Here is a 52,222-nt window from a genome sequence, read left to right as displayed (position 1 = left end):
GCTTCTTCATGGCGCCGCCGCGGCCTTCCGTGGCTTCCATGAGTTCGTTGGCCAGGCGCATGGCCATGGACTTCTCGCCGCGCTTCTTGGCGGCTTCCTTGAGCCAGCGCATCGACAGCGCCAGGCGGCGCACCGGGCGCACTTCGACCGGCACCTGGTAGTTGGCGCCGCCGACGCGGCGGGACTTCACCTCGACCATCGGCTTGACGTTGTTGATGGCGATGGTGAACGCCTCGACCGGATCGCGGCCGGGGTTCTTCTTCTCGATCTGCTCGAGCGCACCGTAGACGATGCGCTCGGCGACCGCCTTCTTGCCGCCTTGCATGATGACGTTCATGAACTTGGCGAGCTCGACATTGCCGTACTTGGGATCCGGCAGGATTTCACGCTTAGGGACTTCGCGACGACGTGGCATTTCTTCACCTCTTCCATTGCTTCAGCTGGCTTGTCCCTGTCGGGGGCCCAGAAGGTCATGGGACCTTCGCTTACTCGACCCACACGGGACATCCGTGCTTCGGGTCACTCCGCTGACTCAGCCTGCCAGGGCTGGACAGCACCGACAAACTCACGACCGGCCGATCAGGCCTTCTTCGGGCGCTTGGCGCCGTACTTGGAACGCGACTGCTTGCGATCCTTCACGCCCTGCAGGTCCAGCGAACCGCGCACGATGTGATAACGAACGCCGGGCAGATCCTTGACGCGACCGCCGCGCACGAGCACGACCGAGTGCTCCTGCAGGTTGTGGCCTTCGCCGCCGATGTACGAGATGACCTCGAACCCGTTGGTCAGGCGCACCTTGGCGACCTTGCGCAGGGCCGAGTTCGGCTTCTTCGGCGTCGTGGTGTACACGCGCGTGCACACGCCCCGGCGCTGGGGGCTGTTCTGCATCGCGGGGGACTTGGACTTGGTCTTTTCGACCTCCCGCCCCTGACGCACTAGTTGATTGATGGTTGGCATTGAGAAAACGTCCCTAAACGTCTGTAAACGGCGCCAGCCGCGGCTGCGGCTGGCAACACCCCTCCCGCCCCAAATGCGGGAAAGCCCGCCAGTATATCCCGGGACGGGTTTTCCCTCAAGGGCCGGGGAACGGCGCCCCGCCAGCAGGGCGCCGGCCGGCAGCGGGCGGCACGCGCCCGCGCCCGCTCACTTGATCCAGAGGCGCAGCGCGTCCCAGGCGCGGCCGAGGATGCCGGCCTGCTCCACCGGCTCCAGCACCAGCAGCGGCACGTCGGCCACCGCCCGGTCGCCGGCCGTCACCTTGAGGGCGCCGACCTGCTGGCCCTTGGTGAACGGGGCCACCAGCGGGTCGGGCCGGGCCACCGCCGTCTTGAGCTGGCCCGCGGTGCCGGCCGGCACCGCCACCACCAGCGGCTGCGGACGCCCGAGCTTGACCGTCGGCGCGGTGCCCTTCCAGACCTGCGGTGTCACCACCGCCTGGTTGGCATCGAACAGCTTGATGCCCTCGTAGGCGGTGAACCCCCAGTTCAACAGCTTCTGCGACTCGTTGGCGCGACCGGCCTCGCTGCCGGCGCCCAGCACGATGGACAGCAGGCGCCGGCCGGGCAGGTTGGGGAAGTCGCGCCGGGCGGTGGTGATCAGGCAGTAGCCGGCCGTGTCGGTGTGGCCGGCATGGAGGCCGTCGACCGTGGGATCGCGGAACAGCAGCATGTTCCGGTTGGTGTCGTTGGCGGTCGGCGTGCCCTGGTAGCGGTACTTCCTGATCGCGTAATAGCCCACGAACTCGGGATAGTCCTGCATCAGCCGCGTGGCCAGGATGCCCAGGTCGCGCGCCGTGGTCATGTGCCCCGGCTCCGACAGGCCCACCGGGTTGCGGAAGTCCGTGCTCTTCATGCCCAGCGCCTTGGCCTGGTCGTTCATCAGCTGCACGAAGCGCTCGGCGGTCCCGCCCACGGCTTCGGCCAGGGCCATCGTCGCGTCGTTGCCGGACTGCACGACCATTCCCTTGATCAGGTCCTCCGCCGGCACCTGCATGCCGGCGTCGATGAACATGCGCGAACCGGGCATCTTCGAGGCCCGCACGCTGACCGGGAGCGGCTGCTGCAGCGAGATCTTCCCGGAGCGCAGCGCATCGAACACCAGGTAGGCCGACATCAGCTTGGTGAGCGAGGCCGGCTCCACCGGCGAGTCGGCCTCGCGCCCGGCCAGCACCTGGTTGGCGCTGACGTCCAGCAGGAGGTAGCTGCGCGCCGCGATGTCGGGCGGCTGTGGCGTCTGGGCGGCGGCCGCGAGGCAAAGCAACGCCAGCAAAGGCGCGGCCAGCGCCTGGGCGAGTCGAATCATGGGCGGGGGATCAGGAACGCAGGTGGCGCGCCACCAGGGATTTCAGCAGCGGCAATTGTCCGTGGAAGAAATGCCCGCCTCCTGGCACAACCGTAACAGGGAGCGACTGCGGGCGCGCCCAGTCCATCACCGACTGCAGCGACACGGTGTCGTCCTGCTCGCCGTGGACCACCAGCGTGCGATCGTGCGCCTCCGGCGGCAGCACCGACACCTCGAAGCGCTGGGCTGCGGTGCCGACCAGGACCACCTTGCGCACCTCGCGCGTGCTCCACGCGGCCGCGAGCACCCGGCTGGCCACGAAGGCGCCGAACGAGAAGCCGGCCAGTGCCACCGGGCCGTCCGGGGCCAGCGCCTGCAGCACCGCGCCCATGTCCTCGGCCTCGCCGCGGCCCTCGTCGTGCACGCCGGCCGAGCCGCCGACGCCGCGGAAGTTGAAGCGCACTGCCGTCCAGCCCGCCTGCACGAAGGCGCGCGCCAGGGTCTGCACCACCTTGTTGTCCATGGTGCCGCCGAACAGCGGATGCGGGTGGGCGATGACGGCAGTGCCGACCGGCGTGCCGGCGGGGGCGTCGCGCTGCACCTCGATGGCGCCGGCCGCGCCCTGCAGGTGCAGCCGTTCGGTCTGCGCGTTCATCGGCCCAGGTGGGGTGGGGTGAGCAGGCGCTCGACCACGCGCCCGTTCTTCAGGTGCGACTCGACGATCTCGTCGATGTCCTGGGCGTCGACGTAGGTGTACCAGACCGCCTCGGGGTAGACCACGGCGACCGGGCCGGCGGCGCAGCGATCGAGGCATCCGGCCTTGTTCACCCGCACCTTGCCCGGACCGGCGAGCCCCTGCGACTTCACCTGCGCCTTGCAGCGGTCGAACGCCTCCTGGGCGTTGTGGTCGGCACAGCAGTTCTCGCCGTTGCTTCGCTTGTTCAGGCAGAAGAAGATGTGGCGCTCGTAGTACGAGGGCCGGGAGGATGCGTCGCTCATCGCGGCAATTCTAGGCCGCGGGGTGCGGCCGCGAGACCCGCGCCAGCACGTACGCCAGCGTCGCATAGGGCCACAGCCAGCCGAGCCACTGGGCCAGCCCATGGAAGCGGATGAAGCGGCCCTGCTCCCAGGCCTGCAAGGTGTGCGTGAAGTACGCACTGGCCGGCGCCTGGTTCAGCAGCACCAGGTGCAGCAGCAGGGCCACCAGCCCCAGCGCGGCGCACCAGCGCCGCGGCAGCAGCAGCAGCGCCGCGCACAGCACCAGGCCGACCGCGAGTCCGAGCCGCACCGGCAGGCTCAGCCAGGCCCAGGCATGCACCGGCCCCCAGCTCAGGGCCGCCGACAGGGCCGTCGCGCCCACGCCGAGGGCCACCAGCAAGGCGGCGATCAGGGCCCGGCGGCCGACCGTTTGCATGATCGAGTAGGCCAGCAGGCAGGGCACCAGCACCCCCAGGGCCACGCACAGCAGCTCCACGCCCGGCACCAGCGGCTGCAGTTCGACGTCGCGCACCGGCATCCACTCCAGGAACGGCGTGTCGGCCAGCCAGTCGCCCAGGGCGGCCTCGACGCGTTCCAGCACCTGGCCCAGCCCCAGTGGCACGGCGGCCGGGAACAGCAGCGCGAACGGCCACAGCGCCAGCAGCACCAGGGCGCCGCGCGCGTCCTCGACGAACCAGCGCTGGCGGAACCGGCTCCAGCGGTCGACGGCGCCGGCCCATTCCAGCGCGCCGGCCAGGCCGGCGCCCAGCCCCGCACCGGCCGCGTTCAGGCCGAAGTCGACGTTGGAGGGCACGCGCGCGGGCAGGTAGGTCTGGAGCGCCTCCATCGCCAGCGACAGTGCGGCGCCGTAGGCCGTGGCCAGCAGCACCGCGCGGCCGACGCCGGTCTCGCTGGCCGGCCGGTGCCCGCGCCGCAGCACGCTCAGCGCCAGCAGGAATCCCAGCGGCGCGTAGCCCAGCACGTTGGCGGCGACGTCGAACCCGGTCCAGTAGCGTGGCCAGGGACTGGCCAGGAAGGCGAAGGAGGCAATGCCCTGGTCGCGCCAGCCGCTGAACGGATACAGGCTGGCGTAGACGATCAGCGCCGCGTAGGCCTGCGCCAGGGGCCAGGCCGACGTCTTGCGCGCGACCATCGGCCCTCGCTCAGAACGGTTTGACGACCACCAGCACCACGGCGGCCAGCAGCATCAGGACTGGCAACTCGTTGAACCAGCGGTACCAGCGATGGCCGTGCCGGTTGGAGCCGGTCGCGAAGCGGCGCAGCAGGGCGCCGCACACATGGTTGTAGCCGACTGCCAGCACCACCACCGCCAGCTTGGCGTGCAGCCAGCCGTTGCCCGGGCCGCGGCCGATGCCATAGCCCAGCCACAGCCACAGGCCCAGACCGAGCGCCGGGATCGACAGCATGGTGGTGAACCGCAGCAGCTTGCGGGCCATGAGCAGCAGCCGCTCGTGTTCGGCGATCGAGCCGGCCGGCACCAGCGCCAGGTTCACGAAGATGCGTGGCAGGTAGAACAGGCCGGCGAACCAGCTGGCCACGAACACGATGTGGAGGGCTTTGACCCAGAGCATGGCCCGAGTGTACGGAAGGGCCAAGCTGGCCCGTCGGCCATGGGTGGAAAGCGCCGGAGGCAAAAAAACCCCGGCCATCAGCCGGGGTGGGAAGCCTTTTTGCTGTCACACATCAAGGCGCCCGCTCAGGGAGGAAAAGCGGGGAGCGGCATGCCGCCCGCGCGTAATTTAACAAAGCACCCTCCCGCCAGCAAGCGCGCTGGCCGGCAGCACCGGCCTCTCAATGCAACGCGGCCGCAGCGTCAACCCCGGCGGCCCAGGGGACGATGGGGCACAATTTTCCCCATGGTCCTGCACGCCTCCTACCCCCATGGCCGCCCGCGACGCCTGCGCCGCGACACCTTCACGCGCAACCTCGTCCGCGAGCACGCCCTCAGCGCGCACGACCTCATCTACCCGGTGTTCGTCCTCGACGGTGCGGGGCGGCGCGAAGCCGTCGCCTCCATGCCGGGCGTGGAGCGGGTCAGCCTGGACCTGCTGCTGCCGGTGGCTCAGCAGTGCGTGGAGCTCGGCATTCCGGTGCTGGCGCTGTTCCCGGTCATCGACCCCGCGCTCAAGACCGAGGACGGACGCGAGGCCTGGAACCCCGAGGGCCTGGTGCCGCGGGTGGTGCGGGCGCTCAAGCAGCGCTTCCCGGAACTGGGCGTGATGACCGACGTGGCCCTGGATCCCTTCACCAGCCACGGCCAGGACGGCCTGCTCGATCCGACCGGCTACATCCTGAACGACGAGACGGTGGAGGTGCTGACGCGCCAGGCCCTGGTGCAGGCCGATGCCGGCGTGGACATCGTCGCGCCCAGCGACATGATGGACGGGCGCATCGGCGCGATCCGCAAGGCGCTGGAGGAACGCGGCGCCATCCACACCCGCATCATGGCGTACAGCGCCAAGTACGCGAGCGCCTTCTACGGCCCGTTCCGTGATGCGGTCGGCTCGGCCGGCAATCTCGGCAAGAGCAACAAGAAGGTCTACCAGATGGACCCGGGCAACAGCGACGAGGCGCTGCGCGAGGTGGCGATGGACATCGCCGAGGGCGCCGACATGGTGATGGTCAAGCCCGGCATGCCCTACCTGGACATCGTGCGGCGCGTGAAGGACGAGTTCCGCGTGCCGACCTTCGCCTACCAGGTGTCCGGCGAGTACGCGATGCTGCAGGCGGCCGCGCGCAACGGCTGGCTCGACGGCCCGGCCGTGATGATGGAGAGCCTGCTCGCCTTCAAGCGCGCCGGCGCCGACGGGGTGCTGACCTACTTCGCCCTCGAGGCCGCCCGCCAGCTGCGCGCCTAGCGCCTCCCGATGCAGCTCGTCGAATTCACGGCCGGCACGCTCCGCTTCCTCGACACGCTGCCCCGGCGGGGGCCGGCCGACGGCTTCGTCTGGATCTACCTCGACCGCGAGACGCTGCACGAGGAACTGCCGGCCCTGCAGGCGGCGGTGCAGCGCATCGGTGGCTCGGCCCTGCTCGACCTCCATGTCCAGGACCTGGACAACGCCCTGCACCCCTCGCACTACGACTACACCTCGGTGTACGACCTGGTGGTGTTCCGCCGCCTGGCGACGGCCGACGAGGTCGACCAGGAGCTGCAGGGCCAGGGGCTGCCGCGCGGCGCCGGCGCCCAGATGCTGGCCAGCTTCTTCCGCATCCGCACCCGGGCTGTCGCCTTCGTGGTGTTCGACCGCCTGCTGGTGACGGTGCACCCGCAGGGCTGCTTCACCGCGCGCTCGTTCATCAGCCGCTACCTGTCCGACGCGGTGCAGAGCGAGGGCCTGAACGGCAACCGCAGCCGCCTGCCGGGCAGTCCGGCCGACCTGATGCTGCGGATGGTGAACGTCATGGTCGACAGCTACCTGGAACTGCGCAAGCAGCTGAGCACCGAGCTCGACCGCTGGCAGCAGGAGCTGCTGCGGCCGGGCTCCGACTACCGCGGCTGGAGCGCGCTGATGGTCGCCCGGCGCGAGCTGCACATGCTGGAAGACCTGTGCGAGGAGCAGAACGACGCCATGCAGGAGTGGCTGGACACCGCCCGCGAGCAGCCGCCGCCCGGCCTCACGCAGGCCGAGCGCGATGGCCTGACCGCCCGGGCGCGCGACGTCATCGAGCACATCCAGCGGGTGGTGCACCAGGTCCGGCGCATGGAGCAGGGCGCCGAGAGCGTGGTGCAGATCCACTTCTCGGCCCAGAGCCACCGCACCAACAACATCATGCGCACCCTGACGGCGCTGACGGCCATCTTCCTGCCGCTGAACCTGATCACCGGCGTGTTCGGCATGAACTTCGCCAGCATGCCGCTGCTGCACGACCGGTTCGGTTTCTGGCTGGCCATCGGCAGCATGGCGGCGGTCGCGGCGCTGCTCGGGCTGGTGTTCTGGCGCAAGCACTACCTGGAACGCAGCGCGCGCTAGCGCTCGTGGCCGGCACGATCCGCATCGGCACCGCCGGCTGGTCGCTGGCACCCGGGGAGCAGCACCGGTTTCCTGCCGGCGCCAGCCACCTGCAGCGCTACGCGCAGGTCTTCGAGGCCTGCGAGATCAATTCGTCCTTCCACCGTCCGCACCGCGCCGCGACCTGGGCCCGCTGGGCGGCCGAGGTGCCGGACGGCTTCGCGTTCTCGGCCAAGCTGCCGCGGGAGATCACCCATGAGCGGCGCCTGGTGGACTGCGAGGCGCCGTTGCGGTCGTTCCTCGACGCCGCCGGCGCGCTCGGAGACCGCCTGCGGGCCCTGCTGGTGCAACTGCCACCCAGCCTGGCGTTCGACGCTCCGACGGCCGATGCCTTCTTCGCCGCCCTGCACGGGCTGCATCCGGCGCCGGCGGTGCTGGAGCCGCGCCACGCCAGCTGGTTCACGCCCGCCGTCGACGCCTGGCTGGCACAGCGCCGCATCGCCCGCGTCCTGGCCGACCCGGTGCGCCATGCACCGGGCCGCTGGCCGGGCGGCTGGCCGCAGTGCGTCTATCTGCGCCTGCACGGCTGGCCGCGGGTCTACACCTCACCGTATCCGGAGGCGACGCTGCTGGCACTGGCGCAGCGGCTGCGGCTGGCCGCGGACGAAGGCAGGGACGCCTGGTGCATCTTCGACAACACGGCCCGCGGCGCGGCCACCGGCGATGCGCTGCGTCTGCGCGAGCTGCTCGCTCAGACGTAGGGCGGCTGCAGCTTCTCGTTGGCAATCGCCCGCTGCACGGCCGGCCGCTCCAACACGCGTTGCAGGTAGGGCCCCAGGTGCGGCCGGTCGCGCGCGCGGTCGGCGCTGAAATTGCGCGTCCAGCGGCACAGCGTCCACAGGTAGGCGTCCACGGCCGAGTACTGCGGACCTAGGAACCAGGGCCCGCCGGCGGCGAGCTGGGCATCGAGCTGGTCGAGCATGCCGGCCACCCTGGCCTGCGCCTGGCGCCTGACCTGCGCCGCCCCCTCGGCGTTGCCGGGATCGACCCAGCGCTCGGGATAGAAGTACGCCATCAGGGTCGCCTGCAGGGTGTTGGTGGCCCACACCAGCCACTTGTAGAAGTGGCTGCGCTGGTCCGTGCCGACGGCCGGCGCCAGCCCCGCCCGCGGCTGGCGGTCGCACAGGTGCAGCACGATGGCGGCCGTCTCGTACAGCACCAGGTCACCGTCGACCAGCACGGGAATCAGGCCGTTCGGGTTCAGCTGCAGGTAGGGCGGCTGCTTGTGCTCGTTGGCCGGGCGGTCGACGTGGACCCGCCGGTACGGCGCGCCGATCTCCTCCAGCAGGATGTGCGGCACCATGGCCGCGGTGCCGGGATAGTGGTGCAGTTCGATCATGGGGGCGAGGGCAGGCCGAACAGGCCGGCGGCGTTGTCCCAGGCGATGCGGCGCGCCACGTCCGGCGGCAGCTCGGCCAGCCAGCTGCGGTAGCCGTTCATGGTGTCGTCGTAGGACGTCCAGCGCTGGTTGACCCAGGTGTCCGAGCCCAGCACGAAGCGGGTCGGGTACTTCAGCAGCAGCTGGCGCCACTCGGGACACAGCTTGCGAGCATCGCAGGTCAGGCCGGGCCGGTACGACAGCTCGCCCACCAGCAGCGGGTAGCGCGTCAGCAGCTGGTCGACGCGGGCCACCGGCGCGCCGCCGATGCCGGTGTGGGCCCAGATCAGGCGCAGCTTCTGGCCCCGGCTGGCGGTGTGCGCCATCAGCAGGTCGATCGCCGCGTCGTCGACATGCGCCAGCACCGCGAGCTGCCGCTCCTCCGCCAGCTGCATCAGCTGGCGCGCCACCGGCCCGTTGGCATTGGCGCTGTCGTACAGGTGGAACTCGCCGATGCCGCGGAACGGCCCGGCCGCCGTGCCACGCGCCAGTTCGGCCTGCACCATGGCGTAGATGCCCGGGTCGCGGAACCAGTTGTCGTAGTCGGCCCGGTTGCGGTACAGGCGCACGAACGGCACCACCGCGACGCCGGCGGCGCGCACCTGCGGCAGGGAGGCCAGCAGGTGGGTGCCGTCGTTGGGACGCGAGTTGGCGATGATGGCCTTGACGCCGTTGCGCTGCATCCGGCCCAGCACGTCGGCCGGCGGGTGCGGCCCGCTGCTGCCGTTCCAGGCCTCCTCGTTGTAGTGCAGGTGGGCGTCGAACAGCGGGCCGGCATAGCCCGCCGCCAGCGCCAGCGCCGGCGCTGCCGCCGCGGCCAGCGAAAGCAGCGCCGCGACGAGCCGGGCGCGCATCAGGCCGCCAGGTGCTTGCCGAAGAAGGCCAGCGAGCGCTCGAGGGCCAGCTTGGCCGCCGCGGCGTCGTAGGACCCGCGCTGGTCGCAGTTGAAGCCGTGGTTGGCCGGGTAGACGTGCACCTCGACCTCGGGGTGGCCCTTCTTGAAAGCCTCCACGCTGTCCAGCGGGATCCAGTGGTCCTGGTCGCCGAAGTGCGACAGCACCGGCACCTTGGGATGGCGGGCCGCCTCGTCCGGCGTGGTCATTCCGCCGCCGTAGTAGGTGACCGCGGCCGACAGCCCGTCGAGCTGGCAGGCCGAGCGCCAGGACAGCAGCCCGCCCCAGCAGTAGCCGACGATGCCGACCTTGCCGCCGCGCGCGGCATGCTGGATCGCGGCCTGGATGTCCTGCAGCACGCCGGGTGCCGGCAGGGCCTCGACCGCGGTCTTGAGCGCGAAGCCGGCCGACATGTCGTCCTGCGTGTAGCCCAGCTCCACGCCCGGCTTGACGCGGTGGAAGGTCGAGGGCGCCACGGCCAGGAAGCCCTGCGCCGCGTAGCCGTCGGCCACCGCCCGGATGTGGGAGTTGACGCCGAAGATTTCCTGCAGCACCACCACCGCGCCCTTGGCGGCGCCCTGGGGTTGCGCCACGTAGGCGGGGAAGGCGAAGCCGTCGGCGGCCTTGAGGTCCACGAATGCACCCATGTCGTACTCCTAGTCGGTCAGGATTGAAGTTTGCGTTGCACGAACTCGAGCCGGTCCTGCCCCCAGAACAGTTCGCCATCGACGACGTAGCTGGGCGAGCCGAACAGGCCGCGGTCGATGGCGGCCTGCGTGTTCTCGTCGTAGCGCTGCTGCACCGCCGGCGCCGCGGCGTCGTCCAGCCGCGCCGCGGCCAGCCCGCACTCGCGCAGCAGGCCGGCCAGCGTCGCCGCATCGGCGATGTCGCGCTCCTGCGCCCACACCGCCGTCAGCACCGCACCGGTGAGGCGCAGCGCGGCCTCGCTGCCGTCGTGCAGGTCGACCGCGATGATCAGGCGCGAGGCCGGATCGGCCGAGACCGGGAAGAACTTGGGGTGCAGGTTCAGCGGCAGGCCCAGGTGGTCGCGGAACCGCTGCAGCTCGACCAGCCGGTACGCCTGCCGTTGCGGCGCCCGCTTGGGCAGCGGCAGCCCGCCGCTGACCGGGAACACCCGGCCCAGGTCCATCGGCAGCACGCGGACGGCGGTGCCGGCAGCGCGGGCCATGGCCACGAAGCGCTCGTGGCCCAGATAGGTCCAGGGGCTCTGCGGGGCGAGGAAGTATTCGATCGCGTGGGGCACGTCGTCTCCGGAAGGCGCGGTTGGGGGCCGCTTTGTTCTAATCGGGCCGTATCGTAATCGCCCGACCGGGGCAGGAGGAGCCGATGGAACAAGTCATCCTGGTCACCGGCGGCAGCCGCGGGATCGGCGCTGCGACCGCCCGGCTGGCCGCGGCACGCGGATGGGCTGTGGCGGTCAACTACGCGGCCAACGCCGCGGCGGCCGACACCGTGGTGCGCGCCATCCAGTCGGCTGGCGGCACCGCGCTGGCGGTGCAGGCCGACGTGGCACGGGAGGAGCAGGTCCTCGCCATGTTCGAGCAGGTCGAGGCCCGGCTGGGGCGGCTCACCGGGCTGGTGAACAACGCCGGCGTGGTCGACGTGGCGGCGCGGGTCGAGGAGATGTCCACCGAGCGCCTGCAGCGCATGTTCGCCATCAACGTCATCGGCAGCATGGTGTGCGCACGTGAAGCCATCCGGCGGATGAGCACGCGCCACGGCGGCTCCGGCGGGGCCATCGTCAACCTCTCGAGCGCGGCCGCCCGGCTCGGCGCGCCGGGCCAGTACGTCGACTACGCGGCCGCCAAGGGCGCCATCGACGCCTTCACGATCGGCCTGGCCAAGGAGGTGGCGGCCGAGGGCATCCGCGTCAACGCGGTGCGCCCGGGCCTGATCGAGACCGAGATCCACGCCTCCGGCGGCATCCCCGACCGGGTGCAGCAGCTCGCCCACCTGGTGCCGATGCAACGCGGCGGCGGCGCCGACGAGGTCGCCGAGGCCATCGTCTGGCTGCTGTCGCCGCAGGCCAGCTACACCACCATGAGCCTGGTCGACGTGTCGGGAGGCCGCTAATGGCGCTGCACCCGCACTGCGGCGGCGCGGTGCGCCGGGCCACGGGCTGAGATGGACCTCAAGCCGCTGGTCACCCTGCTCGCGATCGTGAACCCGCTCGCGATCGTGCCGTTCTTCATCCACTACACCCAGGGCTTCTCGGCGCTGCAGCGGCGCAGCACGGTGCTCACGGCCTCGTTCACCGCCTTCGTGGTGATCGCCTCCAGCGCCCTGCTGGGGCTGCAGCTGCTGGCGTTCTTCGGCATCTCGCTGGCCAGTTTCCAGGTCGGCGGCGGCATGCTGCTGCTGACCAGCGCGCTGAACATGCTGAACGCCCAGCCGGCCGAAGCCAAGCGCTCGGGCGACGAGATGGCCGAAGGCGCGGAGAAGGCGGCCATGGGCGCCAGCATCGCGGTGGTCCCGCTGACCATCCCGCTGCTCACCGGCCCGGCCACCATCTCCACCGTGGTCATCTACGCCGAGCAGGCGCACACCGTCCTGCAGCTGCTCACGCTGGTGGGCTACGGGGTGGTCATCGCCCTGGCCACCGCCGTCTGCCTGTCGCTGGCCGACGTGATCGCGCGCGTGCTGGGGCGCACCGGCATCAACGTGATGACGCGCCTGATGGGCCTGATCCTGGCGGCGCTGGCCGTCGAAGTGATGGCGCTCGGCCTGCTCAAGCTGTTCCCGGCCCTGGGCCGCTGAGCCGCTTCAGCCGGCCTGCAGCATCCGCATCACCTGGTTGCTGGTGTTGCGCAGGCGCTGGGCCAGCAGCTGCGTGAGCTTGACCAGGAGCTTGGCGCCGACCGCCGGCTGCTCGGTGATCAGGCGCGCCACCGCCGCCCGCGACAGCACCGCCGCCTCCACCTCGCCCAGCGCCCAGCAGCTCGCGTAGCGTGGCTCGCCGTCCAGCATCGACATCTCGCCCAGCACCGCGCCGGCCTTGACCACCGCCAGCCGCGTCGTGTCGGCGCGCGGGGGTTGCAGCACCTCGGCCCCCACCTTGCGCTTGCCGACGTCCACGGTCCCCGACAGCAGCAGCATCATCCAGTCGCTGATGTCGTCTTCGGCGATCAGCACCTGCCCGGCCTGCGCGCGCACGCGCAGCATGGCCTCGCCCAGGATGTCGAGTTCGGCCGGCGTGAAATCGGCCAGCAGCGGCGACTCCTGCAGCAGCTCGCGCCGGTCGGACAGCTGGACGCAGCAGCCGAGCAGCTCGAGGCCGGCGGCGCGCAGCTGCTCCTCGACCGGGCGCCGCGGCGCCACGCTGGTGACCAGCGCCGCAGCGCTGGCCGTCTGCACGCCAGGGCCGCTCATCGCGGTGCCGACACCTGCCGCAGCCATTGCCCGATGTCCTGCGCCGCCGCGTCGGTGGCGGCGGTGAGCGCCCGCACGCCGCCCGGAGCGTCGGGGCTGGGCGCGACACCCTCGACGCCGATGCTGCGCTGGCCGAGCAGCGCCTCGCCGGCGGCGGTGTTGGCCAGCAGCGTGGCGCGTAGCCGCAGCACGCCGCGGCTGCGCTCGGGCGTGTCGAACACGTGGGAGAACTCCTCCAGCTCCAGGCGCAGCGTGTACAGGGGCTCGCCGGCCTGGCGCGCGATGGCGGCGCTCTCGTCGAGGGTGAGCACCGGCCGCTCGCGCCCGAGCTGCTGGCGCAGCCGCTGGCGCACCAGCTGCGGCGCCGGCGCGCTCCAGCGCGACATCGAGTAGGCGCGCAGCTGGTGGTCGTCGGAGTAGGCCAGGCGGTACAGGATGGCCGAGCCGTCCAGCGCGCCCGAGGCATCGATCTCCGGGATGACCAGCGGCGCGCGCGGCCCGGGCCGTTCGGGCGGCGGCGCCACGGACGCGATCGGCCCGAGGTCGAACAGCGTCGGACGCTGCGGCTTGTCGACGACGCTGGCGCAACCGGCCAGCGCCAGGCTCGCCGCGCTTGCCAGCCACTGGCGGCGCGCGCTGGATGCAACGTGGTTCATCGTGCCCCTCCCGGTGCTGTGAAGCCCGCCTCGCCCGGACCGGGATCGACCCGTCCGGTCCCGAAGATCAGCGATTGCGGGTTGTCGTTGATGCCGTTGACCGTGCGGCTGAGCTGGCGCACGGCGCGCGAGGTGTCCTCGGTGACGCGGTTCACGCGCGGCAAGGTGGCCAGGTTGAACGAGTCGGCCGCGTGCGACAGCGACGCGGCGCCGATCGCCAGGCGGTCGATGGGGCCGTCCTTCTCGTTCAGGCGGCCCGCGGTGCGGTTGATTTCACCGATGGTGACGCGCGCCTGCTCGGAGGTGTCGTGCAGCGAGGCCAGCGTGCTGTCGACGCGCTTGACCAGCGCGGGGATGTCCACCCGCTGCGGGCTGAACTGCGTGGTGAGCGTCCGGTCGACGTCGGCGCTGAGCGTGCCGATGTTGGCCGCGGCGCGCGCGATGTTGTCCAGCGCTTCGGTGAGGCGCTGCTGGTTGGGGCCGTCGACCAGCTGGTTCAGCCGCTCGGTGATCTGCTCCACCTGGCCCAGGATGGCCTCGCCCTTGTCGGTCAGCTTGGACAGCAGCCCGGGCCGCAGCGGGATGCGGGGCGGCGCGCCGTCGGCCGGCGCGAGCCGTATCGACGGCTTGCCCGAGTCGTCCAGCTGCACGAAGGCCAGGCCGGTGACGCCCTGGAACGACAGGGTGGCGAAGGTCTCGCCGGTGACGGGCGCCCCATGGTCGACGTCCAGGCGGATCAGGACGTTGCCCTGCACCTTGGGGTCGAAGCCGATCTCGGCCACCTTGCCGACGTCGACGCCGCGGTAGCGCACCGGCGCCTGCGCCTGCAGGCCGGTGACCGGCTCGCGGGTGGAGATCTCGTAGCGCTCGCGCGGCCCCTGGTCGCGCGTCAGCCACGCGCCCAGCACCAGCAGCAGCGCGGTGAGGGCCAGGACGAACAATCCGGCGGCGAGGGCGTGGGCCTTGTTTTCCATCGGGAGCTCCTAGACGGCAAACGGGTATTCGCGCAGCAGTTCCATCGCGCGCTGGCCCCGCTGGCCGAGGAAAAAATCATGCACGAACGGGTGCTGGAAGGCGATCACCTCGCGCGGCGGGCCGTCGACGATGACGCGGCGGTCGGCCAGCACCGCGATGCGGGTCGACAGTTCGAACAGCGTGTCGAGGTCGTGCGTCACCATCACCACCGTGAGCGCCAGCTCGCGGTGCAGCGAACGCAGCAGCGTGACGAAGCCGTCCGAGCTGTCCGGGTCGAGGCCGGCAGTGGGCTCGTCCAGCAGCAGCAGCGGCGGATCCATGATGAGGGCGCGGGCCAGCGCCACCCGCTTGATCATGCCGCCCGACAGGTCGGCCGGCATCTTGGCACCGTCCTCGGGCCGCAGCCCCACCATCTGCAGCTTCACCATCGCCGCCTCGCGCACCAGCGAGCGCGGCAGCGTGCGCAGTTCGCGCAGCGGGAAGGCGATGTTCTCGAGCACGCTGAAGGCGGAGAACAGGGCCCCGTGCTGGAACAGCATGCCGATGCGCGCCGATGCGCCGCGCTCGCCGAGTTCGGCCACCGGCTGGCCCAGCAGGCGGACGTCGCCCGCCGTCGGCCGTTCCAGCCCCAGGATCTGGCGCAACAGCACGGTCTTGCCGGTCCCCGAGCCGCCCACCAGCGACACCACCTCGCCGCGCTGCACGCTGAAGTCGAGGTTCTCGTGCACCGTCAGGCGCCGGCCCGGCAGCTCGAACACGGTGCTCAGCCCGCTGATCTCGATCATCGGCGCGCCGGCCGGCGGCATCTGGGCGAGCGCGGCCGGCTCGAGCAAGGTCAGAATCCCACTTCCTGGAACGCGATCGCGAACAGGGCATCGACCAGGATGACCACGGTGATCGAGGTCACGACCGAGGACGTGGTCCCCTCGCCCAGGCTCTGGGTATTGGGCTGCACCCCCAGGCCGTAGTGGCACCCGATCAGCGCGATCAGCAATCCAAACATGACCGACTTGGCGGTGGCCAGCAGCAGGTTGCCGATCTGCACCGCCTCGGGCAGGGCGCGCAGGAAGTACGAGGGCGTGATGCCCAGCGCGATGTCGGCCGCCAGCATGCCGCCGGCCAGCGCGCACAGCGTCGTCCACACGCTGATGAGCGGCATGGCGGCGGCGAGCGCCAGGGCGCGCGGCAGCACCAGGCGGAAGCTGTGCGAGATGCCCATCACGACCATGGCATCGAGTTCGTCGGTGACCCGCATGACGCCGATCTGCGCCGTGATCGCCGAACCGGAGCGGCCCGCGACCAGGATGGCGGCCAGCAGCGGGCCCAGTTCGCGGATCAGGGCCACGCCCAGGATGTCGACGATGTAGGCGTCGGCGCCGAACTGCCGCAGCTGCTTGGCGGTCAGGTAGGCCAGCACCACGCCGATGAGGAAGCCCACCAGGGCGGTGATGGGCAGCGCCGTGGCACCGATGCGGTACAGGTGGCCGGACAGGTCGCGCCAGGGTCCCTCGTGCGGCTTGCGGGCCAACCGCAGCATGTCCAGGGCCAGCTGCCCGGTCAGGCGCACGAACTCGCGCAGTTCGTGCAGGGCGTGCAGGACGCCGGCGCCGAAGTCGGTGACCGCACCGCGCCAGCCGCGCGGACGCCGACGCGCCGGCGGCTGGGAGCAGAACTGCTCGATCCGCGCCAGCACGGCCTGCTGCGCCGGCGTCACCTCCAGCCGCTCGGGCCGCCGGCCGCCCCAGTGGTCCCAGAGCAGCTGGGCGCCCACATGGTCCAGGCGGTCCACCCCACGCAGGTCCCAGGCCGCCCCGGCGCCGACCGCAACCAGGTGCCGCTGCAGCGAGCGCAGCAGGCGCGGGCGGGCGAACTGCGCGGCCGTCCACTGCCCGAGGATCCGTGCCGGGGCATCGCCGGCCACCGGGGGCTCGAGTCGGGGCGTCGTCGGATCGTCCTGCATGTGCGGGAGGGGCGGGCCGGAGCGGGGAAGCGGTCATCCTAGCCGTTGCCGGGCTGGCCGTGGTCCTCCAAACGGCTGCCGGCCCTCAGAAGCCGTTCCGCAACGCGGTCCGCAGGTGGTCGACCAGGCACTGCACGGCCCGCGGCACGTGGGCACTCCAGGGCCGGATGGCGAAGATGCGCTCGCCGAAGAAGCCGCGCGGACGCCACTGGGGCAGCACCCGCACCAGCTGGCGCGCCGCCAGCTCGGAACCGGCGCTGAAGTCGGGCAGCAGGCCGATGCCCAGCCCGCCCAGCACGGCCTCGCGCAGGGCCTCGCTGTTGTTGGCGCGCAGCGGCCCGTGCACCGGCACGATGACCGGCTCGCCGGGCTTGCGGCCCTCGCGCTCGAACGACCAGCTCTGGCCCGCCGGGCCGCGCAGGTACAGCAGGCACTGGTGGCGCACCAGGTCCGCCGGCTGCGCGGGCGTGCCGTGCCGGCGCAGGTAGTCGGGGCTGGCGAGCAGCAGCGAGCGGGTCTCGCACAGGGTCCACGCGACATGGGTGTCGGGCGGCTCGTGGCCGTGGCGCACCGCCAGGTCGTAGCCCTCCTGGGCCAGGTTGACGAAGCGGTCGCTCAGGTCCAGCTCGAGGCGGATCTCGGGGTACTGGCGCAGGAACGGCGCCAGCGTCGGCACCACGTGCTGGCGCCCCAGCGCCACCGGGGCCGTCATGCGCACCAGGCCGCGCGGGTGGCCGGCCAGGTCGCGCACGCCGGCGAAGCTCTGCTCGATGCGCTCGAAGGCGCCGCGGGTCTCCTCGACCAGCTGCTCGCCGGCCTCGGTGAGCGCGACCGAGCGGGTCGTGCGGCGCACCAGCGCCACGCCGGCGCTGCGCTCCAGCTCGGCGATGCGCATGCTGACCGACGCCTTCGAAACCCCCAGGCGGCGCGCGGCCTGGGTGTAGCTGCGGGTGTGGGCCAGGATGGTCAGCAGGTGCAGGTCGGCGAAGGCGGGCGCGGCGGGGCCCTTGGCGGGCGGCGGATCGTTCAACATCCTGAACAATGTAATCAGCCGGATGCGCTTTGCAAAGGGTGGACCGGCGCCTAGACTGGCGCTCCTTTCCCCCCGACCCGCACCCCGCCATGAACGCACCCGATCCCGCCCGCGCCGCCGCCCTCGCCTCCATCGACCACTGGATCGACGGCCGGGTCGTCCCCGGTCAGAGCGGCCGCACGGCCGACGTCTTCAATCCCGCCTCCGGCGCGGTCACCGGCAAGGTCGCGCTGGCCAGCGCGCAGGAAGTGGCCCGGGCGGTCGCCTCGGCGCACGCGGCCTTCCCGGCCTGGGCCGACACGCCGCCGATCCGGCGCGCGCGCATCCTGTTCAAGTACCTCGAGCTGCTCAACAAGCACCGCGACGAGCTGGCCCACGCCATCACGGCCGAGCACGGCAAGGTGTTCACCGACGCCCAGGGCGAGGTCACGCGCGGCATCGAGATCGTCGAGTTCGCCTGCGGCATCCCGCAGCTGCTCAAGGGCCAGTACACCGACCAGGTCTCCACCGGCATCGACAACTGGACGATGCGCCAGCCGCTGGGCGTGGTGGCGGGCATCACGCCGTTCAACTTCCCGGTCATGGTGCCGATGTGGATGTACCCGGTGGCCATCGCGGCCGGCAACAGCTTCATCCTCAAGCCCAGCCCGCTCGACCCCTCGGCCTCGCTGCTGCAGGCGCGGCTGCTGAAGGAGGCCGGCCTGCCCGACGGCGTGTTCAACGTCGTCCAGGGCGACAAGGACGCGGTCGACGCGCTGCTGGAGCACCCGGACGTCAGCGCCGTGTCGTTCGTCGGCTCGACCGCGATCGCGCAGAAGATCTACGAGACCGGCGCCCGCCACGGCAAGCGCGTGCAGGCCCTGGGCGGGGCGAAGAACCACATGGTGGTGATGCCCGACGCCGACATGGACCAGGCCATCGACGCCCTGATCGGCTCCGCCTTCGGTTCGGCCGGCGAGCGCTGCATGGCCATCTCGGTGGGCATCCTGGTCGGCGAGGCCGCCGACAAGATCATGGACAAGCTGGCCGAGCGCACCCGCACGCTCAAGGTGAAGAACGGCGTCGAGCTCGACGCCGAGATGGGGCCCATCGTCAGCAAGGTGGCGCACGAGCGCATCACCGGCTACATCGCCCAGGGCCAGACCGAGGGCGCCAAGCTGGTGGTCGACGGCCGCGGCTTCCAGGGCACCCGGGCCGGCAGCGGCTGCGACAACGGCTTCTGGCTGGGCGGCACCCTGTTCGACGGGGTCACGCCCGACATGAGGATCTACAAGGAGGAGATCTTCGGCCCGGTGCTCGGCTGCATGCGCGTGCCCGACCTGGCGGCGGCCGTGGCCCTGATCAACGGCCACGACTACGGCAACGGCGTCTCCTGCTTCACGCGCGACGGCAACGTGGCGCGCGAGTTCAGCCGCCGGGTGCAGGTCGGCATGGTGGGCATCAACGTGCCGATCCCGGTGCCCATGGCCTGGCACGGCTTCGGCGGCTGGAAGAAGAGCCTGTTCGGCGACATGCACGCCTATGGCGAGGAAGGCGTGCGCTTCTACACCAAGCAGAAGTCCATCATGCAGCGCTGGCCGGAAAGCATCGGCAAGGGCGCCGAGTTCGTGATGCCGACGGCCAAGTGAGCTGCCCGGTCCGGGCCGGCCGCCCGGACGGGGCCCGGTTGAGTCGTGCGATAGTTTCGGGGTGAGCGACACCACCTTCGACTACGTGATCATCGGCGCCGGCACCGCGGGCTGCCTGCTGGCCAATCGCCTGTCGGCCGACCCTGGCCGGCGGGTCCTGCTGATCGAGGCCGGGGGCAAGGACGACTACCACTGGATCCACATCCCGGTCGGCTACCTGTACTGCATCGGGAACCCGCGCACCGATTGGCTCTACCGCACCGAGGCCGACGCCGGCCTGAACGGACGCGAGTTGCGCTATCCGCGCGGCAAGACGCTGGGCGGCAGCTCGAGCATCAACGGCATGATCTACATGCGCGGCCAGTCGCGCGACTACGACCAGTGGGCCCAGCTCACCGGCGACGCCTCGTGGCGCTGGGAGCAGTGCCTGCCGTACTTCAAGAAGCACGAGGATTACTACAAGGGCGCCGACGCGGTGCACGGCGTGGGCGGCGAGTGGCGGGTGGAGCGGCAGCGCCTGCGCTGGGACATCCTCGATGCGTTCGCGCAGGCGGCCCAGGAGGCCGGCATCCCGCACAGCGAGGACTTCAACCGCGGCAGCAACGAGGGGGTCGGCTACTTCCAGGTCAACCAGAAGAACGGCTGGCGCTGGAACACCGCCAAGGCCTTCCTGCGGCCGATCTGCTACGGCCGGCCCAACTTCGAGATGTGGACGCGGGCGCACGTCAAGCGCCTGCACATCGCGCCCGGCGCCGACGGCGCGCTGCGCTGCGACGGCGCCGAGGTCTGGACCGGCGACGAACTGCTGAACGTGCGTGCCACCCGCCAGGTGCTGCTGTGCGCCGGCGCGATCGGCTCGCCGCAGCTGCTGCAGCTGTCCGGCATCGGTCCGGCCGACCTGCTGCAGCGCCATGGCATCGAGGTGCTGCACGATGCACCCGGCGTCGGCGGCAACCTGCAGGACCACCTGCAGATCCGCGCGGTGTTCAAGGTGCAGGGCGTGGAGACGCTCAACACCCTGGCCAACAGCTGGTGGGGCAAGGCGCGCATCGGGCTGGAGTACCTGCTCAAGCGCAGCGGGCCGATGAGCATGGCGCCGTCGCAGCTGGGCGCCTTCACCCGCAGCACGCCTGAGCAGCCCTGGCCGAACGTCGAGTACCACGTGCAGCCTCTCAGCCTGGACGCCTTCGGCGAGCCGCTGCACCCGTTCAACGCCTTCACCGCCAGCGTCTGCAACCTCAATCCCACCAGCCGCGGCACGGTGCGCATCCGCAGCAACCGCTTCGAGGACGCGCCGGCGATCGCGCCCAACTACCTCAGCACCGCCGAGGACCGGCAGGTGGCGGCCGACTCGCTGCGCCTGACGCGCCGCATCGTTGCCCAGCCCGCCCTGGCGCGCTTCCAGCCGACCGAGTGGCGGCCGGGCGTGCAGTACCAGAGCGACGCCGAACTGGCGCGGCTGGCCGGCGACATCGCCACCACCATCTTCCACCCGGTGGGCACCACCCGCATGGGGCGCGACGACGACCCGCTGGCGGTGCTCGACTCGCAGCTGCGGGTGCGCGGCGTCGCCGGCCTGCGGGTGGTGGACGCCGGCGCCATGCCCACCATCACCAGCGGCAACACCAACTCGCCGACGCTGATGATGGCCGAGAAGGCCGCCGAGTGGGTGGTGCGCGAAGCGGGCTAGAAGCGGCGCGACACGCGCAGCCCGAAGTCCTCGATCGACAGCTCGGGCTGGCGCACGGTGCCCACCGGGGCGCCATTGGCGGTCAGGGGGGCGCTGGGGCTCTCGCCCTGCGTGATGCGCGACCACTCGAGGGCCCAGGACCAGGGCGACTCGGGCCTGGAGCCCACCAGCCGCAGCACCAGCTGGCGCCGGCGCGCGCCCTCGAACGAGGCGTCGTCCAGCGGCCGCAGGGCGAGCGGCTCGCGCGCGCCGCGGAAGTCGACGTCGATGCGGTGCCACACGCTGATGCGGCCCTCGACCTCGGGGCGCAGCTGCCAGCCGGCCGCGGGCAGCTGGGGCGCGCGCCAGCGCAGGCCGGCCCAGACCGAGGACGAATCCTCCAGCAGCCCGGTGGCGGCCGGCGTGCTGCGGATGTCGCGCCGGTTGCCCAGCCAGCCGAGCGTCAGCCAGGCCTCGCCCCAGGGCGCCGGCGCGTGTGGCCGCACCAGCAGGTCGAGGCCCGCCTCCGAGTGGCGCGAGCGCGTCGACAGCGGCGCACCGGCCTGGGTCTGGCCGTCGTAGTCGAGATCGCCGCCCAGGGCGGTGAAGCGCACCGACAGCGCCTTGCCGTCCGCGTAGTTGCGCGTTCCTTCGAGTTGCAGCACGCCGACCGGCCCCTGCTCGGTCAGCAGCGTCGCGCCGGCGCTGCGCTCCTGCAGCCGGCGCTGCGACACCCCGACGGAGCCCGTGAACTCGATCGGCTGCGCCAGCGCGCCGGTGGCCGCCGCGGCCAGTGCGGCCGCCCAGGCGACCTGGCGCGCGCGCGCGGCGGGCAGGGCCGCCGGCCCTGCGAATCTCGATCCCATGAATCCCCTCCCAACGGTGGCCGACGCGGCCCGCGGGCACTGTAGCACCGGGGCCGCGGCGCCTGCGTCAGCGGATGCCGCCGACGTAGCGCGGCGTGCCCGGGTCCTTGGGGGGCCGCGCCGGGTCGAGCGTCGATTCGGCGAATCCGGTCTCGGGCGGGAACTCGGACAGCGGCGCCGCCGCGGCCGCAGGCGCTGGAGCGGGCATGGCCGGCCGGCCGCGCATGGCCTGCAGGGCGGCCTGTGCGAACGGCCGCGGCGGCAAGGCCGTGTGGGCCAGGACCGCGGCTTCGAGCTTGCCGGCCCATTCATCGAGGTCCGGGTGGCCGTCCTCCAGGGCCTTGGCGCGTGCGAAGCGCACGATCTCGGCGGCGTACTCCGCGTTCTGCGCCATCCACTCGGTGTCGGTCACGCGGCCCGTCTTGCGGCGCAGCAGCACGTGCAGGTGGGCGGCGACCGCCAGTTTCTCGCTCGCCAGCATGGCGTCTCCTGATGGTGCGGGCGCTCAGGCGCCCAGCCGTTCACGGTGCTGGGCGATGTCCAGGCCGCTGTGCTCGCTGTGCTCGTCGACCCGCAGGCCCACCAGGACCTTGGTGACGACGAGCAGGAGCGCGGTCATCACCAGGCTGTACGCCAGCACCACGACGGCGCCGATGGCCTGCACCACGATGCTGCCTTCGACGCCCGCGACCGATTTGCTGGCCAGCAGGCCGGTCAGCAGGCAGCCGACGATGCCGCCGATGCCGTGCACGCCGAAGACATCGAGCGAGTCGTCGGCGCCGAGCAGGCGCTTCAGGCCGGTGGCGCCCCAGTAGCAGGCGATGCCGGCGACGGCGCCGATGAAGAGGGCCGAACTGGGCGTCACGTAGCCCGAGGCCGGCGTGATGGCCACCAGGCCGGCGACGACGCCCGAGCACAGGCCGAGCAGCGAGGGCCGCGAGCGCACCAGCCATTCGGCGGCCATCCAGGCCAGCGCGCCGGCGGCGGCGGCGATGTGCGTGACCGCCATCGCCAGGCCGGCACGACCGTCCGCCGCCACCGCCGACCCGGCGTTGAAGCCGAACCAGCCGACCCACAGCAGGCCGGCGCCCGCCATCGTGAGACCCAGGCTGTACGGCTCGAACGGCTCGCGCCCGTAGCCGCGGCGCGGCCCGATGAAATAGGCGCAGACCAGGCCCGCGATGCCGGCGTTGATGTGCACCACCGAGCCGCCGGCGAAGTCGAGTGCCCCCAACTGGGCCAGCCAGCCGCCCGGCTCCCAGACCCAGTGCGCGATCGGTGCGTAGACCAGCACGGACCACAGCGCGACGAAGCACAGCATGGCCGAGAACTTCATGCGCTCGACGAACGAGCCCACCACCAGGGCCGCGGTGATGATGGCGAAGGTGAGCTGGAACATGGCGTAGACCGACTCGGGCACGTTCGGCGCCACGTGGCTGACCATCACCTTGCCGGTGTCCTTGACGTAGTCCAGGCCGCCGAACCACAGGCGGCTGCCGCTGCCGATCCAGCCATTGCCGGGCGTGAAGGCCAGCGAGTAGCTGACGGCGAACCACAGCAGGCTCACCACGCCGGTGATCGCGACCACGCTGGCCATGGTGTTGAGGACGCTCTTGCGCCGCACCATGCCGGCGTAGAACAGCGCGATGCCGGGCAGCGTCATGAGCAGCACCAGCGCGGTCGCGGTGAGCATCCAGGCCGTGTCGGCGCCATTGAGCGTGTCCTGCCGGACCAGCGTGGGACCGGTCAGCGGCGCGGGTGCCTGCGTCACGACGGCCGCAGTGGCCGCGGGCGTGGCCGTTGCCGACACGGCCACCGCGGCACTCGTGGGCGCCACCGGGGCCGCCGGCTCGAGCGGCGCGGCGGCGGCAGGCGCAGCAACGGCAACCGGTGCCGGGCCGCCGGGCACGGCGGGAGACTGGGCCTGGGCGAAGCTCCACGCGGTGCAGGCGAGCGCGATTGCGACGAGCCGGTATCTAGCCATCACTGCCATCTGAATCTCCGATCCGAACGAACACACTTGGTTACGGAGCACGCATAAGCTGTGCCACGGTGGTCGACTCCGTGGCTGCAGGGCGACGGCAACGCGGCGAAAGGCCCGATTGCCCCCGGGGGAAACCACCAATGCACTCGCGCGGTGCGGCCGGTAGAGTCCATGCACTCGCAAGCGGACAAGGTCCGCGGAAGGCGGGGGTCCGAGGAGACGAGACTAAGAACGATGGCTGCATCCGAAGATGCAGATTGACAAGGCGCCGGCAACCCCGGCGCCTTTTGTTTTCCGGCCCCGCAGAGCCACCTGGCGGGCGCGACCGGCGCGGTTCCCGCTCCACCGCACGGACTCCGATAATGGATCGATGGATGACATCGTCCGCCAGGCCATGGCCAAGTGGCCCAACGTGCCGCACTGCTTCGGCTGGCTGGGGCTGGATGCGCGCGGCAACTGGTACATGCGTGACGACCGCACCCAGGCCGCCGGTCCCTTCCCGCAGGCGCGCGGCTCGCTGCTGCGGCACGAGAAGCTGGTCGACTTCATCCACCGCAACTACGAGCGCGACGACGACGGCTGCTGGTTCTTCCAGAACGGCCCGCAGCGCGTGTACGTGGAACTGGAAGCGGCGCCCTTCGTGCTGCGGCTGTCCGGCGACGGCACGCTGACCACGCACACCGGCCGCACGGTGGCGTGCCGCACGTGCCTGCTGGACGACCACGGCCGCCTGTTCGTCGACACCGAGTCGGGGCTCGGCCTGCTGCACACGCTGGACATGCATGTCGCCGCCGACCTGGTGGAGTCGGGCGGCTGGAAGCCCGAGCCGGTCGAAGCCGCCAGCCTGCCGGCGCGCTTCGGCTTCGTGCCCAGCCCGCAGGCGCGCGCCAACGAAAAAGCCGGTCGTTGACCGGCTTGTGGGGACTGGAGCGAGCGGCGGTTTACTTGGCCGCGTTCACCATGTACTCGACGGCCGAGCGGATCTCGGCGTCCGAGGCCGCCGTGCCACCCTTGGGCGGCATCGCGCCCTTGCCCTTGACGACCGACTGGACCAGCGCCGGCACGCCCTGGGCGACGCGCGGGCCCCAGGCCGCCTTGTCGCCGAACTTGGGCGCGTTGGCCACGCCGGCCGCATGGCAGGCCACGCAGGCTTGCTTGTAGAGGGCTTCGCCGTTGCCGGCGGCAGCCGGCGCGGCGGCCGGTGCAGCGGCCGCAACGGGGGTGGCCGCCGCTGCCGGCGCGGCAGGCGCTGCTGCGGCGGCGGGCGCCGCGGCGCCGCCTTCCGCGGCCTGGGCCGGGGCCTTGGGCGCCTGCGGCTCGGCGAACTTGGCACCGGCGGCGTTGGCCATGTAGACCACGGCGCGCGCGATCTCGGTGTCCTCGAAGTCACCGCCACCCTGGGGCGGCATCGCGCCCTTGCCCTTCAGAGCCGAGGCGACCAGCGTGTCGAAGCCGGTCTTGATGCGGGCCGCCCAGGCACCCTCGTCGCCGAACTTGGGGGCACCGGCGACACCCGCCGTGTGGCAGGCGGTGCACTGGGCCTTGAACACGTCCTCGCCGCCCTTGAGCGGCCGGTTGGCGTCACGGATCTCGACGGTGCCGACCTTGCGGATGCGCTCGGCGACGCCGCGCTCGACATCCTGCGCGGTGACGCCACCCAGCGTGAACGATTCAGCCTGCGTCGTGCCGGCCGGCTTGGCCTCGTTGGTCACGTAGGACACCAGGCCGATGATGATCAGCACGGGCACCAGGAAGGAGAAGAAGACGGCCAGCAGCAACTGCTTGGGCGTCTTGATCGGACCGGTGTGGGCTTCTTCGTGCGTGTTGTCGCTCATGGCGTCCTCGGGATTGCGCGGCGGCTTGTCAAAACAACCTTTGATTATAGCCAGCGCACTCCGTGCAGCCCGACGGCGCACGCCTGGCGCGGCCGTCGCGTCGCACGCCCGGTACAATGCGAGGTTCGCGCGGCTGTAGCTCAGTGGATAGAGTATTGGCCTCCGAAGCCAAGGGTCGTGGGTTCGATCCCCGCCAGCCGCGCCACTTCACCGTTTGCCACCGTTCGCGGTGCGCGCCTCCAGACCTTCGGGTCTCGTGATTCCCACTCCAGACATGGCGCCCGTGCGCTGAGCGGACGACCGCCCGGCTCAGGACGTCGGCAGCAGGGCTCCCTTGAACAGCACCGGCCCGGTGGGGCCGCGCTCGGAAGGCACGCCGCCCTTGGGCTCCAGGCTGATGGCCAGGGTGGGCACCTCGCGCACCGCCTGTTCCTCGGCGCCCAGGCGCACCACGCCGCCCTCGCCCAGCACACCGAGCGAACGCGGCCCGCCCGTGGCGGGTAATGCCCACAGCTGCAGCGAGCGTTCCGCGCCTTCGCGGAAGTCGCCCACGCGCCGCAAGGTGAGCGTGCTGCTGCGCACGTCGAAGGTGACCAGCACGGCCGGCGCCGAGCGGTCGTCCTGCAGCACCGCGACGTAGCGGATCTGCGGCGTGGCACCGAGTTGCGACACCAGCTGTGCGTTCTGCAGGCCGGCCGCGGCGCGCTCGGCCTGGGCCCGCGCCAGCGCGCCTTCGCTGTCCTGCAGGCTGGACGCGAGTTGCACGCTGACGGCGATGGCCGCGAGCGTGGCCACGCCACCGGCCAGGGCCGCGCCCGGCCAACCCCAGCGCGCGAGCCAGCCCGCATCCGCCGCGGCGGCCGCCCGCTGCAGGGCAGGGCGGTCGCGGCCGGCCCGCTCGCGCTGCAGCTCGATCTCGATGCGCTTCCAGACGTTGGGACCCGGTCCCTCTTGCGGCTGCAGTTCGGTCATGGCGGCGATGCGCTCCTGCCAGATCAGGGCCAGCGCCCGCAGGCGCGGATCGTGCCGGGCGAGCGACTCGAAGCGCCGGCGCGCGCCGCCGCGCAAGGTGCCCAGGGCGTGCGCAGCGGCCAGCCGATCGGCCAGTTCGGGATGTCGCAGCAGGTCCACGGGACGGCTCCTCAGGCGTAGTGCGCCATGCAGCCGCGCAGCTGGTCGATGCCGCGGCGGATCCAGGACTTCACGGTGCCGATGGGCAGTTCGAGTTGCCGGGCGAGTTCGCTGTGGCTCAGGTCTCGCAGGTAGGCGAGGCTGAGCACCTCGCGCTGGCGCGCCTCGAGCTTGCGCAGGCATTCGTGCAGCGCCCAGGCCTGCTCGCTCGACTCGGTGAGGTCCAGCGGCGTGGCGCTGTCGGCGCCGGCGACGTCGTGGACGGACTCGTCGAATTCCACGCTCCGGTCGGCGCGCTGGGCAGCGCGCCGCCGCAGGAAGTCCAGTGCCCGGCTGCGCACCACGACGCCCATCCACGCCAGCGGCGGGCTGAGGGCGTCGCGGTAGGTGTCGGCGATCCGCCAGATCGACAGGAAGGCCTCCTGCAGCACGTCCTCGGCCGCCACGCGGTCGCCGGTGACCCGCAATGCCAGCCCGTACATGCGCGCGGAGGTGCGTTCGTAGAGCTCGCGGAAGGCCGCTTCGCGCGCCTGCCGCGGGTGCACGTCGGTCTCGGCGATCGTGCGCAGCAGCGCGATCAGGCGCGCTTCGGAGTCACGGCTGTCCATGGCGCGGGTCCGGTGGTGTCGGGATTAGACACGAAGCAGCGTTGCCCGCGCCGCTTCGCGCGCCGGTTCTGGTCACGCGCCGAAGCTGAGGGCCGGCGCGGGCAACGGCCGGCCGAGCGCGTTCGCCAGCACGGTGTAGTGCATGGTCTCGTCCGCCGCCAGCCGGCCCGCGACCTGGCCCAGCTCGCGCTGCGAGAAGGCGGGAATCACGCCGAGGTAGGCGTTGGTCGCGCCGAGTTCCAGTCGCGCCGCCAACCCCAGCACGTCGGCCTGGCTGCGCAGCTGGTCTGCATCGAGCGCGCGCGCATAGTCCTGCAGCTTCATCGCCTCGACCGGCCGGCCGCCCAGCTTCTGGATGGCGGCGGCGAGCGCGTCGCGGTGGGCCTTGTGGTGGCCCTGGAACTGCACGGCCAGATCCAGCACGGGCTTCTGCAGCAGGCCGCTGCCGGCCCCGAGCTGGTAGGCGTTGATCGCCTCGTGCTCTAGGGCGAGCGCGGTGTTGAGGATGGAGACGTCGCGGGCGGGATCGGCAGCGCTGCCCTGCGCGAGCGATTCGCGGCCGGCCAGCAGCGCGACGGCGGCAGCCGACAGCAGGCCGCCGGTGCCGATGAACGAACGACGGGAAGCAAGGATGGGTTGCATGTGGGTCTCCTGGAGTGGGTCGGCGTCGTGGCCACGACACCCTCCAATACGCGGCGCCTTGCCGGATGGATGCGCAATCCCGGGCAGCCTCGGGTGACTTGCATCCGTCGATGCCGGCCGTGCGTAGGCCCGTCGATCACACCTTGGTTGGCAGGGGCATGCGTCCGGGCGCCCGGGCCGTGCGTACCGTGAGTGCGCGATCGAGTCGCGCACGTCGCCCCCGCCGCCGGCGGGATCCGGTTCAGCCTTGGAGACTCATCATGGCACTCACCTTCCGTCCCTCTCGCGCCTGCCTGGCACTCCTGGCCGCGTCGACCTTGTTCGCTTCCACGACCGCATTCGCCCGCGACGACGATGACAGCGTCGCGGCCCGGCTGGGTGGCGCCGACGGCATCGGCGCCTTCATCCAGGCGCGCGTGGTGCCGGCGCTGCTGGCATCGGAACTCAAGGTGTTCTTCACGGGCGGGGTGGTGCCGCTGACGGAATCCACGTCGCAGACGGTGACCTGCCTGGCCCGGCTGCTGGACCACGACCTCGGCGGCCGGTCAGCCAAGAACGGCAGCGTGGCGGTCGACGCGGCGGCCGCGCCGTTCCCGGTCGAGCACCAGTGCCGCAGTTCCATGTCCGACGTGCACCGCGGGATGCGCATCACCGATGCCCAGTTCGCACTGTTCATCAACATCGTGGCCACCGAGGCGCTCGCCGCAGGAGTGGCGGGGGATGACGTCCAGGAGGTGGGCAAGGTTCTCACCCGGTACCGCGGCAGCGTGACCAACCATTGAACGGATCCCCGCACAGCCACACCACCGAGCCGCACTCGTGTCCATGCGCCTGGATCCGCGCCCGCGCCATGGGGTGGCCGCGAGCCTGGCAGCGGTTGTCGTGCTGCTGGCGGCGCTGGCGACACGGCCGGCGCTGCGTGAACCGCCGCACGAGCCGGTGCGCCTCACGGCGACGGCGCTGGCGCGGAACACGCCCGCCAGCACGGCGGCGAGCGTGCCAGGCGCAGCGGCCGGTGCGCCGCCTGTGCAGGAGCCGGCGCCGCCACGCGCGGACACCGGTGCTGCGAGCCCGCGCGTGCTGGTCGAGAGCGCCCTGGAGAGCCAGGACCTGCTCCGGCGCACCGAGGCCTACCGCCTGCTGCGCCACTGCGCCTTCGTGCTCTCGCCCGCCAGCGTCGCCCCTCTCGTGGCGCCCGCGGCCTGGATGAAGCCGGACAGCGTCCGGCTGGCGGAGCAGGCTTGGCAGGCCCTGGCGGGGCGCTGCCAGTCGCTGCGCGGCCTGCGGGACCTGGACGCGCTGCAACGCCGGCTGGACCCGGTTCCGCTGGTCGTGGCCCGCGCCTCTTCGCCCACGCCAGTCGAGGCAGAGTGGCTCGTCAGCACCTTCAGGCAGCACGGCGGCACAGCCGTGCTGTGGGCCGGCGATGCCCTGGCCGCCTACGTCGAGCAGCGCACCAGCCAGCCCGACGGCGACGTGTTCGAGCCGCTGGAACCGGAAGCTGTCCAGATCGCGCGCTGCCGTTTCGGCGAGGACTGCAGCCCCGGCTCCGACGCAGCCCATGCCGCGTGCCTCGCCATCGGCACCTGCGAAGGCGACGTTGCGCAACGGGTGCTGGCAACGCTCGGCTCCCGCGCGGCGCGCGAGCGCGTGCTGCGGCAGGCCGACGCCCTGACGGATGCGCTCGTGCGAGGCGATCTCAGGCAATACGCGATCGACCGGTGAGGGCGATGGCCCGCAAGGTCATGCGCCCTGCCGGACTGCCGGGCTGGATCGCGATGAACCTCAGGCCTCGACTTGTGTGAACCGCGCGGCACGGCTCCGCAGTAACGGCGAGGCCCCATTCAGCGCCTCAAAAGCAAAAGGGCCGACGGGATGAACCGTCGGCCCTCAGGCTGTCTATTGGTTGCGCGGGCAAGATTTGAACTTGCGACCTTTGGGTTATGAGCCCAACGAGCTACCAGGCTGCTCCACCGCGCGTCAGAGACTTGATTATAGGTTAAGAAACACTGCTTTCTGCGTCAGCAGCAGAGGTTTCGGTGGGCTCGGGACGATCCACCAGTTCGACCAGCGCCATCGGCGCGTTGTCGCCGACGCGGAAGCCCATCTTGAGGATGCGGGTGTAGCCGCCCGGACGGGTCTTGTAGCGCGGGCCGAGATCGGCGAACAGCTTGGTCACGCTGTCGCGGTCGCGCAGGCGGTCGAACGCCAGGCGCTTGTTCGCGAGCGTGGGCTCCTTGGCCAGCGTGATCATCGGCTCGACGACGCGGCGCAGTTCCTTCGCCTTCGGCACGGTGGTCTTGATCACCTCGTGCTCGATGAGCGAGTTCATCATGTTGCGCAGCATCGCGAGGCGGTGCTCGCTGGTGCGATTGAGTTTGCGGAGTCCGTGTCCGTGGCGCATGTGCTTTCCTTTCCTTATCGATCAGGCAGCCGTGTCAGGTACTGCCCGGTGCACAGTGGTTGATTAACGCTTGTCGAGGCCGGCCGGCGGCCAGCTCTCCAGCTTCATGCCGAGCGTGAGCCCGCGCGAAGCCAGCACTTCCTTGATCTCGTTGAGCGACTTGCGACCCAGGTTGGGGGTCTTGAGCAGCTCGTTCTCGGTGCGCTGGATCAGGTCGCCGATGTAGTAGATGTTCTCGGCCTTCAGGCAGTTGGCCGAACGCACCGTGAGTTCCAGCTCGTCGACCGGGCGCAGCAGGATCGGGTCGAACTGCTGCGAGCTGCGCTGCACCGGCTGGTCGAAGGCGGCCAGTTCGCTGCCCTCGAGCTGCGCGAACACCGCCAGCTGCTCGACCAGGATCTTGGCCGAGGCGCGCACGGCGTCCTCGGCGGTGATGGCACCGTTGGTCTCGATCTCGACGACCAGCTTGTCCAGGTCGGTGCGCTGCTCGACGCGGGCGCTCTCGACCGTGTAGCTCACGCGCTTGACCGGCGAGAACGAGGCGTCCAGCACGATCCGGCCGATGGACTTGGTCGGCTCGTCGGCGTAGCGGCGCATCGTGCCCGGCACGTAGCCGCGGCCCTTCTCGACCTTGATCTGCATGTCGATCTTGCCGCCTTGCGACAGGTGGGCGATGACATGGTCGGGATTGATGATCTCGACGTCGTGCGGGGTCTGGATGTCGGCCGCCGTGACGACGCCCTCGCCATCCTTGCGCAGCGACAGGGTGACCTCGTCGCGGTTGTGCAGCTTGAAGACCACGCCCTTGAGGTTCAGCAGGATGCTGACCACGTCCTCCTGGACGCCGTCGATCGACGAGTACTCGTGAAGCACACCGGCGATGGTGACTTCGGTTGCCGCATACCCGACCATCGAGGAGAGCAGGACCCGGCGCAGGGCGTTGCCCAGCGTGTGGCCGTAGCCGCGCTCGAACGGCTCGAGCGTGACCTTGGCCCGGTTGGTCCCGAGTTGCTCGACGTTGATGGCTTTGGGTTTCAGCAGGTTTGTTTGCATGCAGGACTTCCTCTCAATACCCCCGGCTCGTTACACCGGTAAGGCTGGTGAAGTCCCCACGCCACGGTGCCCCGTGGCAGGGGGAACAAGAACGTTGCGATCCGCTTAGCGCGAATACAGTTCGACGATCAGCGCTTCCTTGATGTCGGCGCCGAACTCGTCGCGATCGGGGACCTTCTTGAAGGTGCCCTCGGCCTTGTCGGCATTGACTTCCACCCAGGCCGGCAGGCCGACCTGCTGGGCGAGTTGCAGGGCCTCGACCACGCGGTTCTGCTTCTTCGACTTCTCGCGCACCGCGACGACGTCGCCGGTCTTGACCATGTACGACGGGATGTTCACCGGGTGGCCGTTGACCGTGATCGCCTTGTGGCTCACCAGCTGGCGCGCCTCGGCGCGGGTCGAGCCGAAGCCCATGCGGTACACCACGTTGTCCAGGCGGGACTCGAGCAGGAACAGCAGGTTGGCGCCGGAGTTGCCCTTGCGGCGGGCGGCTTCCTCGAAGTAGCGGCGGAACTGCTTCTCCAGGATGCCGTACATCCGCTTGACCTTCTGCTTCTCGCGCAGCTGCAGGCCGAAGTCGCTGGTGCGCTGGCCCGAGGTGCGGCCGTGCTGGCCAGGCTTGGAGTCGAACTTGGCCTTGTCGCTGATCGAGCGGCGGGCGCTCTTGAGGAACAGGTCCGTGCCTTCACGGCGGGAGAGTTTGGCCTTGGGGCCGAGATAACGTGCCACTTGTCTTTCCTTTGATTCATCTGCCGCGGCCGTTTGCCGCGGGAGCCATCAGCCGCAGGCCGATGGCGGTGGGCTTGGTGGAAGTCCTGGGGACTTCGACCGCGCACCGATCGCGCAGGGCGATCAGATGCGGCGGCGCTTCTGGGGACGGCAGCCGTTGTGGGGAACCGGGGTCACGTCCGAGATGGAGTTGATCCGGATGCCCAGCGCGGCCAGCGCGCGCACCGACGACTCGCGACCCGGGCCGGGGCCCTTGATCTCGACGTCGAGGTTCTTGATGCCCTGCTCGATCGCGGCGCGGCCGGCGACTTCCGAGGCCACCTGGGCGGCGAACGGGGTCGACTTGCGCGAGCCCTTGAAGCCCTGGCCGCCCGAGGACGCCCAGCTCAGCGCGTTGCCCTGGCGGTCGGTGATGGTGATGATCGTGTTGTTGAAGGACGCGTGCACGTGGCAAACGCCGTCGGAGACGTTCTTGCGGACCTTCTTGCGCACACGCTGCGCGGCGTTGTTGACGGGAGCCTTGGCCATGTCAGTTCTCTTTCCCGGTTATTTCTTGAGCGCCTGGGCGGCCTTGCGCGGGCCCTTGCGGGTGCGCGCATTGGTGCGGGTGCGCTGGCCGCGCATCGGCAGGCCGCGGCGGTGGCGGAAGCCCCGGTAGCACCCGATGTCCATCAGGCGCTTGATGTTCATCGTGGTCTCGCGGCGCAGGTCGCCCTCGATGGTGATCTGGGCGATCTGGTCGCGGATCTTCTCGAGGTCGGCGTCCGACAGGTCCTTGACCTTCTTCGAGTACGGAATGCCCGTCGCTTCGCAGATCTTGCGGGCGCGCGTGCGTCCGATGCCATAGATGGCGGTCAGACCGATCTCGGCGTGCTGGTGCGGCGGGATGTTGATACCGGCGATACGTGCCATGTCTTTACCTCTGAACCTGTCTTAGCCCTGGCGCTGCTTGTGGCGCGGATCAGTGCAGATCACGCGGACCACGCCCTTGCGGCGGATGATCTTGCAGTTGCGGCAGATCTTCTTGACGGAAGCCGAAACTCTCATTTGTCTTTCTCCTAAATCTTTCCTGAACCGGTACGTCCGGCCGGCTTACCCGCCGAGGGAGGTCTTGAAATTGGCCTTCTTCAGCAACGACTCGTACTGCTGGCTCATCAGGTAGTTCTGCACCTGGGCCATGAAGTCCATCGTCACCACCACGATGATCAGCAGCGACGTGCCACCGAAATAGAACGGCACGTTGTATTTGAGGATCAGGAACTCGGGCAGCAGGCAGACGAAGGTGATGTACACCGCGCCAGCCAGCGTCAGGCGGACCAGGATCTTGTCGATGTAGCGCGCCGTCTGGTCGCCCGGCCGGATGCCCGGGATGAAGGCGCCGCTCTTCTTCAGGTTGTCGGCGGTCTCGCGGCTGTTGAACACGAGCGCCGTGTAGAAGAAGCAGAAGAACACGATCGCGGCGGCGTACAGCAGCACGTAGATCGGCTCGCCCGGCTTGAGCATGGAGGCGATGTCCTTGAGCCACCGCATCGAGTCGCCGGCCGAGAACCAGCTGACCACCGTGGCGGGCAGCAGGATGATCGACGAGGCGAAGATGGGCGGGATGACGCCGGCCATGTTCAGCTTCAGGGGCAGGTGCGACGACTGGCCGCCGTAGACCTTGTTGCCGACCTGCCGCCGCGCGTAGTTCACCAGGATCTTGCGCTGGCCGCGTTCGATGAACACCACCAGGTAGGTCACGCCGACCACCAGGGCGACGACGAACAGCGCCGTCAGGATGTTCATGGCACCGGTGCGCACCAGCTCCAGCAGGCCGCCGATGGCGTTGGGCAGGCCGGCGGCGATGCCGGCGAAGATCAGGATCGAGATCCCGTTGCCCAGACCGCGCTCGGTGATCTGCTCGCCCAGCCACATCAGGAACATGGTGCCGGCCGTCAGGCTCACCACCGCGGTCATGCGGAAGCCGAAGCCCGGCGCCAGCACCAGGCCCGGCGAGGCCTCCAGCGCCATGGCGATGCCCAGCGACTGGAACAGCGCCAGGCCCAGCGTGCCGTAGCGGGTGTACTGCGTGATCTTGCGGCGGCCGGACTCGCCTTCCTTCTTCAGCTGCTCGAACGTCGGCACGACGTAGGTGAGCAGCTGCATGATGATGGAAGCCGAGATGTACGGCATGATGCCCAGCGCGAACACCGTGAACCGCGACAGCGCGCCACCCGAGAACATGTTGAACAGGCTCAGGATGCCGCCCTGCTGGCCGCTGAACAGCTGCTGCAGCTGACCGGGGTCGATGCCGGGCACGGGGATGTGCGCGCCGATGCGGTAGACCACCAGCGCGAGCAGCAGGAACACCAGCCGGCGACGCAGGTCGCCGAACTTGCCGGTCTTCGCGAGTTGGGCTGCGTTAGTGGCCACTGCTTGCCTTCGTCAGGTCCAACTTGCTCAGGCCAGGCTGCCGCCGGCCGCCTCGATGGCAGCCTTGGCGCCGGCGGTCGCGCCGATGCCGGTCAGCTTGACGGCGATCTTGAGTTCGCCCGACTTGATGACCTTCACGTTGCGCACCAGCTGGTCGACCAGCTTGGCTTGCTTCAGGGTCAGCAGGTCCACCTCGGCGGCGCCGAGCTTCTCCAGCGCGGCCAGCGTGACCTCGCCGTTGAACTTGAGCGACTGCGACTTGAAGCCGCGCTTGGGCAGGCGACGCTGCAGCGGCATCTGGCCGCCTTCGAAGCCGACCTTGTGGTAGCCGCCGGCGCGGGACTTCTGGCCCTTGTGGCCGCGGCCCGCGGTCTTGCCCAGGCCGGAGCCGATGCCGCGGCCGACGCGGCGGCGCGGCTTGCGGGCGCCGTCGGCAGACTTGATCGTGTTCAGTTCCATGTCAGAGCACCTTCACCAGGTAGCTGATCTTGTTGATCATGCCGCGCACCGCCGGGGTGTCCTGCAGTTCGGACACCGAGTTCACCTTGCGCAGGCCGAGGCCGCGCACGGTGGCGCGGTGCGATTCCTTGGTGCCGATGGGGCTGCGCACCAGCTGCACCTTGACCGTCTGTTGGTTAGCCATGTCGAATCTCCGGGTCAGCGGTGAAGAGGTCTTCGACCGACTTGCCGCGCTTGGCCGCCACTTCCGACGGGGTGGTCGAGCGCTTGAGCGCGTCGAAGGTCGCGCGGACCATGTTGTAGGGATTGGTCGAACCGTGGCTCTTGGCCACGATGTCGGTGATGCCCATCACCTCGAAGACGGCGCGCATCGGGCCGCCGGCGATGATGCCGGTGCCCTTGGGAGCCGGGGACATCATCACGCGGGCCGCGCCGTGCTGGCCGTACACCGTGTGGTGCAGGGTGCCGTTCTTGAGCGACACCTTGGTCATGTTGCGGCGGGACTCTTCCATCGCCTTCTGCACGGCGGCGGGCACTTCCTTGGACTTGCCCTTGCCCATGCCGACCCGGCCGTCGCCGTCGCCGACCACGGTGAGGGCCGCGAAACCGAGGATCCGGCCGCCCTTGACCACCTTGGTGACGCGGTTCACCGCGATCATCTTCTCGCGCATCCCGTCTTCGGGACCGTCACCTTGCGTCTTCGCTTGAATTCGTGCCATGTTGGTATCCGTGTCCGTTAGAACTGCAGGCCCGCTTCACGGGCGGCATCGGCCAGCGCCTTGACGCGGCCGTGGTACGCGAAGCCGGAGCGGTCGAAGGCGACCTTCTCGACGCCGGCAGCCTTGGCCCGCTCGGCGATCAGCTTGCCCACCTGCTGGGCGGCGGCGGTGTTGCCGCCCTTGCCCGAGCCGCCGAGCGACTTGCGCAGGTCGACCTGGGCCGTGGAGGCGCTGGCCAGCACCTGGCTGCCGTCGCCGGAGATCACGGAGGCGTAGATGTGCAGGTTGGTGCGGTTCACGGTCAGACGCGCGGTGCCCTGGGTGGCGATCCGGATGCGGGTCTGGCGGGCCCGGCGAAGACGCTGCTCTTTCTTGGTCAACATCGTCCTGCTCCTTACTTCTTCTTGGTCTCTTTGATCGTGATCTTCTCGTCCGCGTAGCGGATGCCCTTGCCCTTGTAGGGCTCTGGCGGACGGATGGCACGGATCTCGGCGGCAATCTGGCCGACGCGCTGGCGGTCGGCACCCTTGATCACGATCTCGGTCGGGGCCGGGGTCGCGACGGTGATGCCCGCCGGCATGTCCTTGTTGACGGGGTGCGAATAGCCCACCGACAGGTTCAGCTTGGCGCCCTGGGCGGCGGCCTTGTAGCCCACGCCGACCAGGGTGAGCTTCTTCTCGAAGCCCTTGGTCACGCCCAGCACCATGTTGTTGACCAGCTGGCGCATCGTGCCGCTCATCGCGTTGGCTTCACGCGACTCGTTGGCCGGCACGAAGCTCAGCTTGCCGCCTTCGCTGGTGATCTTGACCAGGGCGTTCTGGGCCAGCGACAGCGTGCCGCCGGTGCCCTTGACGCTGATCTGGTCGTCCTTGATCTGCACGTCCACGCCCTGCGGGACGGCGACCGGCATCTTTCCTACTCGGGACATTTGTCGTTCCTTCCCTTTAGGCCACGTAGCACAGCACTTCGCCGCCGACACCGGTGGCGCGGGCCTTGCGGTCGGTCATCACGCCCTTGGGGGTGGTGACGATGGCCACGCCCAGGCCGTTCTGGACCTGGGGGATGGCGCCGGCGCCCTTGTAGACGCGCAGGCCGGGACGGCTGACGCGCTCGATGCGCTCGATGACCGGGCGGCCGGCGTAGTACTTCAGCGAGATCTCGAGCTCGCTCTTGTTGCCGTCCTTCTTGACCTCGAAACCGTCGATGTAGCCCTCGTCCTTCAGGACCTGGGCGATCGCGACCTTGAGGTTGGAGGCGGGGACGCTCACCGTCGGCTTGGCCACCATCTGCGCATTGCGGATGCGGGTCAGCAGGTCGGCGATGGGATCACTCATGCTCATGTCTGTACTCCTCGCCTTACCAGCTGGCCTTGATCACGCCCGGGATGTCGCCGGTGAAGGCCATCTCGCGGATCTTGCTGCGGGCCAGGCCGAACTGGCGGAAGGTTCCGCGCGGACGGCCGGTGATTTCGCAGCGGTTGCGCTGACGCGTCGGGTTGGCGTTGCGCGGCAGCTTCTGCAGCGCCAGGCGCGCAGCCGCGCGTTCCTCGTCGCTCTTCTTCGCATCGCCGGCGATGGCCTTCAGTTCCGCATGCTTCTTGGCGTACTGGGCGACCAGTTTGTCGCGCTTGAGTTCGCGTTGGATCAAAGCTGTTTTAGCCACGGTGCACCTTCAGTTCTTGAACGGGAAACGGAAGCCCGCGAGCAGCGCCTTGCACTCGTCGTCGGTCTTGGCCGTGGTCGTGATGCTGATGTTCAGGCCGCGCAGGGCGTCGACCTTGTCGTATTCGATCTCGGGGAAGATGATCTGTTCCTTGACCCCGATGTTGTAGTTGCCGCGGCCGTCGAAGGCCCGGCCGGAGATGCCGCGGAAGTCGCGCACGCGCGGCAGGGCCACGGTGACGAAGCGGTCCAGGAACTCGTACATCTTCACGCCGCGCAGGGTGACCATGCAGCCGATGGCCTGGCCTTCGCGGATCTTGAAGCCGGCGATGGCCTTCTTGGCCTTGGTGACCACGGACTTCTGGCCGGCGATCTTGGTCAGGTCGCCCACGGCGTTGTCCATGACCTTCTTGTCGGCGACCGCCTCGCTCACGCCCATGTTGAGCGTGATCTTGGTCAGGCGCGGGACTTCCATCGGCGACTTGTAGCCGAACTTGGTGGTCAGCTCGGGGACCACCTTCTCGCGGTAATGCTGTTGCAGTCGTGCGGTTGCCATGCTCATGCCACCTTGATTTCTTCGCCGCTGGACTTGAACACGCGCACGCGCTTGTCGCCCTGGGTCTTGACGCCGACGCGATCGGCCTTGCCGGTCGCGGGATTGAAGATCGCCACGTTGGACTGGTGGATCGGCATGGCCTTCTCCACGATGCCGCCGGTGGTGCCCTTCATGGGGTTGGGCTTGGTGTGCTTCTTCACCAGGTTGATGCCCTCGACCACCACGCGCTCGTCGTCCTTGCGCAGGACGACCTTGCCACGCTTGCCCTTGTCACGGCCCGCGAGGACGATGACCTCGTCGCCGGTGCGAATCTTGTTCATGGGTGTCGTCCTCTTACAGAACTTCCGGGGCCAGGGACACGATCTTCATGAACTTCTCGGTGCGCAGCTCGCGCGTCACCGGTCCGAAGATGCGGGTGCCGATCGGCTCCAGCTTGTTGTTGAGCAGCACGGCGGCATTGCCGTCGAACTTCACGAGCGAGCCGTCGCCACGGCGGATGCCCTTGGCGGTGCGGACCACCACGGCGCTGTAGACCTCGCCCTTCTTGACGCGGCCACGCGGCGCGGCTTCCTTGATGCTCACCTTGATGATGTCGCCCACGCTGGCGTAGCGACGCTTGGAGCCACCGAGCACCTTGATGCAAAGCACGGACTTCGCGCCCGTGTTGTCGGCGACTTCGAGCCGGGATTCAGTCTGGATCATGTCTTGTATTCCCAACTTGTCCCCGGCTGAAGGGCCAGGGCAGTCTTGGGCCCGCCGTCCACCCCCGCAAACCGCTCGCGGGTGTTTTCGAATGGGCAGAATCTCGCCCAAAAATAGGCGAGCCCGCGATCATAGCTTGTCCGCAGGAGTTGTCAACACCCCCTGGCGGGCCGTGGCGCTGCCGCCGCGCCGGACGCCGGCCGGGCCCCCTCCGGCGGCCGTGCGCCGGGGGTTCCGGGAGGGCTGCCCGCCCGGGGCGGCCTAGGCGGGCTGGCGGTCCGGGCGGTAGCTGGCCGCCAGGGCGGCGAACGCGGCCTCGTGCGGGTCCACCCCGGTCTCCTCGCGCAGGATGCCGGCCACCGCGGCGCCGAGCCGGGCGGCCTGGGCGGCGTCCAGGAACAGCAGCCGCGAGCGCCGCGCCAGCACGTCCTCCACCGTCCGGGCGTACTCGTGGCGGGCGGCGAAGCGCACCATGGCCTCGGTCAGGCCGCCGCCGAGCTCGGCGCCGGCGCCCGGCAGCGCCTGCACCGCGCCGGCCTCGCTGCCATACAGGTGCAGCCCCGGCGGATCGCTGAGCGGGCGCCGGCCGGCGGTGTCCGGATCGGCGCCGACCAGCGGCAAGTCAGCAGTCACTCCGCGCTCCAGCCCGTGCAGCAGCCCGGCCTCGGCGCAGCGCTCGAGCACGTCCTCGGCCATGGCGCGGTAGGTGGTCCACTTGCCGCCGGTCACCGTGACCAGGCCCGAGCGGCTGACCAGCACCGTGTGCTCGCGGCTCAGGGCCTTGGTGGGGGCGCCCTCGTCGTCCGGCGGCCGCACCAGCGGGCGCAGCCCGACCCAGACGCTGCGCGCGTCCTGCAGGCGCGGCGCCCGCACCAGGTAGCGCGCGGCCTCGCCGAGGATGAAGCGCAGCTCCGCGTCGAACGGGCGCGGCTCGCGCGCCAGGTCGCCGCGCGGCGTGTCGGTGGTGCCCAGGATCACCTTGCCCAGCCAGGGCACGCCGAACAGCACCCGGCCGTCGGCCGTCTTGGGCACCATGAGCGCATGCCGCCCGGGCAGGAACTCGCGGTCGACCACCACGTGCACGCCCTGGCTGGGCGCCACCATCGGCTGGACGGCGCGCCCGATCGCCTCGCCGTCGGCCTGGCGCAGGCGGTCGACCCAGACGCCGGCCGCGTTGACCACGCAGCGCGCCCGCACCTCGAACACGGCGCCGCCCTCGCGGTCCTCGCAGCGCACCCCGGCCACCCGCCCGCCCTCGTGCAGCAGGCCGGTGACGGCGCAGTAGTTGACCACCAGGGCGCCGCGGGCGGCTGCGGTGCGCGCCAGCGCCAGCGCCAGCCGGGCATCGTCGAACTGGCCGTCCCAGTACTCGACCCCGCCCTTCAGGCCGTCCGGCCGCACCGTCGGCAGCGCGGCCAGCGTCTCGGCCCGGTTCAGGAAGCGGGTGTCGGCCAGCCCGTCCGACCCGGCCAGCGCGTCGTACAGCTTGAGGCCGGCGCCGTAGAACGGGGTTTCCCAGAGCCGGTAGGAGGGCATGACGAAGGGCAGCGGCTGCGCCAGGTGCGGCGCGTTGCGCAGCAGCACGCGCCTCTCGTGCAGCGCCTCGCGCACCAGGGCCACGTTGCCCTGCGCCAGGTAGCGCACCCCGCCGTGCACCAGCTTGGTCGCCCGCGAGGAGGTGCCGCCGCCGAAATCGTGCGACTCGAGGAGCACCACCGACAGGCCGCGGCTGGCCGCGTCGAGCGCCACGCCCAGGCCGGTGGCGCCGCCGCCGATGACGGCGACATCGCATGCCGTCGTGCGCGCCAGCGCAGCCAGCAGTTCCTCTCTCCGCATGGCCAGGATTGTCCCTCAGCCGCCGGCGGCCGCGGCAACGCGGAAGCCGCAGTTGCTGCTGGCCGTGCCGGGCGAGTTGGCGCCGCGCGCGGCAACGCGGTAGCGGTTGCAGTACGACTCGTGGCAGAGGAACGAGCCGCCCCGCATCGACTTGCGCCCGGTCGGCTTGTCGTGCAGCGGATCCTGGCCGGCCGTGACGCGGTGGTAGTCGGCGCTGAACCAGTCGGCGCACCACTCCCAGGCGTTGCCTGCCATGTCGTACAGGCCCCAGCCGTTCGGCGGGAAGGCATCCGCCGGCTCGGTGCCCGGCGTCCAGCCTGGCCGTGGCTGGGCGGGAAACGCGCCCTGCCAGGTGTTGCAGCGCCGCTGCCCGTCGGGCTCGAACTCGTCGCCCCAGGGGTAGCGCCTGCCCGCCAAGCCGCCCCGCGCCGCGTACTCCCACTGCGCTTCGGTCGGCAGGCGCGTGCCCGACCAGGCGCAGAACGCCGCGGCATCGTTCCAGGACACCTGCACCACGGGGTGGTCGAGCCGCTGGTGGATCGACGACCCGGGCCCTGCCGGCCGTTGCCAGCAGGCGCCTTCGACCGGCACCCACCAGGGCAGGTCGCGCGAGACCTGGCGGATCGACGGCCGCACCCGGGCCTCGAGCTGCAGGTAGAACACGAACGAGCTGCCGGCCTGCTCGGCCTCGGTGATGTAGGAGGTCGCGCGCACGAAGTCCCGGAACTGCGCGTTCGTGACCGCGGTGCGGCCGATGCGGAAGGCGCCGAGCTGCACGGCCCGCACCGGACCTTCGCCGTCTTCGGCGAACCCTTCGGCCGCCTCGCTGCCCATCAGGAACCGGCCGGCCGGCAGCTGCAGCAGCTCGCCGGCGCGGCTGCCCGGCGCTGGCGCGGCGGGCAGGCGCGCCACGCCGGTGCCGGCCGCGCGAGGCAGGCAGCAACCCGTCACTCGTCCTCCCAGAATGCCCTGGTCACGCCCTGGCTGCGCATCAGCGCCACCACCTTGTCGCGCGGCAGCACGCCGCAGCGGGCGGCCCAGGCGTCGTACTGGCGCTTCATGTCGGCCACCCGGTCCGGGTGCTCGGACGCCAGGTTGCGCAACTCGGTGCGGTCGGCCTCCATGTCGTACAGCTCCCAGCCCTTGGGGTACTCGCGCACCAGCTTCCACTGGCCGATGCGGACGGCCGCGTTGCCCTCGTGTTCCCAGAACATCGGCGGCCGCTCGCCGGCGTCGGCCGCGAACGCCTGCTTCAACGAGTGGCCTTCCAGCGGCAGGATGGCCCGTCCGTCCAGCTGCTGCGGGTAGGGGGCGCCGCTGACATCCAGGATCGTGGCCATGATGTCGGGCAGGTAGCCCGGCGTGTGCCGGATCTCGCCGCGCTGCGCGATGCCCCGGGGCCAGTGGAAGATCAGCGGGGTCGAGATGCCGCCTTCGTGGATCCAGTGCTTGTACAGGCGGAACGGCGTGTTCGACAGGTTGGCCCAGGCCTGCCCGTAGCTCTGGTAGGTGTCCTCGGGGCCGGGCTCGACGTCGGGGTTGTTGCCGAAGCGCACCTCGCGGCCGTCGCGCGTGTGCGAGCGCGCGATCATCAGCTTGTTCACCACTTCGTCGATGGTGACGTCCTCCGGGATGTCCTCGGCGCAGGCACCGTTGTCGGACAGGAAGATCACCAGCGTGTTCTCGAGCTGCCCGGACTGCTCCAGGGTGGACAGAATGCGGCCGATGCCCTGGTCCATCCGGTCGATCTGGGCGGCGTACACCTCCATGCAGTTGGCGAGCCAGCGCTTGTGCTGCACGTCGGTCCAAGGCGGCTGGTTCGGATCGCGCGGCGTGAGCTTCCACTGGGCGTCCAGGATGCCGGAACTGACCAGCCGTTCCAGGCGCTGCTCGCGCAGCCGGTCCCAGCCTTCGTCGAACCGCCCCTTGTACTTGGCGATGTCCTCGGGATGGGCATGCAGCGGCCAGTGCGGCGCGGTGTAGGCGACGTACTGGAAGAACGGCTTGTCGGCGTGCTCGGCCTGGTGCCGGCGCAGGAACGCCACCGCCTCGTCGCTGATGGCGTCGGTGTAGAAGAAGCCCGGTTCGCGCGCCTCGTGCTCGACGTTCTCGTTGCGGCGCGTGAGCGTGTTCGGGTCGTAGAAGCTGCCGGCCCCGATGATGGTGCCGTAGAAGTCGTCGAAGCCCCGCTGCATCGGCCACGAATCGGTCGGCTGCTTCAGGTTGCTCGACACGTGCCACTTGCCGCTCAGGTAGCTGCGGTAACCGGCCGGCTTGAGCACTTCGGCGATCGTCGCGCAGCGCTGGTTCAGGTTGCCGGCGTAGCCTTCCGGTCCCGAGTCGTACGTCAGGATCCCGATCCCGGTCTGGTGCGGATGCAGCCCGGTCAGCAGCGAGGCGCGCGAAGGACTGCAGCGCGCGGTGTTGTAGAACTGCGTGAAGCGCAGTCCGCCCCGGGCCAGGCGGTCCAGGTTGGGGGTGTCGACTTCGCCGCCGAAGCAGCCGATGTCGGAGTAGCCCATGTCGTCGTTGAGGATCAGGAGGATGTTGGGGCGCTGGTTCATCTCGGTTCCTTCCGGCCAATCGATCAGTTCAGGCGTTCGCCGCCGGCGCGGTCGAACAGGTGGGCCGACGCTGGGGCGAAGCTGAGCCAGGTGGTGTCGCCTTCGCGCAGGTCGGGATGTCCGTCGGCGCGCCACTTCAGGCGCTGTGCGCCCGCCCGCAGGTCGAGCACGCAGTGGTCGCCGAGCTCCTCGACGTACTCGACGCGCGCCGGGATGCCGGTGCTGCCGGCGCGCAGGTCGCCAGGCCGCACGCCCAGCGTGACCTCGCGTGGCTGCTCCGTCCTGGCGCCGACCGGATGGGCGACGCCGTCGATCGACACCGCGTCGCCCTGCCAGGTGGCGTCCAGCAGATTCATCGGCGGCGTGCCGATGAAGCCGGCCACCGACACCTGCGAGGGCCGCCGGAAGATCTCGCGCGGCGTGGCGACCTGCACGATGCGGCCGTCCATGAACACCGCCACGCGGTCGGCCAGCGTCATGGCTTCCTCCTGGTCGTGCGTCACGTAGACGGTGGTCACGCCCAGCGAGCGCTGCAGTTGCCGCAGCTCCAGCCGGGTCTCCAGCCGCAGCTTGGCGTCCAGGTTGGACAGCGGCTCGTCCAGCAGGAACAGCCGCGGCTTGCGCACGATGGCGCGGGCCAGCGCCACGCGCTGCTGCTGCCCGCCGGACAGTTGCCCGGGGCGCCGCTGCAGCAGGTGGCCGATGCTCACCCGCGCCGCCGCGTCCTCGACCGATCGCGCGATCGTCGCGCGCGGGGTGCCGACCATGCGCAGCGGGAACCCGATGTTCTCGGCCACCGTCATGTGCGGGTACAGCGCGTAGCTCTGGAACACCATGGCGACGTCGCGCAGGCCCGGCTCGTGCTCGGTCACGTCGGCGCCATCCATCAGCACCTGCCCGGCACTGACGGTCTCCAGGCCGGCGAGGATGCGCAGCGTGGTGGTCTTGCCCGACCCCGAGGGCCCGAGCAGGACGAAGAATTCCCCGGCCTGGATCTCCAGGTCGACGCCGTGCAGCACGGTCGTCTCCCCATGCCGCTTGACCACGCCCTGCAGGCGCACCGCCCCCCCGTTCATCGACGTCCCCCTCCCTTGACCGCGCCCACCGTCAATCCCTTCACGATGTGGCGCTGCGCGAACAGGCCGACCAGGATCACGGGCGCCATCGCCACCATCGCCCCGGCGGCCAGGCGCGCCCACTGGGTCTGCTCGACGGAGATGAAATTGAACATCGCGACCGTGACCGGCCGCACCTTGTTGCCGCCCAGCACGACGGCGAACATGAATTCGTTCCAGGCGTTCAGGAACACGAACACGGTGGTCACCGCCAGCCCGCCGCGCACCTGCGGCAGGACCACGTGCCAGAACGCGCGCAGGCGGCCGGCGCGATCGAGCAGCGCCGCCTCCTCCATCTCGTACGGCACGTCCTCGAAGTACGAGACCAGCAGCCAGATGGCGAACGGCAGCGAGAAGGTGAGGTAGATCACCACCAGCCCGGTGTAGGTGTCGAGGGCGCCGATGCGCTGCAGCACCAGGTAGTAGGGGATGACCAGCCCCACCGGCGGCAGCATCTGGGTGACCAGGACATAGAACCCGCTGGCGCGCCGGCCCGGATAGCGCAGGCGGGCCAGGGCATAGGCGGCGGGCGTGGCGAAGGCCACCGTCAGCAGCGTGGCGCAGCAGCTCACCACGGCGCTCGACCACAGGTTCGGCAGGATGGATGTCGGGCCCCACAGCACGTCGCGGTAGTTCGCCAGGGTCGGCGTGAACACCAGCAGCGGCGGGTAGGCCAGCACGTCGCGCTCGGTCTTGAACGACGTGAGCAACGCCCACAGCACCGGGAACGCCCACACCGACACCAGCAGGCCGGCGACGGCGAACAGGACCACCTGCCGTGACGCGCCGCGCATCATGCGGGGGCCTTCCGGCGCCGGAACAGCAGCCACGACACGAGCATGGTGACGGCCAGCAGGACCATGGCGAGCGCGGAGCCGTAGCCGATGTTCAGCTCGGTGAAGGAGGTCCGGTAGGCGTACAGGTTGAGGATCTCGGTCGACGTTCCCGGGCCGCCGCCGGTGGCGGCGAAGATGGCCGCGAACGCCGACAGCGCCGTCATCGTGCGCAGGATCACCACCATCACCACGGCCGGGCGGATCAGTGGCAGCGTGATGTGGCGAAAGCGCTGGCGGGCGTTGGCGCGGTCGAGCCGGGCGGCCTCGTAGACGTCCGGCGGCAGGGTCGCCAGGGTCGCCAGCAGCACAAGGAAGGCGAACGGCGTCCACTGCCAGGTGTGGATGGCGATCACCGAGATCAGCGCGAGCTGGGGATCGCCGAGCCAGTTGTGGCTGCCCAGCCCGAGCCAGCGGGTGACGACGTCGACCAGGCCGACGTCCGGCGACAGCACCAGGGTGCGCCAGAACAGGCCCACCACGACCGGCGCCAGCACGATGGGCAGGATGGCCGCGACCCGCAGCCACGCCTGGCCCCGCGGGATCTGCAGCACCAGCAGCGCCAGCGACAGGCCGATGGCCACCTGCAGCATCACCGTGGAGGCCGTGTAGACGACGGTGAGCGCCAGCGAATTCCAGAAGCGCGGGTCGCCGCCCATCTTGGCGTAGTTGCCCAGGCCCGCGAAGCCCGTCATCCAGGGCATGCCGAGGTCGAGCTTGTGCAGGCTGTTCCAGGCCAGGAACACCAGCGGGGCGGTGGTGGTGAGCAGCAGCAGCAGGAATGCCGGCGCGAACAGGGCCAGCGCGAAGCGCCGCTCCTGTCGCTCCAGCGTCCCTGCGCCCGCCGCGCGGGGCGCAGGCATCCGGCCTCAGCCCTTCATCACCTGCGCGATGCGGGCCTGGGCCTCGTCGAGCGCCTCCTTCGGCTTCTTCTGGCCGACCAGCGCCGCCTGGATGGCCGTGGCCATGGTGTCGCCGATGGCGGGCCACTGCGGCACGCGGGGCCGCCAGTCGACGTCCGTGTCCTGCTCGAGCGATTCCAGCGCGGCGGGGATGAAGTTGTCGCCCGCGCCCTTCATGGCGGCGGCGAACTCCGCCGATTTCCACAACGATGCGCGGTTCAGGCCCGAGCGCTTGGCCGGGCCGTCGAACTTCCACGACGTGCGGGCCTGGGTCTCGGCCGACGCGGCCCAGCTGATGAACAGCCAGGTGGCCTTCTTGGCCTTGTCGCTCAGCGACGCATTGATGGGGAAGCCCCAGTTCCAGATCGAGGTGACGCGCTTGCCCGACGGGCCCTTGGGCCAGCGGGCGTACGCCACCTTGCCGACCACCTTGGACTTTTCCGGGTTGGTGATGACCGCGGCCGACGAGTGCGCGTCGATGTAGCAACCCACCGTGCCCTGCGAGAACGCGTCGGCGATGTCGGGCCAGTTCCAGTTGCGCACCGCCGGCGGCGCGTACTGGGCCAGCGCCTGGACGTACCAGTCGAGCGCCTTGACCGCCTCGGGCCCGTTGACGGTCAGCGCCTTGTTGCTGAACCAGTCGCCGCCGAACCCCCGCAGCAGGGACGGGTAGATGTACATGTTCTGGCCCGCGCCGGCGAACCCGCGCAGCGCCAGCCCGTACATGCGGTTGGCCGGGTCGTGCAGGGCCTTGGCGTTGGACAGCAGCTGGTCGTAGGTCTCGGCCGGCTTCAGGCCCTTGGCGTCGTACAGGTCCTTGCGGTAGACCTGCACGGTGACCTCGCCGTCGTATGGGATGCCATAGGGCTTGCCGTCGACGGAATCGGCGTCGCGCCAGGCCTTGAAGATGTCGTTGTAGTTGAACCAGGCCGGGTCGGTGAGGGTGGCGTCCCCGAGGTACTTGTCCAGCGGTTCGACCCACTTGTTGGAGACGTACAGCGGGTAGTACATGGGGTCGGCCGCGTGCGTCGCGTAGGTCCCGGTCTTGGACGACAGGTCCAGCAGGGCCTTCTGCCGGATCTGGCCCGGCGGCACCTTCTCCGCCCGCACCTTGATGCCGGTGAGGGCCTCGAACTGCGGCAGCAGGCCGAGCAGGTTGTCGAAGTAGCTGGCCGGGATCACCGCGACCGAGATCGATTCGCCTTCGGCCTGGCGCCAGTTGATCTTCGCGGAGCGGTAGGGCCCCAGGTCGGCCGCGGCTTGCGCCTGCGCCATCGCGGGCCATGTCCCGGCCACGCCGACGGCGCCCAGCGCCGCGGCTTGTCCCAGGAACTCGCGGCGGCTGGCGTCCAGGTCGAGGGGCGAGCGAACTGATTTCTTCATGCGTCGATCTCCAGGCGGTGGAAGGTGGAGGAGGCGGCAGTGGCCATGCAATCGATTACATGGCAGTCTAGCGACCGGCTCCGGTGCTGTCATTGTGGCCGGTCTAGGGGCTTTCCCCATAGACCGAGTTGTCATGAGCTTCTCCGCTGGGTTAGATTCCTGCAATCGATTACAAGGGAGTCATGGGCACCGAGCATTCCGGCAGCAAGCGGCCCGCGGGGGCGGCGAAGGCGCGCTCCGGCGCCAAGGACGTGGCCCAGCTCGCCGGCGTATCGACGGCCACCGTCTCCCGCGTCCTGAACAACTCGCAGCAGGTCGACCCCGACACCCGCCGGCGGGTGCTGGAGGCGGCCACCAAGCTGCGGTATGTGCCGCACGGCGCCGCCCGCACCCTGCGCAGCCACCGCAGCCGGATGATCGGCGCGATCGTGCCCTCGTTCGACTACGCGCTCTACGCCCGCACCACGAGCGCCCTGCAGCAGCGGCTGGACGAGCGCGGCTACGCCCTCGTCCTGGCCGAGCACCACTATGACCTCGCGGTCGAGACCCGCATCGCGGGCCAGCTGATCGAGCGCGGGGTCGACGCGTTCCTGCTGGTCGGCCTGGACCATGAGCAGGCCCTCTTTTCGCTGCTGGAGGACTACGGCCGGCCGTTCGTGCTCACCTGGGGCGTGGACCCGCTGCAACGCCATCCCAGCATCGGGTTCGACAACCGCGCGGCCACCTACGAAGTGGCGCGGCACTTGATTGCGCTGGGCCACCGGCGCATCGGCCTGCTCAGCGCGCCGTTGTCCGGCAACGACCGCGCCCGGGCCCGCGGCGAAGGCCTGCGCGCCGCGCTGGCGGAACACGGCCTCGGCCTCGATCCGCGCCATGTCGCCTACGAGCCCATCTCGCTGGCGACGGCAGAGGCGGGCATGGCACGCCTGCTGGCGGCGCCCGACCGGCCGACGGCCGTGGTGGCGACCAACGACGTGTTCGCCGTCGGCGCGATGCTGGCCTGCCGCAAGGCCGGCGTCCGGGTCCCGCAGGAGATGTCGATCACGGGGGTCGACAACACCGACCTGGGTGCCACGCAGACGCCCGGCCTGACGAGCGTCGCGACGCCGGTGGTGGACATCGGCCGGGCCGCGGCCGACCAGCTGGTGGCACGGCTCGAGGGCGGCCCCTGGGAGCCGTTCCAGCAGTTCCCGGTCCAGCTCGTGCAGCGCGGCAGCACGGCGCCACCCGCGGGTCTGCAACGTGCTGCGGGCTAGACTGCGCGCATGGACCTGCACTCGATCCGGATCGCATTCATCGGCGGCGGCAACATGGCCAGCGCCATCCTCGGCGGCCTGCTGCGACAGGGCCTGGCGCCCTCGCAGGTGCAGGTCGTGGAACCGTTCGAGGAGGCGCGCGGGCGGCTCGCGCGCGAGTTCGGCGTCACGGCGCACGAGCAGGCCGGGGACTTCCTCGCGCCGGCGCAGCTGGTCGTGTGGGCCGTCAAGCCGCAGACCTTTCGCGCCGCCGCCCAGGCCGTCGCAGCGCACACGCACAACGCGCTGCACCTGAGCGTCGCCGCCGGCATCCGCTCGGACAGCATCGCGCACTGGACCGGCAGCGAGCGCATCGTGCGCAGCATGCCCAACACGCCGGCCCTGGTCGGCCGCGGCATGACGGCGCTCTTTGCCCGGGCCGCCGTCAGCGCCGCCGACCGCCAGCTGGTCGAGCAGGTGCTGGCGCCCACCGGCGCCACCCTGTGGGTCGATGCCGAGCAGCAGCTCGACGCGGTGACCGCGCTGTCCGGATCGGGACCGGCCTACGTCTTCTATTTCATCGAGGCCATGGCCCGGGCGGGCGCCGAGATGGGCCTGCCGCCGGCCAAGGCGTTGCAACTGGCCATCGGCACCTTCGCCGGCGCCTCCGAACTGGCCCGCGCCTCCAGCGAGCCGCCGGCGGTGCTGCGCGAGCGGGTGACGTCCAAGGGTGGCACCACCTACGCGGCCCTCACCTCCCTGCAGCAGGACGCGGTGGCCGACAGGTTCGTCGCCGCCATGCATGCCGCCTGCCGCCGCGCCGCCGAACTGGGCGACGAGTTCGGCCGCGACTGAGCCGGGCTAGCGCAGGGCGTAGCCGGCCGCGATGCCGGCGAACACCGCGAAGCCCACCCAGTGGTTGAGCCGGAAGGCGCGAAAGCACCCGTCGCGCGTGCGCCCGCGGATCAGGCTCCAGTGCCACAGCGCCTGGGCGGCCGCCGCCGCCAACCCGAACCAGAACGGCAGGCCGAGCGCCCGCGGCGCCAGCGCCGCGCCCCAGATGACGAGGAAGGCGGCGTAGCAGGCCATCACCACCGCGACGTCGGCGCGCCCGAGGGTGATGGCCGAGGTCTTGATGCCGATGCGCAGGTCGTCGTCGCGGTCGACCATGGCGTACTCGGTGTCGTAGGCCAGCACCCAGAACAGGTTGCCCAGCAGCAGCACCCAGGCCAGCAGCGGCACCCGCGACTGGAGGGCGGCGAACGCCATCGGGATGCCGAAGCTGAAGGCCACGCCCAGCACCGCCTGCGGCATCGACACCAGCCGCTTGGCGAACGGGTAGGCCAGCGCGATGGCCAGCGCGGCGAACGACCAGGCGATGGTGGCCGCGTTGGTGGTGAGCACCAGCCCGAAGGCCGCCAGCGCCAGCCCCGCCCCCAGCGCCAGCGCCTCCGGCACGCCGATGCGCCCGGACGTGACCGGCCGTTGCGCGGTGCGCTTGACGTGGCGGTCGAAGTCGCGGTCGGCGACGTCGTTCACGCAGCAGCCGGCGCTGCGCATCAGGATGGTGCCGAGGGTGAACACGGCCAGCAGGTGCCAGCCCGGGAAGCCGTCCGCCGCCACCCACAGCGCGCTCAGCGTGGGCCACAGCAGCAGCAGCCAGCCCGCCGGGCGGTTCCAGCGGATGAGGTCGAGCCAGAGCGCCAGCCGGTCGGGCACGTCAGGGGCAGCCGATGCGGCGCAGGTCGAGCTGGCCGGCGCGCATCGGCGGGCACCAGTAGTACGCGCCGGTGACCGGTCGCGAGAGCCGGAACACGCCGTCGACGATGCCGTCGTCCAGGCCGGCCATCCGGCGCATCTGGGCCTCGAAGGCGGCGTGCGATTTGCCGAAGGCGACGAACATCAGGCCGGCCTGGGTGCTGGCCATCCACGGCATCGAGCGGCGCAGCACGAAGGCCTCGGGGTCGAAGCTCTCCTGCGCGGTGCGCTTGACGTGCGCCGAGGCGGGGGCGTCGTCGATCTCCTCGTTGTCCGACAGGCGCCGGCCGATGGCATGGTTCTGCTCGTCCTCGGGCATGGCGTCGAAGGCGTCCAGGTCGTGCACCCACTGCTGCACGGCGACGAAGCTGGCGCCGTCCAGGCCCTCGCCCTGGCCGTGCACGAAGGCCGCCTGCAGGGCCGCATCGCCGTGCGGGTTCTCGGTGCCGTCCTCGAAGCCGGTGAGGTCGCGGCCGAAGCCGGAGGCCGCGTCGTGGCGGTGCCGGAACGCGTCGGTGACGTGGCGCAGCGCGAACGCCGGCACCAGCGCCTTCTGCAGCTTGCGCGTGACGTGCAGCAGGTCACCCAGGTCGTCGCCGCGCACCCAGCACCACAGCTGGCCGGGGGTGGCGGGCACCTTGACCGGGCCGGAGAAGTCGGGCACGTCGTGCAGGCCGGGGATGTCGCCGCCCAGCGCCTGGACCAGCAGCGGGCCGATGCCGATGACGACGTCGCGGCCGTCGACCAGGGGCGAGGCGCGCTGCAGGGCGGCGCGGATGGCGCCGGCCGGCTGCTGCTCGCCGGCGATGGTGAACAGCACGTAGCGCGCGACCCGCGGCACGCCTTCCAGGATGCCGGGCTGGTAGAGGGGGATCTGGTCGTCTTGCATGGCAGCAGGGGAAGCCGGGTCAGGACAGCCGCCGGACCCCCGGCAACTCGCAGGCGTAGATGGAGTTGCGCAGGGCCGCGATGGCCTCGTAGCGGGTGAAGCTGCGGCGCCACGCCAGCACCACCCGGCGCGTGGGCGGGTCGCCGTCGAACGGGATGTAGCGCACGTAGGGGTCGTCGTCCCTGCGCCGCCGGGTGGTCTTGGGCGCCAGGGCGTCCTTGGGCACCGACAGCCGCGGCACCAGGGTCACGCCCATGCCGGCGGCCACCATGTGCTTGATGGTCTCGAGCGACGAGCCCTCGAAGCTCTTGCGGATGCCCTCGGCGTCGCTGGAGAAGCGGGCGAACTCGGGGCAGACCTCCAGCACGTGGTCGCGGAAGCAGTGGCCGTTGCCCAGCAGCAGCATGGTCTCGCTCTTGAGCTCCTGCGAGGTGATGGTCTTGCGGTCGGCGAACGGGTGCGAGGTCGGCACCACCGCCAGGAAGGGCTCGTCGTACAGCGCCGCCAGCGCCAGCCCGGTGTCGGGGAAGGGCTCGGCCATGATGGCGCAGTCGATCTCGCCGGTGCGCAGCATCTCCAACAGCTTGACCGTGAAGTTCTCCTGCAGCATCAGCGGCATCTGCGGCGTGCGCGCGATCGCCTGGCGCACCAGGTCCGGCAGCAGGTAGGGCCCGATGGTGTAGATCACGCCCAGCTTCAGCGGGCCGGCCAGCGGGTCCTTGCCGCGCTTGGCGATCTCCTTGATGGCGGCGGCCTGCTCCAGCACGCTCTGCGCCTGGCGCACGATCTCCTCGCCCAGCGGCGTGACGCTCACCTCGTTGGCGCTGCGCTCGAACAGCTTGATCTCCAGCTCGTCCTCGAGCTTCTTGATGGCCACCGAGAGCGTCGGCTGCGACACGAAGCAGGCTTCGGCGGCCTTGCCGAAATGCTTCTCGCGCGCCACGGCGACGATGTACTTGAGCTCGGTGAGGGTCATGCGGTGCGGATTGGCTCGGTCGTCGGTCGGGCAAAGAAGCGGCGCCCCTAGGCCTTGAGGAAGTCGGATTTTCCCCCCAACCAGCGCGCCGTGTGG

The 52,222-nt window shown here is 70.6% G+C and carries 64 protein-coding genes and 2 tRNA genes (2 of these 66 running past the window's edge); 13 read left to right on the top strand and 53 right to left on the bottom strand.

The genetic code is table 11. The annotated features are described in order from the left end of the window. From rpsG to GON04_RS26465, 7 genes are all read right to left on the bottom strand, one after another. Positions 1–415, bottom strand: partial view of a 30S ribosomal protein S7 gene (gene rpsG, locus GON04_RS26495; RefSeq protein WP_157401105.1) — the 5' portion only. The gene continues 59 nt to the left of window position 1, outside the view; only the first 415 of its 474 coding nucleotides appear in the window; its start codon is at positions 413–415; its stop codon lies beyond the left edge, outside the window. A 164-nt stretch (positions 416–579) separates the two neighbouring features. Next, positions 580–957 carry a 30S ribosomal protein S12 gene (gene rpsL, locus GON04_RS26490; protein ID WP_017759704.1) on the bottom strand — a complete coding sequence of 126 codons (378 nt, stop codon included), beginning with the start codon at positions 955–957 and terminating at the stop codon, positions 580–582. Between the two features lie 186 nt (positions 958–1,143). Then, a complete protein-coding gene (locus GON04_RS26485; RefSeq protein WP_157401104.1) occupies positions 1,144–2,301 on the bottom strand; it encodes a D-alanyl-D-alanine carboxypeptidase family protein in 1,158 nt (385 codons plus the stop codon). Between the two features lie 10 nt (positions 2,302–2,311). Beyond that, positions 2,312–2,935 (bottom strand): alpha/beta hydrolase, encoded by a 624-nt coding sequence (locus GON04_RS26480; RefSeq protein WP_157401103.1) that lies wholly within the window; start codon positions 2,933–2,935, stop codon positions 2,312–2,314. After that, the gene (locus GON04_RS26475; protein ID WP_157401102.1) at positions 2,932–3,279 is read right to left on the bottom strand and encodes a (2Fe-2S) ferredoxin domain-containing protein; all 348 of its coding nucleotides are present in this window, start codon (positions 3,277–3,279) and stop codon (positions 2,932–2,934) included. Before GON04_RS26475 ends, GON04_RS26480 begins: the two co-directional genes overlap by 4 nt. A gap of 10 nt (positions 3,280–3,289) precedes the next feature. Next, a complete protein-coding gene (locus GON04_RS26470) occupies positions 3,290–4,411 on the bottom strand; it encodes a VanZ family protein (protein WP_157401101.1) in 1,122 nt (373 codons plus the stop codon). 10 nt (positions 4,412–4,421) lie between these two features. After that, positions 4,422–4,850, bottom strand: coding sequence for a CopD family protein (locus GON04_RS26465; protein WP_157401100.1), 429 nt, complete (start codon positions 4,848–4,850; stop codon positions 4,422–4,424). 285 nt (positions 4,851–5,135) lie between these two features. On the opposite strand from GON04_RS26465, the gene hemB reads away from it, so the two are divergent. The 3 genes from hemB to GON04_RS26450 are packed head-to-tail and all read left to right on the top strand — an operon-like array spanning position 5,136 to position 7,993. Next, positions 5,136–6,137, top strand: coding sequence for a porphobilinogen synthase (gene hemB, locus GON04_RS26460; RefSeq protein ID WP_157401099.1), 1,002 nt, complete (start codon positions 5,136–5,138; stop codon positions 6,135–6,137). A gap of 9 nt (positions 6,138–6,146) precedes the next feature. Then, positions 6,147–7,253: a magnesium transporter CorA family protein gene (locus GON04_RS26455; RefSeq protein ID WP_157401098.1), complete on the top strand. Its 1,107-nt coding sequence runs from the start codon at positions 6,147–6,149 to the stop codon at positions 7,251–7,253. A 5-nt stretch (positions 7,254–7,258) separates the two neighbouring features. Beyond that, positions 7,259–7,993, top strand: coding sequence for a DUF72 domain-containing protein (locus GON04_RS26450; RefSeq protein WP_181653818.1), 735 nt, complete (start codon positions 7,259–7,261; stop codon positions 7,991–7,993). Here GON04_RS26450 and GON04_RS26445 read toward each other — a convergent pair. Genes GON04_RS26445 through GON04_RS26430 form a run of 4 tightly spaced genes read right to left on the bottom strand, consistent with a single transcriptional unit; the run spans position 7,984 to position 10,827 of the window. Beyond that, positions 7,984–8,631 (bottom strand): glutathione S-transferase family protein, encoded by a 648-nt coding sequence (locus tag GON04_RS26445; protein WP_157401097.1) that lies wholly within the window; start codon positions 8,629–8,631, stop codon positions 7,984–7,986. The genes GON04_RS26450 and GON04_RS26445 overlap by 10 nt on opposite strands. Then, the gene (locus GON04_RS26440; RefSeq protein WP_157401096.1) at positions 8,628–9,524 is read right to left on the bottom strand and encodes an amidohydrolase family protein; all 897 of its coding nucleotides are present in this window, start codon (positions 9,522–9,524) and stop codon (positions 8,628–8,630) included. Before GON04_RS26440 ends, GON04_RS26445 begins: the two co-directional genes overlap by 4 nt. After that, a complete protein-coding gene (locus tag GON04_RS26435) occupies positions 9,524–10,210 on the bottom strand; it encodes a dienelactone hydrolase family protein (RefSeq protein ID WP_157401095.1) in 687 nt (228 codons plus the stop codon). Before GON04_RS26435 ends, GON04_RS26440 begins: the two co-directional genes overlap by 1 nt. 17 nt (positions 10,211–10,227) lie before the next feature. Further along, on the bottom strand, positions 10,228–10,827 hold the full coding sequence (locus GON04_RS26430) for a DsbA family protein (RefSeq protein ID WP_181653817.1): 600 nt from the start codon (positions 10,825–10,827) through the stop codon (positions 10,228–10,230). An 83-nt stretch (positions 10,828–10,910) separates the two neighbouring features. Here GON04_RS26430 and GON04_RS26425 point away from each other — a divergent pair, with 83 nt between their 5' ends. Together GON04_RS26425 and GON04_RS26420 are read left to right on the top strand one after the other, a co-directional pair. Next, positions 10,911–11,657 (top strand): SDR family oxidoreductase, encoded by a 747-nt coding sequence (locus GON04_RS26425; protein ID WP_157401094.1) that lies wholly within the window; start codon positions 10,911–10,913, stop codon positions 11,655–11,657. A gap of 51 nt (positions 11,658–11,708) precedes the next feature. Further along, positions 11,709–12,341 carry a MarC family protein gene (locus tag GON04_RS26420; protein WP_157401093.1) on the top strand — a complete coding sequence of 211 codons (633 nt, stop codon included), beginning with the start codon at positions 11,709–11,711 and terminating at the stop codon, positions 12,339–12,341. Between the two features lie 6 nt (positions 12,342–12,347). Here the strand turns inward: GON04_RS26420 and GON04_RS26415 are convergent, their stop codons facing one another. From GON04_RS26415 to GON04_RS26390, 6 genes are all read right to left on the bottom strand, one after another. Beyond that, positions 12,348–12,980 carry a Crp/Fnr family transcriptional regulator gene (locus tag GON04_RS26415; protein WP_232533359.1) on the bottom strand — a complete coding sequence of 211 codons (633 nt, stop codon included), beginning with the start codon at positions 12,978–12,980 and terminating at the stop codon, positions 12,348–12,350. Then, a complete protein-coding gene (locus tag GON04_RS26410) occupies positions 12,950–13,609 on the bottom strand; it encodes an ABC-type transport auxiliary lipoprotein family protein (protein WP_157401092.1) in 660 nt (219 codons plus the stop codon). The genes GON04_RS26415 and GON04_RS26410 overlap by 31 nt, the downstream gene beginning before the upstream one ends. Further along, positions 13,606–14,583, bottom strand: coding sequence for an MlaD family protein (locus GON04_RS26405; RefSeq protein WP_157401091.1), 978 nt, complete (start codon positions 14,581–14,583; stop codon positions 13,606–13,608). The genes GON04_RS26410 and GON04_RS26405 overlap by 4 nt, the downstream gene beginning before the upstream one ends. A gap of 9 nt (positions 14,584–14,592) precedes the next feature. Continuing rightward, a complete protein-coding gene (locus tag GON04_RS26400) occupies positions 14,593–15,390 on the bottom strand; it encodes an ABC transporter ATP-binding protein (protein WP_157401134.1) in 798 nt (265 codons plus the stop codon). Between the two features lie 29 nt (positions 15,391–15,419). Next, complete coding sequence (locus GON04_RS26395) at positions 15,420–16,544, bottom strand: MlaE family ABC transporter permease (protein ID WP_157401090.1); 1,125 nt, start codon at positions 16,542–16,544, stop codon at positions 15,420–15,422. Between the two features lie 85 nt (positions 16,545–16,629). Then, complete coding sequence (locus tag GON04_RS26390) at positions 16,630–17,577, bottom strand: LysR family transcriptional regulator (RefSeq protein WP_157401089.1); 948 nt, start codon at positions 17,575–17,577, stop codon at positions 16,630–16,632. 89 nt (positions 17,578–17,666) lie between these two features. On the opposite strand from GON04_RS26390, the gene GON04_RS26385 reads away from it, so the two are divergent. Together GON04_RS26385 and GON04_RS26380 are read left to right on the top strand one after the other, a co-directional pair. After that, positions 17,667–19,205, top strand: a complete 1,539-nt coding sequence (locus tag GON04_RS26385) for a CoA-acylating methylmalonate-semialdehyde dehydrogenase (protein ID WP_157401088.1) — start codon at positions 17,667–17,669, stop codon at positions 19,203–19,205. Between the two features lie 61 nt (positions 19,206–19,266). Further along, positions 19,267–20,895, top strand: coding sequence for a GMC family oxidoreductase N-terminal domain-containing protein (locus tag GON04_RS26380; protein WP_181653816.1), 1,629 nt, complete (start codon positions 19,267–19,269; stop codon positions 20,893–20,895). Here the strand turns inward: GON04_RS26380 and GON04_RS26375 are convergent. From GON04_RS26375 to GON04_RS26365, 3 genes are all read right to left on the bottom strand, one after another. Further along, positions 20,892–21,740: a hypothetical protein gene (locus GON04_RS26375; protein ID WP_157401087.1), complete on the bottom strand. Its 849-nt coding sequence runs from the start codon at positions 21,738–21,740 to the stop codon at positions 20,892–20,894. The genes GON04_RS26380 and GON04_RS26375 overlap by 4 nt on opposite strands. A 67-nt stretch (positions 21,741–21,807) precedes the next feature. Next, the gene (locus GON04_RS26370; RefSeq protein WP_157401086.1) at positions 21,808–22,221 is read right to left on the bottom strand and encodes a hypothetical protein; all 414 of its coding nucleotides are present in this window, start codon (positions 22,219–22,221) and stop codon (positions 21,808–21,810) included. Positions 22,222–22,245: 24 nt separating this feature from the next. After that, complete coding sequence (locus tag GON04_RS26365) at positions 22,246–23,724, bottom strand: ammonium transporter (RefSeq protein WP_157401085.1); 1,479 nt, start codon at positions 23,722–23,724, stop codon at positions 22,246–22,248. A 370-nt stretch (positions 23,725–24,094) separates the two neighbouring features. Here GON04_RS26365 and GON04_RS26360 point away from each other — a divergent pair, with 370 nt between their 5' ends. After that, a complete protein-coding gene (locus GON04_RS26360; protein WP_157401084.1) occupies positions 24,095–24,634 on the top strand; it encodes a DUF2946 family protein in 540 nt (179 codons plus the stop codon). A 31-nt stretch (positions 24,635–24,665) separates the two neighbouring features. Here the strand turns inward: GON04_RS26360 and GON04_RS26355 are convergent, their stop codons facing one another. Next, positions 24,666–25,559 (bottom strand): c-type cytochrome, encoded by an 894-nt coding sequence (locus tag GON04_RS26355; protein ID WP_157401083.1) that lies wholly within the window; start codon positions 25,557–25,559, stop codon positions 24,666–24,668. Between the two features lie 129 nt (positions 25,560–25,688). On the opposite strand from GON04_RS26355, the gene GON04_RS26350 reads away from it, so the two are divergent. Beyond that, a tRNA-Arg gene (locus GON04_RS26350) sits at positions 25,689–25,764 on the top strand. 104 nt (positions 25,765–25,868) lie between these two features. Here GON04_RS26350 and GON04_RS26345 read toward each other — a convergent pair. The 3 genes from GON04_RS26345 to GON04_RS26335 form a co-directional block, all read right to left on the bottom strand. Then, positions 25,869–26,690: an anti-sigma factor domain-containing protein gene (locus tag GON04_RS26345; protein WP_181653815.1), complete on the bottom strand. Its 822-nt coding sequence runs from the start codon at positions 26,688–26,690 to the stop codon at positions 25,869–25,871. 11 nt (positions 26,691–26,701) lie between these two features. Then, a complete protein-coding gene (locus GON04_RS26340; protein ID WP_157401082.1) occupies positions 26,702–27,298 on the bottom strand; it encodes an RNA polymerase sigma factor in 597 nt (198 codons plus the stop codon). 72 nt (positions 27,299–27,370) lie between these two features. After that, positions 27,371–27,940: a ferritin-like domain-containing protein gene (locus tag GON04_RS26335; RefSeq protein WP_157401081.1), complete on the bottom strand. Its 570-nt coding sequence runs from the start codon at positions 27,938–27,940 to the stop codon at positions 27,371–27,373. Between the two features lie 260 nt (positions 27,941–28,200). Between GON04_RS26335 and GON04_RS26330 the strand changes: the two genes are divergently transcribed. Together GON04_RS26330 and GON04_RS26325 are read left to right on the top strand one after the other, a co-directional pair. Continuing rightward, positions 28,201–28,722, top strand: coding sequence for a globin family protein (locus GON04_RS26330; protein ID WP_157401080.1), 522 nt, complete (start codon positions 28,201–28,203; stop codon positions 28,720–28,722). A 43-nt stretch (positions 28,723–28,765) separates the two neighbouring features. Continuing rightward, a complete protein-coding gene (locus GON04_RS26325; RefSeq protein ID WP_198349457.1) occupies positions 28,766–29,665 on the top strand; it encodes a hypothetical protein in 900 nt (299 codons plus the stop codon). A 178-nt stretch (positions 29,666–29,843) separates the two neighbouring features. Here GON04_RS26325 and GON04_RS26320 read toward each other — a convergent pair. The 25 genes from GON04_RS26320 to GON04_RS26200 form a co-directional block, all read right to left on the bottom strand. Continuing rightward, positions 29,844–29,920: transfer RNA gene (locus GON04_RS26320), tRNA-Met, on the bottom strand. Between the two features lie 19 nt (positions 29,921–29,939). Then, the gene (rplQ, locus tag GON04_RS26315; RefSeq protein WP_157401078.1) at positions 29,940–30,344 is read right to left on the bottom strand and encodes a 50S ribosomal protein L17; all 405 of its coding nucleotides are present in this window, start codon (positions 30,342–30,344) and stop codon (positions 29,940–29,942) included. Positions 30,345–30,407: 63 nt separating this feature from the next. Then, the gene (locus tag GON04_RS26310; protein ID WP_157401077.1) at positions 30,408–31,397 is read right to left on the bottom strand and encodes a DNA-directed RNA polymerase subunit alpha; all 990 of its coding nucleotides are present in this window, start codon (positions 31,395–31,397) and stop codon (positions 30,408–30,410) included. A 105-nt stretch (positions 31,398–31,502) separates the two neighbouring features. Then, positions 31,503–32,126 (bottom strand): 30S ribosomal protein S4, encoded by a 624-nt coding sequence (gene rpsD / locus GON04_RS26305; RefSeq protein ID WP_181653814.1) that lies wholly within the window; start codon positions 32,124–32,126, stop codon positions 31,503–31,505. 123 nt (positions 32,127–32,249) lie between these two features. Continuing rightward, the gene (rpsK, locus tag GON04_RS26300) at positions 32,250–32,654 is read right to left on the bottom strand and encodes a 30S ribosomal protein S11 (protein WP_157401076.1); all 405 of its coding nucleotides are present in this window, start codon (positions 32,652–32,654) and stop codon (positions 32,250–32,252) included. Positions 32,655–32,672: 18 nt separating this feature from the next. Beyond that, on the bottom strand, positions 32,673–33,038 hold the full coding sequence (gene rpsM, locus GON04_RS26295) for a 30S ribosomal protein S13 (protein WP_157401075.1): 366 nt from the start codon (positions 33,036–33,038) through the stop codon (positions 32,673–32,675). A gap of 21 nt (positions 33,039–33,059) precedes the next feature. Continuing rightward, positions 33,060–33,173 (bottom strand): 50S ribosomal protein L36, encoded by a 114-nt coding sequence (rpmJ, locus tag GON04_RS26290; protein ID WP_011481465.1) that lies wholly within the window; start codon positions 33,171–33,173, stop codon positions 33,060–33,062. Positions 33,174–33,218: 45 nt separating this feature from the next. Then, entirely contained in the window at positions 33,219–34,538 is a 1,320-nt protein-coding gene (gene secY, locus GON04_RS26285) for a preprotein translocase subunit SecY (RefSeq protein ID WP_181653813.1), read from the bottom strand. Between the two features lie 27 nt (positions 34,539–34,565). Then, entirely contained in the window at positions 34,566–34,997 is a 432-nt protein-coding gene (gene rplO / locus GON04_RS26280) for a 50S ribosomal protein L15 (protein ID WP_157401074.1), read from the bottom strand. A gap of 1 nt (position 34,998) precedes the next feature. Then, complete coding sequence (rpmD, locus tag GON04_RS26275; RefSeq protein WP_157401073.1) at positions 34,999–35,181, bottom strand: 50S ribosomal protein L30; 183 nt, start codon at positions 35,179–35,181, stop codon at positions 34,999–35,001. Further along, positions 35,174–35,716 (bottom strand): 30S ribosomal protein S5, encoded by a 543-nt coding sequence (gene rpsE / locus GON04_RS26270; protein ID WP_157401072.1) that lies wholly within the window; start codon positions 35,714–35,716, stop codon positions 35,174–35,176. Before rpsE ends, rpmD begins: the two co-directional genes overlap by 8 nt. 17 nt (positions 35,717–35,733) lie before the next feature. After that, complete coding sequence (rplR, locus tag GON04_RS26265; RefSeq protein ID WP_157401071.1) at positions 35,734–36,099, bottom strand: 50S ribosomal protein L18; 366 nt, start codon at positions 36,097–36,099, stop codon at positions 35,734–35,736. Positions 36,100–36,110: 11 nt separating this feature from the next. After that, the gene (gene rplF / locus GON04_RS26260) at positions 36,111–36,644 is read right to left on the bottom strand and encodes a 50S ribosomal protein L6 (protein ID WP_157401070.1); all 534 of its coding nucleotides are present in this window, start codon (positions 36,642–36,644) and stop codon (positions 36,111–36,113) included. Positions 36,645–36,660: 16 nt separating this feature from the next. Then, complete coding sequence (gene rpsH / locus GON04_RS26255; protein ID WP_157401069.1) at positions 36,661–37,056, bottom strand: 30S ribosomal protein S8; 396 nt, start codon at positions 37,054–37,056, stop codon at positions 36,661–36,663. Positions 37,057–37,072: 16 nt separating this feature from the next. Beyond that, entirely contained in the window at positions 37,073–37,378 is a 306-nt protein-coding gene (gene rpsN / locus GON04_RS26250; protein ID WP_181653812.1) for a 30S ribosomal protein S14, read from the bottom strand. Between the two features lie 9 nt (positions 37,379–37,387). Next, a complete protein-coding gene (gene rplE / locus GON04_RS26245) occupies positions 37,388–37,933 on the bottom strand; it encodes a 50S ribosomal protein L5 (RefSeq protein WP_157401067.1) in 546 nt (181 codons plus the stop codon). A 2-nt stretch (positions 37,934–37,935) separates the two neighbouring features. Continuing rightward, positions 37,936–38,253: a 50S ribosomal protein L24 gene (gene rplX, locus GON04_RS26240; protein WP_157401066.1), complete on the bottom strand. Its 318-nt coding sequence runs from the start codon at positions 38,251–38,253 to the stop codon at positions 37,936–37,938. A 13-nt stretch (positions 38,254–38,266) separates the two neighbouring features. Beyond that, a complete protein-coding gene (gene rplN / locus GON04_RS26235) occupies positions 38,267–38,635 on the bottom strand; it encodes a 50S ribosomal protein L14 (protein WP_013902964.1) in 369 nt (122 codons plus the stop codon). 261 nt (positions 38,636–38,896) lie between these two features. Beyond that, positions 38,897–40,471, bottom strand: a complete 1,575-nt coding sequence (locus GON04_RS26230) for a glycerol-3-phosphate dehydrogenase/oxidase (protein WP_157401065.1) — start codon at positions 40,469–40,471, stop codon at positions 38,897–38,899. Between the two features lie 15 nt (positions 40,472–40,486). After that, positions 40,487–41,422: an SUMF1/EgtB/PvdO family nonheme iron enzyme gene (locus GON04_RS26225; protein WP_198349456.1), complete on the bottom strand. Its 936-nt coding sequence runs from the start codon at positions 41,420–41,422 to the stop codon at positions 40,487–40,489. Next, positions 41,419–43,035 (bottom strand): arylsulfatase, encoded by a 1,617-nt coding sequence (locus GON04_RS26220; RefSeq protein WP_157401064.1) that lies wholly within the window; start codon positions 43,033–43,035, stop codon positions 41,419–41,421. Before GON04_RS26220 ends, GON04_RS26225 begins: the two co-directional genes overlap by 4 nt. 23 nt (positions 43,036–43,058) lie before the next feature. After that, positions 43,059–44,111, bottom strand: coding sequence for an ABC transporter ATP-binding protein (locus GON04_RS26215; protein WP_157401063.1), 1,053 nt, complete (start codon positions 44,109–44,111; stop codon positions 43,059–43,061). Further along, a complete protein-coding gene (locus tag GON04_RS26210; protein ID WP_198349450.1) occupies positions 44,108–44,980 on the bottom strand; it encodes an ABC transporter permease subunit in 873 nt (290 codons plus the stop codon). Before GON04_RS26210 ends, GON04_RS26215 begins: the two co-directional genes overlap by 4 nt. After that, positions 44,944–45,846: a carbohydrate ABC transporter permease gene (locus GON04_RS26205; RefSeq protein WP_157401061.1), complete on the bottom strand. Its 903-nt coding sequence runs from the start codon at positions 45,844–45,846 to the stop codon at positions 44,944–44,946. Before GON04_RS26205 ends, GON04_RS26210 begins: the two co-directional genes overlap by 37 nt. Positions 45,847–45,852: 6 nt before the next feature. Further along, positions 45,853–47,268: an ABC transporter substrate-binding protein gene (locus GON04_RS26200; protein ID WP_181653811.1), complete on the bottom strand. Its 1,416-nt coding sequence runs from the start codon at positions 47,266–47,268 to the stop codon at positions 45,853–45,855. A 182-nt stretch (positions 47,269–47,450) separates the two neighbouring features. Here GON04_RS26200 and GON04_RS26195 point away from each other — a divergent pair, with 182 nt between their 5' ends. Together GON04_RS26195 and proC are read left to right on the top strand one after the other, a co-directional pair. Next, positions 47,451–48,524 (top strand): LacI family DNA-binding transcriptional regulator, encoded by a 1,074-nt coding sequence (locus tag GON04_RS26195; RefSeq protein WP_157401059.1) that lies wholly within the window; start codon positions 47,451–47,453, stop codon positions 48,522–48,524. A 9-nt stretch (positions 48,525–48,533) separates the two neighbouring features. Further along, positions 48,534–49,358: a pyrroline-5-carboxylate reductase gene (gene proC / locus GON04_RS26190; RefSeq protein ID WP_157401058.1), complete on the top strand. Its 825-nt coding sequence runs from the start codon at positions 48,534–48,536 to the stop codon at positions 49,356–49,358. Between the two features lie 6 nt (positions 49,359–49,364). Here the strand turns inward: proC and ubiA are convergent, their stop codons facing one another. The 4 genes in view from ubiA to recG are tightly spaced (at most 47 nt apart) and all read right to left on the bottom strand, a layout consistent with a single transcriptional unit that may run on beyond the window. Then, positions 49,365–50,222 carry a 4-hydroxybenzoate octaprenyltransferase gene (gene ubiA, locus GON04_RS26185; protein ID WP_181653810.1) on the bottom strand — a complete coding sequence of 286 codons (858 nt, stop codon included), beginning with the start codon at positions 50,220–50,222 and terminating at the stop codon, positions 49,365–49,367. A gap of 1 nt (position 50,223) precedes the next feature. Next, a complete protein-coding gene (locus GON04_RS26180) occupies positions 50,224–51,150 on the bottom strand; it encodes a Dyp-type peroxidase (protein WP_157401057.1) in 927 nt (308 codons plus the stop codon). A 19-nt stretch (positions 51,151–51,169) separates the two neighbouring features. Next, complete coding sequence (locus GON04_RS26175) at positions 51,170–52,126, bottom strand: LysR substrate-binding domain-containing protein (RefSeq protein ID WP_157401056.1); 957 nt, start codon at positions 52,124–52,126, stop codon at positions 51,170–51,172. A 47-nt stretch (positions 52,127–52,173) separates the two neighbouring features. Next, positions 52,174–52,222, bottom strand: the 3' end of a protein-coding gene (gene recG / locus GON04_RS26170; protein WP_157401055.1) for an ATP-dependent DNA helicase RecG. 2,039 nt of this gene lie beyond the right edge of the window; the window shows 49 of its 2,088 coding nt (coding positions 2,040–2,088); the start codon falls outside the window, past its right edge — the gene reads right to left on this strand; the stop codon is at positions 52,174–52,176.

The organism is Ramlibacter pinisoli (assembly GCF_009758015.1).
GTDB lineage: Bacteria > Pseudomonadota > Gammaproteobacteria > Burkholderiales > Burkholderiaceae_C > Ramlibacter > Ramlibacter pinisoli.
The sequence above is the reverse complement of the archived record's forward strand: the minus strand, read 5'-3'. Positions and strand labels throughout refer to the sequence as shown.

Bases quoted from the DNA above. Each gene is read 5' to 3' on its own strand.
- GON04_RS26440 (WP_157401096.1), bottom strand. From the start codon at position 9,524: ATGCGCGCCCGGCTCGTCGCGGCGCTGCTTTCGCTGGCCGCGGCGGCA.
- GON04_RS26475 (WP_157401102.1), bottom strand. From the start codon at position 3,279: ATGAGCGACGCATCCTCCCGGCCCTCGTACTACGAGCGCCACATCTTC.
- GON04_RS26195 (WP_157401059.1), top strand. From the start codon at position 47,451: ATGGGCACCGAGCATTCCGGCAGCAAGCGGCCCGCGGGGGCGGCGAAG.
- GON04_RS26215 (WP_157401063.1), bottom strand. From the start codon at position 44,111: ATGAACGGGGGGGCGGTGCGCCTGCAGGGCGTGGTCAAGCGGCATGGG.
- GON04_RS26370 (WP_157401086.1), bottom strand. From the start codon at position 22,221: ATGCTGGCGAGCGAGAAACTGGCGGTCGCCGCCCACCTGCACGTGCTG.
- GON04_RS26375 (WP_157401087.1), bottom strand. From the start codon at position 21,740: ATGGGATCGAGATTCGCAGGGCCGGCGGCCCTGCCCGCCGCGCGCGCG.
- GON04_RS26325 (WP_198349457.1), top strand. From the start codon at position 28,766: ATGCGCCTGGATCCGCGCCCGCGCCATGGGGTGGCCGCGAGCCTGGCA.
- GON04_RS26415 (WP_232533359.1), bottom strand. From the start codon at position 12,980: ATGGCTGCGGCAGGTGTCGGCACCGCGATGAGCGGCCCTGGCGTGCAG.
- GON04_RS26230 (WP_157401065.1), bottom strand. From the start codon at position 40,471: ATGCGGAGAGAGGAACTGCTGGCTGCGCTGGCGCGCACGACGGCATGC.
- GON04_RS26435 (WP_157401095.1), bottom strand. From the start codon at position 10,210: ATGGGTGCATTCGTGGACCTCAAGGCCGCCGACGGCTTCGCCTTCCCC.
- GON04_RS26365 (WP_157401085.1), bottom strand. From the start codon at position 23,724: ATGGCTAGATACCGGCTCGTCGCAATCGCGCTCGCCTGCACCGCGTGG.
- rplF (WP_157401070.1), bottom strand. From the start codon at position 36,644: ATGTCCCGAGTAGGAAAGATGCCGGTCGCCGTCCCGCAGGGCGTGGAC.
- GON04_RS26395 (WP_157401090.1), bottom strand. From the start codon at position 16,544: ATGCAGGACGATCCGACGACGCCCCGACTCGAGCCCCCGGTGGCCGGC.
- GON04_RS26405 (WP_157401091.1), bottom strand. From the start codon at position 14,583: ATGGAAAACAAGGCCCACGCCCTCGCCGCCGGATTGTTCGTCCTGGCC.
- rplO (WP_157401074.1), bottom strand. From the start codon at position 34,997: ATGGAACTGAACACGATCAAGTCTGCCGACGGCGCCCGCAAGCCGCGC.
- rpsH (WP_157401069.1), bottom strand. From the start codon at position 37,056: ATGAGCATGAGTGATCCCATCGCCGACCTGCTGACCCGCATCCGCAAT.
- GON04_RS26220 (WP_157401064.1), bottom strand. From the start codon at position 43,035: ATGAACCAGCGCCCCAACATCCTCCTGATCCTCAACGACGACATGGGC.
- rpmJ (WP_011481465.1), bottom strand. From the start codon at position 33,173: ATGAGAGTTTCGGCTTCCGTCAAGAAGATCTGCCGCAACTGCAAGATC.
- GON04_RS26385 (WP_157401088.1), top strand. From the start codon at position 17,667: ATGAACGCACCCGATCCCGCCCGCGCCGCCGCCCTCGCCTCCATCGAC.
- rpsL (WP_017759704.1), bottom strand. From the start codon at position 957: ATGCCAACCATCAATCAACTAGTGCGTCAGGGGCGGGAGGTCGAAAAG.
- proC (WP_157401058.1), top strand. From the start codon at position 48,534: ATGGACCTGCACTCGATCCGGATCGCATTCATCGGCGGCGGCAACATG.
- rplQ (WP_157401078.1), bottom strand. From the start codon at position 30,344: ATGCGCCACGGACACGGACTCCGCAAACTCAATCGCACCAGCGAGCAC.
- GON04_RS26390 (WP_157401089.1), bottom strand. From the start codon at position 17,577: ATGTTGAACGATCCGCCGCCCGCCAAGGGCCCCGCCGCGCCCGCCTTC.
- GON04_RS26400 (WP_157401134.1), bottom strand. From the start codon at position 15,390: ATGCCGCCGGCCGGCGCGCCGATGATCGAGATCAGCGGGCTGAGCACC.
- GON04_RS26200 (WP_181653811.1), bottom strand. From the start codon at position 47,268: ATGAAGAAATCAGTTCGCTCGCCCCTCGACCTGGACGCCAGCCGCCGC.
- rpmD (WP_157401073.1), bottom strand. From the start codon at position 35,181: ATGGCTAACCAACAGACGGTCAAGGTGCAGCTGGTGCGCAGCCCCATC.
- GON04_RS26485 (WP_157401104.1), bottom strand. From the start codon at position 2,301: ATGATTCGACTCGCCCAGGCGCTGGCCGCGCCTTTGCTGGCGTTGCTT.
- GON04_RS26355 (WP_157401083.1), bottom strand. From the start codon at position 25,559: ATGAGCGACAACACGCACGAAGAAGCCCACACCGGTCCGATCAAGACG.
- rplX (WP_157401066.1), bottom strand. From the start codon at position 38,253: ATGAACAAGATTCGCACCGGCGACGAGGTCATCGTCCTCGCGGGCCGT.
- GON04_RS26175 (WP_157401056.1), bottom strand. From the start codon at position 52,126: ATGACCCTCACCGAGCTCAAGTACATCGTCGCCGTGGCGCGCGAGAAG.
- rpsK (WP_157401076.1), bottom strand. From the start codon at position 32,654: ATGGCCAAGGCTCCCGTCAACAACGCCGCGCAGCGTGTGCGCAAGAAG.
- GON04_RS26330 (WP_157401080.1), top strand. From the start codon at position 28,201: ATGGCACTCACCTTCCGTCCCTCTCGCGCCTGCCTGGCACTCCTGGCC.
- rpsE (WP_157401072.1), bottom strand. From the start codon at position 35,716: ATGGCACGAATTCAAGCGAAGACGCAAGGTGACGGTCCCGAAGACGGG.
- rplE (WP_157401067.1), bottom strand. From the start codon at position 37,933: ATGGCAACCGCACGACTGCAACAGCATTACCGCGAGAAGGTGGTCCCC.
- GON04_RS26360 (WP_157401084.1), top strand. From the start codon at position 24,095: ATGGATGACATCGTCCGCCAGGCCATGGCCAAGTGGCCCAACGTGCCG.
- GON04_RS26335 (WP_157401081.1), bottom strand. From the start codon at position 27,940: ATGCAACCCATCCTTGCTTCCCGTCGTTCGTTCATCGGCACCGGCGGC.
- GON04_RS26455 (WP_157401098.1), top strand. From the start codon at position 6,147: ATGCAGCTCGTCGAATTCACGGCCGGCACGCTCCGCTTCCTCGACACG.
- GON04_RS26180 (WP_157401057.1), bottom strand. From the start codon at position 51,150: ATGCAAGACGACCAGATCCCCCTCTACCAGCCCGGCATCCTGGAAGGC.
- GON04_RS26425 (WP_157401094.1), top strand. From the start codon at position 10,911: ATGGAACAAGTCATCCTGGTCACCGGCGGCAGCCGCGGGATCGGCGCT.
- GON04_RS26340 (WP_157401082.1), bottom strand. From the start codon at position 27,298: ATGGACAGCCGTGACTCCGAAGCGCGCCTGATCGCGCTGCTGCGCACG.
- GON04_RS26420 (WP_157401093.1), top strand. From the start codon at position 11,709: ATGGACCTCAAGCCGCTGGTCACCCTGCTCGCGATCGTGAACCCGCTC.
- GON04_RS26410 (WP_157401092.1), bottom strand. From the start codon at position 13,609: ATGAACCACGTTGCATCCAGCGCGCGCCGCCAGTGGCTGGCAAGCGCG.
- GON04_RS26310 (WP_157401077.1), bottom strand. From the start codon at position 31,397: ATGCAAACAAACCTGCTGAAACCCAAAGCCATCAACGTCGAGCAACTC.
- GON04_RS26445 (WP_157401097.1), bottom strand. From the start codon at position 8,631: ATGATCGAACTGCACCACTATCCCGGCACCGCGGCCATGGTGCCGCAC.
- rplR (WP_157401071.1), bottom strand. From the start codon at position 36,099: ATGTTGACCAAGAAAGAGCAGCGTCTTCGCCGGGCCCGCCAGACCCGC.
- hemB (WP_157401099.1), top strand. From the start codon at position 5,136: ATGGTCCTGCACGCCTCCTACCCCCATGGCCGCCCGCGACGCCTGCGC.
- GON04_RS26205 (WP_157401061.1), bottom strand. From the start codon at position 45,846: ATGCCTGCGCCCCGCGCGGCGGGCGCAGGGACGCTGGAGCGACAGGAG.
- GON04_RS26480 (WP_157401103.1), bottom strand. From the start codon at position 2,935: ATGAACGCGCAGACCGAACGGCTGCACCTGCAGGGCGCGGCCGGCGCC.
- rpsM (WP_157401075.1), bottom strand. From the start codon at position 33,038: ATGGCACGTATCGCCGGTATCAACATCCCGCCGCACCAGCACGCCGAG.
- GON04_RS26470 (WP_157401101.1), bottom strand. From the start codon at position 4,411: ATGGTCGCGCGCAAGACGTCGGCCTGGCCCCTGGCGCAGGCCTACGCG.
- rplN (WP_013902964.1), bottom strand. From the start codon at position 38,635: ATGATCCAGACTGAATCCCGGCTCGAAGTCGCCGACAACACGGGCGCG.
- GON04_RS26465 (WP_157401100.1), bottom strand. From the start codon at position 4,850: ATGCTCTGGGTCAAAGCCCTCCACATCGTGTTCGTGGCCAGCTGGTTC.